Raw genomic sequence first — 57,671 nt, 5'->3', positions numbered from 1 at the left:
CTCTTTTAATCCTTCTTGTAAAGAATATTTTGGATCATAACCAAGTAGTGCTTTAGCTTTATCAATACTAGCAAGCGAATGTGGAATATCGCCAACTCTATTCGCACCATAAATAATAGGCACATCAGCAATTTTTGAATCAAATTCGGCTAAATATTTTTTTAAATATCCAACTAAATCATTTAAAGTATTTCTATCACCAAATGCTGTATTGTAAACCGTATTCACAGCTTCCAGATTTTGACTTGTGATAGCCAACTCATTCATCTGAATAACATTATCTATGTATGTAAAATCACGAGAATAATTTCCATCACCATTAATAATGGGACTTTCATAATTCATCAATTGCATTACAAACTTTGGAATAACTGCGGCGTAAGCTCCATTTGGATCTTGTTTTCTTCCAAAAACATTAAAATATCGTAATCCTATTGTTTCTAAACCGTACGTTTTGCTAAAAATATCGGCATACAATTCGTTTACATATTTTGTTATAGCATAGGGAGATAATGGCTTACCTATAATATCTTCAACTTTTGGCAGACCTTGAGAATCACCATAAGTTGAAGAACTTGCTGCATAGACAAAGCGCTTTACTTTGGCGTCACGAGAAGCTGACAACATATTTAAAAATCCTGAGACATTTACATCATTTGTTGTAATAGGATCATTTATAGATCTGGGAACAGATCCTAATGCCGCTTGATGCAATACAAAATCAACTCCTTGAACTGCTAAGATACAATCTTCAATATTTCGAATATCTCCTTCAATCAATTTAAAATCAAGGTTATTAATAAAATCTTTTAAATTATGATGATGACCTGTTGAAAAATTATCTAAACAAATTACTTTATGACCCAATCCTAAAAAATATTCAGATAAGTTTGAACCAATAAAACCAGCACCTCCTGTAATTAAAATGGTTGTTTTTTCTACCTTTTCCATGTTCCAAATTATTTCTTGCTTAATTTTCTAAAAATAGATTTCAAGAAATTAGATTTTTCTTCTTCATCATGATATCCATTTGAATATGCTCCGTAACCGTAACCATATCCATATGTAGAACCATACTTAGCTTTGTTTTCATAACCATTTAAAACAATACTAGCATTATTTAATTCCCCTCTTTTAATTCTAGTATTCAACAAAGTTATCATATCTTTTTTAGTATAATTTTGTCTAACAATATATAATGTAACATCAGCAAATTGAACCAATTCCAATGCATCAGAAACCAAACCTACAGGCGGGGTATCTAATATTACATAATCATATTTTTGTTTTAATTCATCAATTAATTCTCCCATTGCTTCACTTAATATAAGTTCAGAAGGGTTTGGTGGTATTGGACCTGAAAGTATAACATCTAAATTTGCTATTTTAGTTGAATTTGTAATTTCGTCAAGACTATTTTGCTTAATAAGATAATTCACAACCCCTAATTGGGTTGTCAAATTAAATTCATCTGCTAATCTTGGCTTTCTCAAATCTAAACCAACAATCACGGTTTTCTTTTCACTTAATGCGAAAACTGTAGCAATATTAATAGAACAAAATGTTTTACCTTCTCCACTTATCGAAGAAGTAATCATTAAAGTTTTCGAACCGCTAACTTGTTGCTTTTTATATAAAAACTGTAAGGAAGAACGAATTCCCCTGAAAGCTTCTGATAGTGCAGACTTAGGTTTATCAAATACTGCCAAACTCAAAGAATCTTTATTTACGCCAATTACTCCAATTAACGGTATTTGCGTTAATTTGCTAATATCATCTGGATTTTGAATGGAATTATTGATAAAAAACACAACAAAAACGAATAATAATGGAATCAAAATACCCAAAAAGAGCGCTAAAACATAATTTACCGAGGTTTTAGGCCCAATTAATCCTTCGCCTATATCTTTTGCAGGATCAATAAAATGAATATCTGATAAATTTGAAGCTTTTACAATTTCTGCTTCATTTCGTTTTTGAAGAAATTCTGTATAAATGTTATCATTTAAATCGTATTTTCTTTTAATTTTTAATAATTCTTGCTGTTCTTCTGGCAGCCTTTTAATTACACTTTCAGCCTGACCAATTTTAGCATTTACCATTGAAAGATCATATAGTAACGAAGATTTTGCAGTTTCGATATTTTCTAATAAAACATCCTTTATGGCACGCATTTGATTATCAAAATCTTTAAAAATTTTATCACTTTTTACAGCATAAGCCATTTCTGATCTTTGAGTTGAAAGTATAATTAATCTTGAAACATTAGCAACAATATTGGGATCTTCAATTCCAGCAACGGAAGGGGCTGGCAGTCGCGAGTAATCTACACTATTATTTAAATATGATTTTAATGAATTATAATAGGTTAATTTCCTTGCAACTAAATCTTTTTCAGTGTCAAAATTCGTTATTTTATTAGAAAACTTATCTGCTCCTCCCTCAATTTCATATATCTTTTTATCTTTTCTAAAGGATTTTAATTCATCTCCTGTCTGTTTCAACTGAGATTCCATATTAACAAGAGTACTATCAATAAATTTTATTGTATTGTTTGCAAATTGATTTTTTCCGTCTAACTGAATTTTAATAAGCATTTTTACGGTCGAATTTAAATAATCAACCATTCTTGCTTTATTCGTTCCTTGCATTCCCAATGTTATTATAGAACCACCCTTATCATCAGAATTAGCAGCTATCCCTCTATAACGCGATACAGTACCATCAAAATCATTAAATCTTACAAAATACTCGCTTCCTGTATAAAAACCGGGATTATCATTTATCTGGAGTTTCCAATCTAAAAAAGGCAAAGAAACCACCTCACCAACTTTATATTTTTTAATAAATTCTACAGGCTGAACTGCCGTGTTAGAATACGAATTATTGGAGTAAGTTATTAATGAAACGGAATTATTTTCGAAAGGTATACGAACTTCATATTCATTTTCACTTAAAAATTTAATACTTATTAAAGTATTTACAAGTTGTCCTTTAGACTTATCGATGTCAACATAAAATGGAACTGCTCCATAAGCATCAATTAAATTATATTTTCCTTGTTTAAAATAATCAATATAAAATTGCAACTTATCTACAACTAACTCATTGTGGGATCTTGACTGTAGAATCGTCGAAATTCCATTTACTTGATCAGAAATTCCGCCCCAGTTAAAAACCAAGCTAGTATTTGAAGTAAAGAATGGATTGCTTTCTTCTTTAATCGAAATTAATGTCTGCATCTCGTAAATTTTTTCTTTTCGGATATTTACCTGATATGCAATTGTAAATGAAATTATCAAACTAATTAAAAACCATTTCCAATAACTGGCAATTTTCAATAAAAATGCTTTAAAATCAAAATTTGAATGATTTTCAAAAATCGAAAAATCTTTTATATCTAACATTTTTTGAATTTTAATTTTTAAGAATTAAATAAACCGTGGTTGCCAGAGATAATAATGTAATAACAGTTCCAATTGATTGTATACCTGTTTGTCCAGTTCCCCATGCTTTTTGTCTTAATGGCTTTATGTATATATAATCGTTAGGCTGTAGATTATAATAAGGAGATTTCATTACATTAGCATCAGTAAGATCAATATTATTCATTTGAACTCCTGTCGGAGTCTGACGAATTATAGTCACTTCTTTTCTATTTCCTACTGTAGTAATATCACCGGCATTTGCAATGGCTTCCATAATATTTACATGGGTTTGAAACAATGTTTTTGTTCCAGTACTCCCTACCTCACCATTTATTGTATATCTAAAACCTGCTAATTTTACTGTAACAAAAATATTTGCCTCACTTTTAAAATATTCTTCAAGTAATTTTTTCTCAATTTTAACTCTTACTTCTTCAAGCGTATAACCAATTACATTTATTTCGCCTAAGATTGGCATTCTTATATTACCATGATCATCAATCGTAAATCCATCAAAATATAAACCTGTTTCAGATTTTGCCGTAGTAGCACTTTCGGTTGTATTAAAAATAGCAACAAGTTTAGGATCAATAGCTTTTATATTTACACTTATAACATCGTTTACTTGTAATCTATAAGGTTTTGAACTTACCTGAGCAATTGAGCTTTGTTCTTCTGTATTATTCTTATCTTGCAGATATACCAAATCTTTAATAGGAATGCATGATGTAAATAGAGTACTAACTAATAATAGTATATAAAAACTTTTTTGTGTCATTGGGGAATTTTTTCGCAAATATAGACTTTCCTTTAATCTTCTGAAAATCTAACTTTTATTTGATTAATTATTTTTAAAAGTCTTTTCAAATGGAACTCGATGCAAAATACTTCTCCCAAGTGTAACTTCATCTGCATATTCTAATTCATCTCCTACAGATATCCCTCTTGCAATTGTAGAAATCACAATCTCTGATTCTGCTATTTGTTTATAAATGTAAAAATTTGTGGTATCTCCTTCTATTGTAGAACTTAGGGCAAAAATAATCTCAATCACTTTTCCCAACTTAACTTTTTCTACTAAACTTGAGATATTCAACTGACTTGGGCCAACACCTTCTATTGGAGAAATTTTACCTCCTAAAACGTGATAAATTCCTTTGTATTGTCCAGTATTTTCAATAGCCATGACATCTCGAATATCTTCTACTACACAAATAAGATGGTGATTTCTAATCGAATTAGCACAAATTTCACAAACTTTTGTATCTGATATATTATGGCAATTTTCGCAAAACTTAATATCCTCACGCATATTCAATAATGCCTGAGATAAAAATCCTGTCTGTTCTTTTGGTTGTTTTAATAAATGCAAAACTAAACGTAATGCTGTACGTTTACCAATTCCAGGTAATTGAGACATTTCGTTGACTGCTTTTTCTATTAATTTTGATGAAAATTCCATGGGAACAAAAGTAACACTTTTATTGCTTTACCTCACTTTAGCATCAATTAAAAAGCATTACGAATCATCTTTTTGAAATATTACGAAAGAAGAATAATTTCAAAAATTAATATTGATTTGTTGCCAATAGAACCAAAGTACAAGCTACTTCTGCCTTTATATCATTAAGTTCTAACAATTGATAAAGCTCAGGGTTTTCTGTCCCGGGATTAAAAATTACACGTTTAGGTTGCGCTTCGACAATATAATTGTAGTAATCACGCTGGCGTGTAGGGTTTAAATATAAAGTTATAGTATCTATATTTTTTACAGGTATTGCTTTGGTCTGAATTTTAACACCGGCCACTTCTCCAGTATTTTGTCCAATTGCTAATACAGTATGTCCTTTTTGAACTAAGGCATTTACAGCTCTAAAAGCATATCTATCTGGTTTTGTGGTAGCACCAAGAACTAGGGTTTTTTTATTTTTCATCATTTTATAATATTACACAAAAGTAATCAAATAAGATTTAGTCTTTATCGTTTTACTTTTACCTTTTTTATAAAATCGAAAACATTCATTTATGACAACAAAAAGCCAAACATAATGTCTGGCTTTTAAAATTTTTATTTGTTATTTTATTATAATTGGATAATCTTTATCATCCATTTTATAATCCCAAACAAGCTTACCATTTAGCCAGACTTGATTGGTTATAGTTGAACATTTTGTTTTATTAAAAGTTGACTCTAAAGTATCTGTATCTTTTTCATTCCATTGAATATAAGTTTTAGTTTTAGCAGACTTATCAATATCATTTAAAGATATTGTAATATGATATACATCATCATAATCATATTTTAAAATTTTAAAATTTCTCGGACTGTCTAAATTCGGATCATAAAATTCAACCGTTTTTCCGTTTATCACATTAAATAATTTTATCTTCGACACATCCAAATGGGTTAAATTTTCTGGATTTAATAAATCTTCATGTTCAGAATTTAAAACAGAAAACATAACTGTTGTGTTATAATAAGAACAAAGATCTTTATTTTCTTCTGAATTATCGCATCCAAAAAAAACGATAATTATAAAAAAAACTAGTATTTTCTTCATCATAATTATTGGTTTTAAATTAATATACAATCTACTGTTACTGATGTCAATAAACAATCAGAAACTTTAGATTAATACAATTTTACAATACCAATAGTCAAAAAAGAACAACAATACGTCATTTTTATACTACTTTAAGACTATGTAAGGCTTCCGGGAACTGAATAATAAAAATTAGAATTAACTGCATTCGATTAATCAATAAATTGTATTCCCATTTTCAAAAAACAATATAATAGTCTCTCACAAATAACTTTAAAGTCTCAAAAAAAAACTACTTTTACCTTAATCAATAATAATTATATGGATTTATTTATTTACTTATTTGCCGCTCTTTTTTCAGTATTAAATCCAATTGGAACTGTACCTATTTTTGTCGGACTTACACAGGATGATTCTCAAAAAGAGCGTTCTAGAATTTCGTTATGGACCGCTATAAATGTTTTTATTATTTTAATGGTTTCCTTTTTAATCGGTAAGTATGTCTTGACTTTTTTCGGAATTAGTATTGACGCACTTCGAATTGCGGGCGGTCTTATAATTGTAAATTCTGGATTCTCATTGCTTTCAGGAAAATTCAATAAAAAGAGAGGTATCAACAAAAAGATTGAAAATGACGCACAACATCGTAATGATATTGCTTTGACACCATTAGCAATACCTATGCTGGCAGGACCAGGATCGATTTCTTTATTGATTGCTTTTTACCAAGAGCATCATCAAATGGAAGAAATTATAATTTCAAGCTTAGCCATTTTAGCTATTGCAGTTGTGATTTTTATAATTTTAAAAAGTGCTCATTATTTAGCTAGAATATTAGGTGCTTCTGGGATTGTAGCCATTTCCAGAATTGTCGGTTTTATTGTAATTTCAATTGGAATTCAATATATAGTAAGTTCAATAATTAATATAGTAAAAGGAAATTTGATGTAATTCTTTTTTGCTTATTCATAAAAAAGGGATAAAACTATTGAATAGCTTTATCCCTTTTTATTTTTTTTTCAATCTATCTGTTTAGCTTCTCGGCAAAAATACTTCAGCCATCATACATCTTGCACTTCCACCACCACAAGCTTCAATTGTATCTAAACTTGAACTTAATATTTCAGCATGACTTTCTAATTGTGAAATTTGCTTTGGAGTCAAACTTTGATGAGCCGATGCACTCATGACAATATACTTTTTATCATTTGTACCTCGAACTTCTAACATATTCCCTGCAAAATTATTTACCTGATCTTCAGTGATCAAAACAATTTCTTTACCATCTGTTTTGAGATTATCCAAAACCATTTTGCGTTCTTTTTTATCATCAATACAATCTGCGCAAATAACGGTAAAAGTTTCACCTAAGCACATCATCACATTAGTATGATAAATTAGTTTACGTTCTCCATCAACAGTTTGAAAAGCTTCAAAAATTACTGGAGCATAATCAAAGTCCTCACAAAATTCAATAAACAATTCTTCATCTGCTCGTGGAGACAAAGCACAATATGCTTTTCCGTTTGCGCGATCTAAAAGCAGACTTCCAGTTCCTTCAAGAAAAATACCGTCTTCTTCTGCAGAAGTATAGTCCATGATATTGGCAATTTCAAAACCTTTATCTTCAAGAGTGTCCAAAATATCTTCACGACGTTCCTGACGACGGTTTTCTGCAAACATTGGATACAAAGCTACATCTCCATTTTCATGGAAAGAAACCCAGTTGTTCGGAAAAATACTATCCGGAGTATCCGTTTCTAAAGTATCTTCAATCACAGTAACATCAACACCAACTGCTCTTAACTTTTCTACAAAAGCATCAAACTCTTGTTGCGCTTTTGCATTAACTGTGCTTGGCAAAAGTCCGTCTAATACTTTTTGATAATAATTATTAACCGCCGTTTGCTCATTCATTCTAAAAGCAACTGGACGAATCATTACGATTGCATTTGTCGTTTGTTTCATATTTATTTTGTTTCAAGTTTCAAGTTTCAGCTTTCACGTTAAAAAAACCTGAAACAATTACTTTAATCTCTAATTAATGGCAAAGTTGAACATCTCAACAATCCTTCTTGTTTTGCAATTTCAGCATATGGAATTTCTTCAACTGTAAAACCATTTGCACGAAGCCAATTGTTTAATCTCGTGAAATTTTTCTCAGAAACAACAACATTTTCATCAATCGAAAATACATTTGAAAACATATGATACATTTCGATTCTTTCGATATCAAATAAATTTTCCATTCCAAAAAGATTTACTAAATACAGATAATCTGCTTCTTCACGAAAACCGCGTTTGTAGATTATGCCTTTATCTTTTCCAACCGGTTGAAAACAACAATCTAGATGTAGTGCATTATCTCTTGCCTCGAGTTTAGATTTAACCAAATCAAATTCTTTTACAATTTTGTCTGGAAACAATTCTCTGATATAATTTACACCGTGCATATTAGTTCTGGCCGTAATATAATCTTTGTAGTCACTACCTTTATAAGTCCCTATAAAGATGTGATCGTTCCACAACATTACATCTCCACCTTCAATGTGAACTTCTTCTGGCGGGCGAACTACTTTTTGAGCGTCGATTTGATCAATTACATACTGAATTGCATCCAATTCTCTTTCTCTATCTGGTAAAATATTAGATTTTATAAAAGTATTATCAATAACAAAACCTATATCTCTTGCAAAGATCTGATTGTAGTTTTCGATCATTTCCGGACGATAAACAGTTACATCATATTTCTGAAAGACAGCATTAAAAGCTTCCATTTCAGCAACCATATCTTTTTCTACAGGATAAGTTCCTGCTTTAATATGTTCCAATGATTTAGGATCATAAGCTTCATCTAATGAAGGAGTTGGCCCATTATGAACAGCAGAACCCAAAACTACAGCACGCAATCTTGACGTTTCGTTCTTTACATTTAATTGCAACATAACTATATTATATTTTGGGCAAAGATAAAAAAAGCTTCACAGTTAAGTGAAGCTTTAGATTTTTTTATTTGTTTGACTTAAAGTCTCTCAAAGGATGTCCAGTGTAAATCTGTCTTGGTCTTCCGATTGGCTCTTTGTTTTCACGCATTTCTTTCCACTGCGCGATCCAGCCTGGCAATCTACCAATAGCAAACATTACAGTAAACATATCTGTTGGAATTCCTAATGCTCTGTAAATAATTCCAGAGTAGAAATCAACGTTTGGATATAAATTTCTTGATTTGAAGTATTCGTCTTCAAGAGCCGCTGCTTCTAATTTTTTAGCAATTTCTAAAATCGGATCATCTACACCTAATGTTTCTAAAACTTCATTAGCTGCTTTTTTGATGATTTTTGCTCTTGGGTCAAAGTTTTTATAAACTCTGTGACCAAATCCCATTAAACGGAAAGGATCATTTTTATCTTTTGCTTTCGCTAAAAACTTATCAGTATCGCCACCGTCTTTATTGATTTCTTCTAACATCTCAAGAACTGCTTGATTAGCACCTCCATGAAGCGGCCCCCAAAGAGCAGAAACTCCTGCAGAAATAGAAGCAAATAATCCAGCATGAGAAGAACCTACCATTCTTACTGTAGAAGTAGAACAGTTTTGTTCGTGATCTGCATGAAGAATAAATAATTTATCTAATGCGTCAACAATAATTGGATTTGCTTTGTAAGGTCCTGTAGGCAATTGAAACATTAATTGCATAAAGTTTTCTACATATCCTTTTGTATTATCATAATAGTTTAATGGATAACCCATTGATTTTCTATATGTCCAAGTAGCAATTACAAGAAACTTAGCCATTGTTTTACAAATAGCTTCATACATTTCTTTTTCATTATCAACATTTACTGCTTTAGGATTAAAGGCTGTTAAAGCACTTGTCAAGGCAGACAAAACACCCATTGGGTGAGCTGTTTTAGGAAATCCGTCAATGATATTTTTCATTTCTTCGTTTACCAAAGTATGTTTTTTAATATCATTTTCAAATTGCTCTAATTGTTGAGCTGTTGGTAATTCTCCAAAAATTAAAAGATAAGACACTTCTAAAAAACTAGCTTTTTCAGCCAAGTCTTCGATTGAATATCCTCTGTAACGTAAAATTCCTAATTCTCCGTCTAAGAAAGTGATCTCACTTTTACAAGATCCAGAATTTTTATACCCTGGGTCAATTGTTATAACACCGGTTAAATCACGTAATTTGTTGATATCGATAGCTGATTCATTTTCGCTTCCCGTGATTACCGGAAGTTCAATTTTTTGGCCATCTACTTCTAATGTAGCTATTTTTGACATAATATAATGGGAAATAAAACTTTAAAATAATAATTTACCAAATCTAAGGAATTTAAGACTAACTAAAAAAAGAATCCTGCTATGAATTTGTTAAAACTCCAAAAAAAAACCATTCATAAAAAATGAATGGTTTAGATTAAATATATAACGCTTACAATTATTTGATCTTGAAAGCATTTAGTCCAGGAAAATAAGCATTACTTCCTAGTTCTTCTTCGATTCTTAATAATTGATTGTATTTTGCCATACGATCTGAACGAGAAGCAGAACCTGTTTTAATTTGACCACAGTTTAAAGCTACTGCTAAATCTGCAATTGTATTATCTTCTGTTTCTCCAGAACGGTGAGACATTACTGAAGTATAACCAGCATTTTTAGCCATGTTTACAGCAGCAATAGTTTCTGTTAAAGTACCAATTTGGTTTACTTTTACTAAGATAGAGTTTGCAATACCTTTTTGAATTCCAGTAGACAAACGCTCAACATTAGTAACAAACAAATCATCACCAACTAATTGTACTTTATCTCCAATTTTTTCAGTTAAATATTTCCATCCATTCCAGTCATCTTCGTACATACCATCTTCGATAGAAATAATTGGATATTTAGCAGCAAGTTCAGCTAAATAATCAGCTTGCTCTTCAGAAGTTCTGATTTTTCCAGTTTCTCCTTCAAATTTAGTATAATCGTATTTACCGTTTACATAAAATTCAGAAGCAGCACAGTCAAGAGCAATCATAATTTCGTCTCCGAAAGTATATCCTGCTTTTTCAACTGCTAATTTAATTGTATCCAAAGCATCTTCAGTTCCACCAGCCAAGTTTGGAGCAAAACCTCCTTCGTCACCAACAGCAGTACTTAAACCTCTGTCGTGTAATACTTTTTTCAAGCTATGGAAAATTTCAGTTCCCATTTGCATAGAATGTGTAAAAGAAGTTGCTTTTACAGGGAAAATCATAAACTCTTGAAATGCGATAGGAGCATCAGAGTGAGACCCACCATTGATGATATTCATCATTGGCACAGGTAATGTATTAGCAGAAACTCCACCTACATATCTGTATAATGGCAATCCAAGTTCGTTTGCAGCAGCTTTTGCAGCAGCAAGTGAAACTCCTAAAATTGCATTAGCTCCTAATTTAGATTTATTTGGAGTTCCGTCTAAATCGATCATTAATTGATCGATAGTGTTTTGTTCAAAAACAGAAGTTCCAACTAATTCTTCAGCAATAATAGTATTTACATTATTCACTGCGTTCAAAACACCTTTTCCTAGGTAAGCTTTACCTCCATCACGTAGTTCAACAGCTTCATGCTCTCCAGTTGATGCTCCAGAAGGAACAGCAGCTCTACCTAAAACTCCGTTTTCTGTTATTACATCAACTTCAATAGTAGGATTACCTCTAGAATCAAGAATTTGTCTTGCGTGAATTTTAATTATAATACTCATTATTTTTGTTTTTTATTAATAAACTATATTTTTTTTTCGAAATTATAAAAATATTTAATAGTTAATACACATTATCTCTATTAAACACCTTTATTTATTAACTATATCGTTTTAGGCAGTTACTTGCTTTATGTTCTCAATAAATTGATCAAACAAATAAGAAGAATCATGTGGCCCGGAACTAGCTTCAGGGTGATATTGAACAGAAAAGCAATTTTTGTTTTTCATTCGCATACCTGCAACCGTATCGTCATTTAAATGAACATGTGTAATTTCTAATTCAGGGTGATTTTCTAATGCATCTCTTTTAACAGCGAAACCATGATTTTGAGATGTAATTTCACCTTTGCCAGTAATGATATTTTTTACCGGGTGATTAATTCCTCTGTGTCCACCAAACATTTTATAGGTTTGAACACCATTTGCTAAAGCAATTACTTGGTGCCCTAAGCAAATTCCAAATAAGGGTTTATCATCAGCAATAATATCTTTTGCAACTTGAATCGCTCCGAAAAGCGGATCAGGATCTCCAGGTCCATTTGACAAGAAATATCCGTCTGGATTAAAATCAGCCATATCTTTATAAGTCGCATCATAAGGATAAACCTTAATATAGCAATCCCTTTTTGCAAAATTTCTCAAAATATTTCTCTTAATCCCAAGATCTAAAGCAGATATTTTATATTTTGCATTTTCATCACCAAAAAAATAAGGTTCTTTTGTTGAAACTTTAGATGCCAGCTCTAAACCTTCCATATTAGGAACATTTTCCAGTTCCTTCTTCAAGTCTTCGATCGAAGTACCATCTGTACAAATAACAGCATTCATTGCTCCGTTGTCGCGAATGTAACTTACTAACGCACGAGTGTCAACATCTGAAATACAGATCAAATTTTGTTTCGTAAAATAATCTTCTAGACTTCCTGAAGAATCTTCTCTAGAATAATTAAAACTAAAATTTTTACATACCAAACCTGCGATTTTTACACCATCAGATTCTACTTCAGAATCATTAACCCCATAATTTCCAATATGAGGATTAGTTGTTACCATAATTTGTCCGAAATAAGAAGGATCAGTAAAAATTTCCTGATATCCCGTCATTCCAGTATTAAAACAAACCTCTCCAAAAGTTTTACCGCTGATACCGATAGACTTTCCGTGAAAAATAGTTCCATCACTTAGTAATAAAATGGCGCTTTGTCGTGTTGTGTATTTCATTCTTATTTGTATTGTTTTTGAACGTCTTAATAAACCAGCTAAGCTAGTTTCTTTGTAATTAGAATTTTTGCAAATTTACTTCTTTAAAAGAGCCCTTCCAACATTTTTTAAAAATTTCATTCATAAAAATAAAACCTTAGTATCCAAAAAAGTTAAATTTCACTCTTCTAAAAAAGTCAAAAAAAAAGGATAAACTAAAAATTAGTTTATCCTTGATTTCTATAGAATCATTACTTTCATAATTATTCAGAAGCTTCAGTAGTCGTTTCTGTTTCTGCAGCAGGAGCTTCAGTAACTTCGTCAGCTTTTTTAGCTTTACCACCACGACGGCTTTTTGCTTTTTTAACTTCTTTTTTACCACCATTGTAAAGTTCATTGAAATCTACAAGTTCGATCATCGCCATATCAGCGTTATCTCCCAAACGATTTCCAACTTTAATGATACGAGTGTATCCACCTGGACGGTCACCAACTTTAGCAGCTACATCTCTGAACAAGTCAGTTACAGCATATTTGCTACGTAAGTAAGCAAAAACAATACGACGGTTGTGAGTCGTATCCTCTTTTGATTTTGTGATTAAAGGCTCAACAAATTGTTTAAGCGCTTTAGCCTTAGCGACAGTAGTATTAATACGTTTGTGCTCAATAAGAGAACAAGCCATATTAGCCAACATAGCTTTTCTATGTCCAGTCTGCCTGCTTAAGTGGTTGAATTTTTTTCCGTGTCTCATGACGTGTTTTTTTTATCTTCATCTTGCTACAATCCACTATGGAGAGCAAAATATGAAGTAAATTATTCTTTATCTAGTTTGTATTTAGCTAAATCCATTCCGAAAGTTAAATTTTTAACTGCAACAAGTTCATCAAGTTCAGTTAAAGATTTTTTACCAAAATTACGGAATTTCATTAGGTCATTTTTATTGAACGATACTAAATCACCAAGTGTATCAACTTCAGCCGCTTTCAAGCAATTTAATGCTCTCACAGATAAATCCATATCAACAAGCTTAGTTTTAAGCAATTGTCTCATATGCAATGACTCTTCATCATACGATTCTGTTTGTGCAATTTCGTCAGCCTCGAGTGTAATTCTTTCGTCAGAAAATAACATGAAGTGGTGAATTAAAACTTTAGCAGCTTCAGTAAGAGCATCTTTTGGATTAATAGAACCATCAGTTTTAATTTCAAAAACTAATTTTTCGTAATCTGTTTTTTGCTCAACACGGAAGTTTTCAATTGCGTATTTTACATTTTTTACCGGAGTAAAAATAGAATCTGTAAAAATAGTACCAATTGCAGCGTTCTGTTTTTTGTTCTCCTCAGCAGGCACGTATCCTCTACCTTTTTCGATTGTTAAATCGAAGTTCAATTTGATTTTAGAATCTAAATTACAGATAACAAGGTCTGGGTTCAGAACTTGAAAACCTGAGATAAATTTTTGAAAATCACCTGCCGTTAATTGATCTTTACCAGAAACAGAAATAGTAACTGCTTCATTATCGATATCTTCAATTTGACGTTTGAAACGTACTTGTTTTAGATTAAGGATAATTTCGGTAACATCTTCAACAACACCTGAAATAGTAGAAAACTCATGATCCACACCCTCGATACGAACAGATGTAATTGCATAACCTTCTAATGCTGAAAGCAAAACTCTTCTAAGTGCATTACCAACAGTCAATCCATAACCAGGTTCCAAAGGTCTAAATTCGAATTTACCTTCAAAATCGGTTGAATCGATCATGATAACTTTATCGGGCTTTTGAAAATTAAATATTGCCATAAATTTCGACTAAGTCAATTATTATTTGTTGTACAACTCTACGATTAATTGTTCTTTAATGTTTTCTGGAATTTGAAGTCTTGCAGGTACAGAAACAAAAGTTCCTTCTTTAAGATCTTGATTCCAAGTAATCCATTCATAAACATGACTTGAATTTGATAAAGAACGTTCGATAGCTTCTAAAGATTTAGATTTTTCACGAACTGCAACTTTATCACCAGGCTTAAGGTGGTAAGAAGGAATATTTACAACTTCTCCATTTACAGTAACGTGTCTGTGAGATACGATTTGACGTGCACCTCTTCTAGAAGGAGCGATACCCATTCTAAAAACTACGTTATCCAATCTTGCTTCGCATAATTGTAATAAAACTTCACCAGTAACTCCTTTAGTAGCTGATGCTTTTTCGAATAAATTTCTGAATTGTTTTTCTAAAATTCCGTAAGAATATTTAGCTTTTTGCTTTTCCATTAACTGAACAGCGTACTCAGATTTTTTTCCTCTTTTTTTAGCCATCCCGTGTTGTCCAGGTGGGTAATTTCTTTTTTCGAAAGATTTATCATCTCCGAAGATTGCTTCGCCAAATTTACGAGCGATTCTTGTGCTAGGACCAGTATATCTTGCCATTTTAAATTGTTTAAGATAGAGATTATGAATTCAGGTCTTATCCTTCGATAATCGTTATTCTATCTACGTTATACTATAATTAAATTTGAGTATTAAACTCTACGTCTTTTTGGAGGACGACATCCGTTGTGAGGCATTGGAGTAACATCGATAATCTCAGTAACTTCAATTCCACCGTTATGAATAGAACGGATAGCAGACTCACGTCCGTTTCCTGGTCCTTTTACATAAACTTTAACTTTTTTAAGTCCTGCTTCAAGAGCTACTTTACTACAATCTTCTGCTGCCATTTGAGCTGCGTACGGAGTATTCTTTTTAGAACCTCTGAAACCCATTTTACCAGCTGAAGACCAAGAAATAACTTCACCTTTCTTATTAGTCAAAGAAATGATAATATTGTTGAAAGTCGCAGAAATATGAGCTTCACCCGTTGATTCAACGATAACTTTACGTTTTTTTGCAGTTGCTTTAGCCATATCTACTTATTATTTAGTTGCTTTTTTCTTGTTAGCAACAGTTTTTCTTTTACCTTTTCTTGTTCTAGAGTTGTTTTTAGTTCTTTGTCCTCTTAAAGGAAGACCAGATCTATGACGGATACCTCTGTAACAACCAATATCCATTAAACGTTTGATGTTTAAAGAAACTTCTGAACGTAATTCTCCTTCAATTTTGAAAGCTGATACTGCTTCACGAATTGCTCCGATCTCATCATCATTCCAATCTTGAACTTTTTTATCTTGGCTTACTTGAGCTTTTTCTAAAATCTCAATAGCTCTACTTTTTCCTAATCCAAAGATGTAGGTAAGTGCTATAACACCTCTCTTATTTTTTGGGATATCTACCCCTGCTATTCTTGCCATAATTATCCTTGTCTTTGTTTAAATCTAGGATTCTTTTTGTTTATTACGTACAATCTCCCTTTTCTACGCACGATAATGCACTCGGCACTTCTCTTTTTTACTGATGCTCTAACTTTCATAGTGAATATCTTTAATATCGATAAGTAATTCTTGCTTTTGACAAATCGTAAGGACTCATTTCTAGTTTCACTTTATCACCAGGTAATAATTTGATGTAATGCATACGCATCTTTCCAGAAATATGAGCAATTACAATATGTCCATTTTCTAACTCCACACGGAACATCGCATTTGACAATGCTTCAATGATTGATCCGTCTTGTTCTATTGCTGATTGTTTTGCCATAAATATATTAAGCTACCGCTTTTCTATTTTTACCAGTCTTCATTAAACCATCATAATGTTTGTTTAACAAGTATGAATTGATTTGTTGAATAGTATCTATTGCAACTCCAACCATAATTATTAATGAGGTACCTCCAAAAAACATTGCCCAAGATTGTTGTACATCCATAATACTTACAACAATAGCTGGGAACACAGCAATCAAAGCAAGGAATAAAGATCCTGGGAAAGTTATTAAAGACATCACTTTATCTAAGAAGTCTGAAGTTTCAGCTCCCGGACGAACGCCAGGAATAAAACCACCGCTTCTTTTTAAATCATCGGCCATTTTGTTAGTAGGTACAGTGATCGCAGTATAAAAGAATGTAAATACAATAATTAAAGTTGCAAATACTAAATTATACCAGAAACCAAACATATTACTAAATGCTCCAACAATAGATTGTGATGTATCTGACTTAGATAATCCAGCTACAGCTGCAGGTATAAACATAATTGCCTGAGCAAAAATGATTGGCATAACTCCAGAAGCATTAAGCTTTAGAGGAATCCATTGTCTATTTCCACCTGCCAAATCTTGCTCATAATCACCAGTTGTAGTACGACGAGCGTATTGAACTGGTATTTTACGTACTGCCATTGTAAGCAATACACAAGAGATGATTACCAATAACCACACAATAATTTCAATAACTAACAACATTGGACCTCCATTGTTGTTGGTAACTCTCGTTGTAAACTCTTGAATAAAAGCTTGTGGTAAACGAGCTAGGATACCAACCATAATCAATAATGAAATTCCATTTCCAATACCTTTATCTGTAATTTTCTCACCAAGCCACATAGCAAAAATTGTACCTGTAACTAAGATGATGACAGACGAGAACAAAAATTCAGGAGAATTAAAGCCTAGTAGAAATGCACTACCAGGCAATGTTCTGTATAAATTATAGATATAAGTTGGACCTTGAACCAGTGTAATAGCTATAGTCAACCAACGAGTGATTTGATTAATCTTTTTTCTACCACTCTCTCCATCGTTTTGAAGTTTTTGTAAATAAGGAATAGCAATTCCCATTAACTGAACAACAATAGATGCAGAAATATAAGGCATAATACCTAAAGCAAAAACTGAAGCTTTAGAGAAAGCACCCCCAGTAAACATGTCTAGGATAGATCCTAAACCATTTTTAGTTTGTCCCGCTAAACCTGTTAATTGAGTTGCGTCAATTCCAGGAAGCGTTACGTGTGCACCAAAACGATATACTAAAAGTAATCCTAATGTAATTAAGATTCTATTTTTCAGTTCTTCGATTTTCCAAACATTACTTATTGATTCAATAAATTTCTTCATCTTAATAGATAAGTTATATAGTTACAGCTTCTCCACCAGCAGCTTCAATAGCAGCTTTTGCAGTAGCAGTAAATTTGTGGGCAGTTACTTTTAATTTTGCTTTCAATTCTCCTCTACCTAAAATCTTAACGATTTCATTTTTGGTAGCAAGACGGTTAGCTACGAAATCTGTCATAGAAACAGAATCAGTAATCACACCATTGTCTACTAATAATTGAAGCGTATCTAAATTAACACCTTCGTATTCTTTACGATTGATGTTTGTGAAACCAAACTTAGGCACACGTCTTTGAAGTGGCATTTGCCCTCCTTCAAAACCAATCTTTTTAGAATAACCAGAACGAGATTTTGCTCCTTTGTGACCTCTTGCAGAAGTACCACCTTTTCCAGAACCTTCTCCTCTACCTAATCTTTTATTTTGATTGTGCGTTGATCCTTCAGCTGGTTGTAAGTTACTTAAATTCATAACAGTATTTGTTATTTAGCTTCTTCTACAGAAACTAAGTGTTTAACTTTGTTTATCATACCAAGGATAGCAGGGTTTGAATCATGCTCTACAACTTGTCCCATTTTACGTAGACCTAAAGCTTCCAAACCTCTTTTTTGAGAAAGAGGACAGTTGATTTTGCTTCTTACTTGTTTTACTAATAATTTAGCCATAATTTCCTTGAATTAACCTTTAAAAACTTTTTCTAAAGAAACACCTCTTTGTTTTGCAACAGTGTGAGCGCTTCTCATTTGTAATAAAGCATCAAAAGTTGCTTTCACTACGTTATGAGGATTTGATGATCCTTGAGATTTTGATAATACATCGTGAATACCTACTGATTCAAGAACTGAACGAACAGCTCCACCAGCAATAACTCCTGTACCATGAGAAGCAGGAATTAAGAATACACGTGCACCACCAAATTTACCTTTTTGTTCGTGAGGAACAGATTGTCCGTTCAAAGGAATTTTTACTAAATTTTTCTTAGCATCTTCTACTGCTTTCGCAATTGCTTCAGAAACGTCTTTAGATTTTCCTAATCCGTGACCAACTACTCCATTTTCATCACCTACAACTACAATAGCAGAAAAACCGAAAGCTCTACCACCTTTTGTAACTTTAGTAACACGATTAACACTTACCAGACGATCTTTAAGTTCAAGACCACTAGGTTTTACCAATTCTACATTTTTGTATTTAGACATAATATATTAGAATTTAAGTCCAGCCGCTCTTGCGCCTTCTGCTAATGATTTAATACGACCGTGGTATAAATATCCACCTCTATCAAAAGTGATGGTATCAATTCCAGCTTTTAACGCTTTCTCTGCAACAAGTTTTCCAACTGCAGCAGCGATTTCAACGTTAGTACCGTTTCCTATTTCTTTTTCTCTTGAAGATGCAGCTAATATAGTAACTCCATTTACATCATCAATAAGTTGAGCATAAATTTCTTTGTTACTTCTAAATACAGATAGTCTTGGGTTAGTAGCAGAACCACTAATCGATTTTCTAATTCTGAATCTAATTCTCTGTCTTCTATCAGATTTTGTTAATGACATAATCTTATTTTTTAAGCTGATTTACCTGCTTTTCTTCTTAATACTTCACCCACAAATTTAACACCTTTTCCTTTATATGGCTCAGGCTTACGGAAACCTCTGATTTTCGCAGCAACCTGACCTAAAAGTTGTTTGTCAAATGATGTTAATTTTACGATAGGGTTTTTACCTTTTTCAGATATTGTTTCTAAAACTACTTCTGGAGCAATTTCTAAAACAATATTGTGAGAATATCCAAGAGCTAAATCTAACTTTTGACCTTGGTTTGAAGCTCTATAACCAACTCCAACTAATTCAAGTTCTTTTGTAAAACCTTCAGATACACCAAGAATCATGTTATTGATTAATGATCTGTATAATCCGTGTTTTGCTCTTTGATCTTTATGATCAGACGATCTTTCAACTAAAACTTGATCGCCTTCAACTTTTACAGTTACGTCCGAAAACTCCTGAGTTAGTTGACCTTTTTTTCCTTTTACTGTAATAATACCGTCTTTAACTTCTACAGTTACACCAGCAGTGATTACAATTGGGCTTTTACCTATTCTTGACATCTTTATCTAGTGTTTAAAATTAGTATACGTAACAAATTACTTCACCACCTACATTTAATTGCTTAGCTTGTTTTCCAGTCATCAAACCTTTTGATGTAGAAACAATAGCAATTCCTAATCCGTTAAGGATTCTAGGTAATTTGGCAGCACCAGCATACTTACGTAAACCTGGTTTACTAATTCTTTGGATATCTTTAATTACAGGCTCTTTAGTATCTTTATCATACTTCAAAGCAATTTTGATTGAACCCTGAACAGTGTTGTCCTCAAATTTGTAACTTAAGATGTAACCTTGATCAAATAAGATCTTAGTTATTTCTTTTTTTAGATTAGAAGCTGGAATTTCAACAACTTTGTGGTTTGCAGCCACAGCGTTACGAACTCTAGTCAAATAATCTGCAATAGGATCTGTATACATATGTATTTGATTGCGATTATGGTTTTCGGGAGACACTCGTCTCCCGAACCTTTAATCAATTAAAATTATTTTTTGGTTTGCAAAAGTAATAACTTATTGCGAGATTACCAAGACGCTTTTTTAACACCAGGAATTAATCCATTATTAGCCATCTCACGGAAAGTTACACGTGAAATTCCAAATTGACGAATATAACCTCTTGGTCTACCTGTTAATTTACAACGATTGTGTAAACGAACTGGCGAAGCATTTTTAGGTAATTTTTGTAGACCTTCATAATCTCCAGCTTCTAATAAAGCTTTTCTTTTTTCAGCGTACTTAGCTACCGTTTTCTCTCTTTTCACCTCACGGGCTTTCATTGATTCTTTAGCCATGTCTTAATTCTTTTTAAAAGGTAAACCTAATTCAGCCAATAATGACTTTGCTTCTTTGTCAGTTTTTGCAGTAGTAACAAAAGTGATATCCATTCCTGAAATTTTGTTTACTTTGTCAATATCAATTTCAGGGAAAATGATTTGCTCTAAAACTCCAAGGTTGTAATTTCCTCTTCCGTCGAAACCAGTAGCTTTGATACCACTAAAATCTCTAACGCGTGGTAAAGCAGAAGTAATAAGTCTATCTAAAAACTCATACATTCTCTCACCACGTAAAGTAACTTTTGCTCCAATTGGCATCCCTTTTCTCAATTTGAATGACGCAACGTCTTTCTTTGAAATTGTAGATACTGCTTTTTGTCCAGTGATCTTAGTCAACTCATCAACTGCATAGTCAATAAGTTTTTTATCAGATACAGCTGCACCAACTCCACGGCTCAAAACGATTTTTTCAAGTTTTGGAACTTGCATTACGTTTGTATATCCGAACTCTTCTTTAAGAGCAGAGATTACTCTACTCTTATATTCTTCTTTTAGTCTAGGTGTATATGCCATTACTATAGTACTTGATTAGATTTTTTTGAAAATCTTACTTTCTTATCTCCTTCTACTCTAATACCAACTCTAGTTGTTTCCTTAGTTTTAGGATCAATTAGTGAAATGTTAGATATTTGTATAGAAGCTTCTTTCTTAACGATACCACCTTGAGGGTTTTTAGCACTTGGTTTTGTATGTTTCGAAACCATGTTTACACCTTCAACTATCGCTTTATTTTTCTCACGGTAAACACGTAACACTTTACCTTCAGCACCTTTATGGTCTCCAGCAATTACTCTTACGATGTCTCCTGATTTTATTTTTAGCTTTATCATCTTAAAACGAATTAAAGCACTTCTGGTGCTAATGATACAATTTTCATGAATTGTTTTTCACGAAGTTCTCTTGCTACCGGACCAAAAACACGAGTTCCTCTCATTTCTCCTGCAGCGTTCAAAAGAACACATGCATTGTCATCGAAACGGATATAAGAACCATCAGCTCTTCTCACTTCTTTTTTGGTACGTACAACAACTGCAGTTGAAACAGCTCCTTTTTTAACGTTTCCGTTTGGAGTTGCATCTTTGATAGAAACTACAATCTTGTCACCAACAGAGGCATACCTTCTTTTGGTACCTCCTAAAACACGGATAGTTAAAACTTCTTTTGCTCCCGTGTTATCTGCTACTTTTAGTCTTGATTCTTGTTGTACCATAATTATTTAGCTCTTTCTAAGATTTCAACTAATCTCCAACATTTTGTTTTACTTAAAGGACGCGTTTCGCTAATTCTTACAGTATCTCCAATGTTACAGTCGTTTGTTTCGTCGTGTGCAACGTATTTCTTAGTTTTCAACACGAACTTACCGTATAATGGGTGCTTTACTCTTCTTACTTCAGAAATAACAATAGATTTATCCATTTTATTTGAAGTAACAACACCAATTCTTTCTTTTCTTAAATTTCTTTTTTCTTCCATCTTTCAGCAGAATACAATTATTGTAACTCTCTTTTAGTTAACTCTGTAGCCAATCTTGCAACTGTTCTTCTTACACTTCTAATTTGAAGTGGATTCTCAATTGGAGAAATAGCGTGAGCCATTTTTAGGTCAGCATATATTTTCTTAGTTTGACTAAGTTTTTCTTGCAACTCCGCTGCAGAAAGATCTTTTATTTCTGATTGTTTCATAATATAAATTTAATTATGCTTCGAAATCTCTAGCAACGACGAATTTAGTTTTTACTGGAAGCTTTTGAGCTGCAAGACGTAATGCCTCTTTTGCAACTGATAAAGGAACTCCTCCAACTTCAAACATAATTCTTCCGGGTTTAACAACGGCAGCCCAATATTCAACGGCACCTTTTCCTTTACCCATACGTACCTCAAGAGGTTTCTTAGTAATTGGTTTGTCTGGAAATATTTTGATCCATAATTGTCCTTCTCTCTTCATGAAACGAGTTGCAGCAATACGTGCAGCTTCGATTTGACGAGAAGTTAAGAACATTCCATCTTCATGTACAGATTTAATACCAAACATTCCATTAGAAAGTTCATGCCCTCTTTGAGAGTTACCTTTCATTTTACCTTTTTGTACCTTACGGTATTTTGTTCTTTTAGGCTGTAACATTTTTCTTTAGTTTAAAAATTTACTTTCTCTTACGAGCGTCTGGTTTACCACCTTTATTAAAGGGTTTTCTATCTCCTCTTGGAGAATCTCCACCTTTACCACCACCAGTTCCAGATTGTTTTTTATCCATTCCTGCAAGTGGAGAAAGATCTCTCTTTCCATAAACTTCACCTTTCATGATCCATACTTTGATACCCATTCTACCATAAGTAGTGTGAGCTTCAGCCAAAGCATAATCAATGTCTGCTCTGAAAGTTGATAGAGGAATTCTACCTTCTTTGAATCCTTCTGAACGTGCCATCTCTGCACCATTCAAACGACCAGAAATCAAAACTTTGATACCTTCAGCATTCATACGCATAGAAGCAGCAATAGCCATTTTGATTGCACGTCTGTAAGAAATACGGCTTTCGATTTGACGAGCAATGCTTGTCGCCACAAGATAAGCATCTAATTCAGGTCTTTTGATTTCAAAGATGTTGATTTGAACCTCTTTGTCAGTAACTTTCTTAAGTTCCTCTTTTAACTTGTCTACCTCTTGTCCACCTTTTCCGATAATGATACCAGGTCTAGCAGTAGTGATAGTAACGGTTACAAGCTTTAAAGTTCTCTCGATGATCACTTTTGATACACTAGCTTTTGATAAACGAGCGTGGATGTACTTTCTGATTTTGTGATCTTCGGCAAGTTTATCACCGTAATCATTTCCACCATACCAGTTTGAGTCCCACCCTCTGATGATACCAAGTCTATTTCCAATTGGATTTGTCTTTTGTCCCATGCTGCTTAAGAATTGCTTTGTGTGTTATTGATAGCTCCAAGCACGATTGTTACGTGGTTAGAACGTTTTCTTATTCTGTGTGCACGACCTTGTGGAGCTGGACGAAGTCTTTTCAACATCATTCCACCATCTACTCTGATCTCTTTAACAAATAATCCAGCTTCTTCTAAATTACCTTCACTATTTTTTTGCTCCCAGTTATTGATTGCAGATAATAATAGTTTCTCTAATTTTCTTGAAGCTTCTTTAGAACTGAATCTTAAGATGTTAAGTGCTCTTTCTACCTTCTGACCTCTTACCAAGTCCGCTACTAAGCGCATTTTTCTAGGTGAAGTAGGGCAGTTATTCAATTTTGCGAAAGCAATAGACTTATTAGCCTCTTTTCTCGCATCTGCTGTTTCTCTTTTACGAACTCCCATTGCTTCTTATTTTTTACCTTTATTTTTTGCTCCAGCATGACCTCTAAAAGATCTAGTTGGTGAAAACTCTCCTAATTTGTGACCTACCATGTTTTCTGTTACGTAAACTGGTACAAATTGACGACCGTTATGAACTGCGATAGTCTGTCCAACAAAGTCTGGAGTAATCATAGAAGCTCTAGACCATGTCTTAACAACTCCATTTTTTCCGCTTTCAATGTTTTCCTGAACTTTCTTGTCTAATTTATAATGAACGAAAGGTCCTTTTTTTAATGAACGTGCCATATCTTATTATTTCTTTCTACGTTCTACGATATACTTGTTACTCGGGTTTTTCTTAGAACGAGTTCTGTAACCTTTAGCTGGTACTCCGTTTCTTGAACGTGGGTGCCCTCCAGAAGAACGTCCTTCACCACCTCCCATAGGGTGATCAACTGGGTTCATCGCTACTGGTCTAGTTCTAGGTCTTCTTCCTAACCATCTTGTTCTACCAGCTTTTCCTGATACAACTAATTGATGGTCAGAGTTAGAAACAGCTCCAATTGTAGCCGAACAAGTTAACAAGATTAATCTTGTTTCACCAGATGGCATTTTAATTGTTGCATATTTCCCGTCTCTTGCCATTAACTGAGCAAAAGTTCCAGCTGAACGAGCAATTACAGCTCCTTGTCCTGGACGTAACTCAATACAAGATATAACAGTTCCAAGAGGAATTCTGCTTAAAGGCAATGTATTACCAATTTCAGGTTGAGATTCTGGACCAGAAACTAATTTTTGACCAACTTTCAATCCGTTTTGAGCAATTACATAAGTTTTCTCACCATCAGCATAAGCTAATAAAGCGATAAATGCAGTACGATTTGGATCGTATTCGATTGATTTCACAGTAGCCGGAATTCCGTCTTTAGTTCTTTTGAAATCAATAATACGATATCTCTGCTTGTGACCACCACCCGTATAACGCATGGTCATCTTTCCTTGACTATTTCTACCTCCAGAGTTTTTTATCGGCGCTATCAAAGAGCGTTCCGGCTTATCAGTTGTAATGGCGTCATAACCATTCACAACTCTAAATCGCTGACCTGGGGTAATAGGTTTTAATTTTCTTACTGACATTTTTCTATCTTAGATATTGTTGTAAAAATCAATTGTTTCTCCTTCTTGTACTTGAACAATTGCTTTTTTAATTGCATTCGTCTTTCCACTGATTAAACCACTTTTAGTGTATTTTGTAGTTCTATCCGGTCTTACGTTCATCGTGTTAACTGAAACGATAGTTACTCCATAAGCAGCTTCAACAGCTTTCTTAATTTGTACTTTGTTTGCTTTTTTGTCAACAACGAATCCGAAGCGGTTTAAAACTTCACTTTCTTTGGTTACTTTTTCTGTTACTATAGGTCTGATAATGATGCTCATATTCCTATTATTTACTTAAATTTTCTTCAATTAACTCCAAAGAACCTTCTAAAAGCACTAAATTATTAGTGTTTAATATTGCGTAAGTGCTTAATTCCGAGCTAGTTACGACATTAGAAGCCTTTAAATTGCGTGACGACAAATATACATTTTTATTCGACTCTCCCAACACAAATAAAGATTTTTTATTTTCTAACCCTAAAGCTTTCAAAACGTTAATGAAATTTTTAGTGTTTGGCGCTTCAAAATTAAAGTCTTCAAGAACGATAATATTTGACTCTTTTGCTTTTATTGAGAAAGCTGATTTTCTTGCCAATCTTTTCAAGCCTTTATTCAATTTGAATGAATAACTTCTTGGTCTTGGTCCGAAAATTGTTCCACCACCTTTAAACAATGGATTTTTGATACTTCCCGCACGAGCAGTACCTGTTCCTTTTTGTTTTTTAATCTTACGCGTACTACCAGTTACCTCAGCTCTTTCTTTAGCTTTGTGAGTACCTTGTCTTTGATTAGCAAGATATTGCTTAACATCAAGATATACTGCGTGATTGTTTGGTTCAATTGCGAATACTGAATCAGAAAGTTGAACTTTTCTTCCAGTATCTTTTCCGTTGAAATCTAATACTTTTACTTCCATTACTTCTGAATGATTACGTAAGAGTTTTTATGTCCAGGAACACATCCTTTAATAACAAGTAGGTTCTTTTCAGCAACTACTTTTAAAACTCTAAGGTTTTGTACTTTTACATTATCTCCTCCCATTCTTCCAGCCATACGCATTCCTTTGAATACTCTAGATGGATATGAAGAAGCTCCCACAGAACCTGGCGCTCTTAAACGGTTGTGTTGTCCATGAGTTGCTTGACCAACACCACCAAAACCGTGACGTTTTACAACACCTTGAAAACCTTTACCTTTAGATACACCTTGTACATCTACAAATTCTCCTTCAGCAAAAATAGAAACATCAATAAGATCCCCTAATTTTTGTTCAGTTGCGAAATCTTGGAATTCAACGACTTTTTTCTTAGCAACAGTTCCAGCTTTTTTAAAGTGACCTAAAGCCGCTTTAGTAGAATGTTTCTCGTTTTTGTCATCGAAACCTAGTTGCAACGCTTCGTACCCGTCAACACCTTTGGTTCTGACTTGGGTAACAACACACGGCCCAGCTTCGATTACTGTACAAGGAATGTTTTTCCCGTTTTCGTCGAAAATACTAGTCATGCCGATTTTTTTACCAATTAACCCAGACATAAATATTAATTATTAATTACTAAAATTCCCTTCAATTTGAAAATAACAGAAATTTCCAAACAGGGAGTGCAAAAGTAGATATTAAAATTGAATATACCAAACAGTTATAAAAATTAAATCGCTCATAATCAAAATCAAAGCATCAAATCACACCTATTCTCTAAATTATTTATTTAAAAAGCAAAAATTATCTTCTTAACTTAAAACAACAAAACCACTAACATTCACTTAACAAATTAAATTCAAAAACACCGTCAACGTCCTAAAACAAAGACATCTTAGCAAGAAAAAACAATTTTACAAAAAATCAGAAAACTCAATATCTTATAAATGAAAAATTAAAATCATAAAAAAAAGCGAGACAAAATTGTCTCGCTTTTTATATAAAAAAATATAATAAAATTATACTTTAATTTCAACTTCAACTCCACTTGGCAATTCAAGTTTCATTAAAGCGTCAATAGTTTTAGATGAAGATGAATAAATATCAATCAATCTCTTGTATGACATTACTTCAAATTGCTCTCTCGCTTTTTTGTTAACGTGCGGAGAACGTAACACAGTGAAAAGTTTTTTGTGAGTTGGCAACGGAATTGGTCCTGTTACAACTGCTCCAGTAGTTTTTACTGTTTTTACGATCTTTTCAGCAGACTTGTCTACCAACATGTGATCGTAAGATTTTAGTTTTATTCTGATTTTTTGACTCATTTTCTTAAGAATTAAGCGTTACCTTTTGCTTTTTTAATTACCGCTTCTGAAATATTAGAAGGCGTTTCTGCATAGTGAGAAAACTCCATTGTTGAAGTAGCTCTACCTGAAGATAATGTTCTTAATGTAGTAACATAACCAAACATTTCAGACAAAGGCACATCAGCTTTAATAGTTTTAGCTCCGTTTCTGTCACCCATGTCATTAACCTGACCTCTACGACGGTTGATATCACCTACGATATCTCCCATGTTTTCTTCAGGAGTAATAACTTCCATTTTCATGATTGGCTCAAGAACAATTGCTCCAGCAGCTTTAGCTACTTCTCTATAACCCATTCTAGCAGCTAATTCAAAAGAAAGAGCATCAGAATCCACAGGGTGGAAAGATCCGTCTGTTAAAGTTACTTTCAAACTATCCACCTGATAACCAGCCAAAGGACCAGTTTTCATAGCTTCACGGAAACCTTTTTCTACAGATGGAATATATTCTTTAGGAACGTTACCACCTTTTACAGCATTGATAAATTGTAATCCTTTTGGAATTTTACCATCAACTTCATCAGCAGGCTCAAGAGTAAATACGATATCACCGAATTTACCACGACCTCCAGATTGTTTCTTGTAAGTCTCTCTGTGTGTTGCAGATCTTGTAAAAGCTTCTTTGTATTCAACTTGAGGCTCACCTTGGTTTACTTCAACTTTAAATTCACGCTTCATACGATCTACTAAGATATCTAAGTGAAGCTCACCCATACCTGAGATAATTGTTTGACCAGAAGCCTCATCAGTTCTAACTGTAAATGTTGGATCTTCCTCAGCTAATTTAGCTAAAGCCATACCCATTTTATCTACGTCAGCTTTTGTTTTAGGCTCGATAGCAATACCAATTACCGGTGCAGGGAATTTCATAGACTCAAGAATAATTGGGTGTTTTTCATCACACAATGTATCTCCAGTTTTAATATCTTTAAATCCAACAGCAGCTCCAATATCTCCAGCTTCGATGTACTCGATTGGATTTTGTTTGTTAGCGTGCATTTGGTAAATACGAGAAATTCTTTCTTTACTACCAGAACGTGTATTCAAAACGTAAGAACCTGCGTCCAAACGACCAGAATAAGCACGGAAGAAAGCTAAACGACCTACGAATGGGTCAGTAGCAATTTTAAATGCTAAAGCAGCGAATGGCTCTTTAACATCTGGCTTACGTAAAATTTTAGTTTGATCTTCTTCTAATAATTCAGCATCATCAGGGTGAATTCCTTCAATACCTTCTTTATCCATTGGAGATGGCAAGTATTTACATACTGCATCTAACATGAACTGAACACCTTTATTTTTGAAAGAAGAACCAGCAATCATAGGAATGATAGCCATGTCAATTGTAGCAGCTCTAAGAGCAACGTTAATTTCTTCTTCAGTAATAGAGTTTTCATCTTCCATGAATTTCTCCAACAAATTCTCATCATAATCAGCTACTGCCTCAATAAGAATCGATCTGTATTCTTTTACTTCTGCAATCATATCCTCAGGGATAGGCACGATATCAAAAGTAGCTCCTTGAGTAGCATCATGCCAAACGATTGCTTGGTTTTTTACTAAATCAACAACACCTTTAAAATCATTCTCTTCACCAATTGGTAAAGTGATTGCAACAGCGTTAGACTTTAACATATCACGAACTTGTTGACATACTGCCAAAAAGTTAGATCCTTGACGGTCCATTTTGTTTACGAATCCCATACGCGGAACTCTATATTGATCTGCAAGTCTCCAGTTAGTTTCTGATTGTGGCTCAACACCATCAACAGCACTAAATAAGAAAACAAGACCATCAAGTACACGTAGCGAACGGTTTACCTCTACCGTAAAATCAACGTGCCCTGGGGTATCGATGATATTAAAGTGGTAAGGCAAAGTTTCAGGCAATGCTTTTCCTTGTTCAGTTGGAAAATTCCACTCACAAGTTGTAGCAGCAGATGTAATTGTAATACCTCTTTCTTGCTCTTGTGCCATCCAGTCCATTGTTGCAGCACCATCATGCACTTCACCAATTTTGTGTGACTTTCCAGTATAAAAAAGGATACGCTCAGTTGTTGTTGTTTTACCAGCATCAATGTGAGCAGCAATTCCGATATTTCTTGTATATTTTAAATCTCTAGCCATTTCTTTACGAATTAAAATCTAAAGTGAGAGAAAGCTTTGTTAGCTTCTGCCATTTTGTGAGTATCCATTCTTTTCTTAACAGCAGCACCTTCTTCTTTAGCAGCAGCTAAACATTCTGATGCTAAACGCTGTGCCATAGATTTTTCATTTCTTCTTCTTGAATAAAGTATTAACCACTTCATTGCCATAGAAATTTTTCTGTCTGGTCTAATTTGCATTGGAATTTGGAATGTAGCTCCACCTACTCTACGACTACGTACTTCTACGTGAGGCATAACGTTTGTTAAAGCATCTTTCCAGATTTCTAATGAAGATTTTTCTGAATCTTGCTTTTTAGATTCGATGATGTCAATTGCATCATAAAATACTTTAAAAGCTGTAGATTTCTTACCGTCCCACATTAAGTTGTTTACAAAACGCGTTACCAATTGGTCGTTAAACCTCGGATCTGGTAAAAGTGGTCTTTTCTTTGCCGCTCTTTTTCTCATGTCTTTTTCTTAAAAGTTTAAATTACTTTTTTGCTTCTTTTGGGCGTTTAGCACCGTACTTAGATCTTCTTTGCGTTCTTCCTGCAACTCCTGACGTGTCAAGCGCTCCACGAACGATATGATATCTAACACCTGGTAAATCTTTTACCCTTCCACCTCTAACTAATACTATCGAGTGCTCTTGTAAATTGTGTCCTTCTCCAGGGATGTAAGCATTCACTTCATTACCATTTGTCAAACGTACACGCGCTACTTTACGCATTGCAGAGTTTGGTTTTTTTGGTGTAGTAGTGTAAACACGCGTACAAACCCCTCTTCTTTGAGGACAAGAATCTAAAGCAACCGATTTACTCTTCTTAGTTATCTGAGTTCTTCCTGTTCTTACTAATTGTTGAATTGTTGGCATAATTAATACTAAAAATTATTATGTTTATTAAATTCCCGCTTTTTACGGGGTTGCAAATGTATAAAATATTTTTCACTATACAAACGTTAAATCATTAATTTTCAACAACATTATTTATCCTTATGTTTTTACAAACAAACGATAGATATTTGCAATACTTTTAATAAATGAAACAATTGCTTTTGAAACAGCTTTTATACATATTCCTTTTTTGCACAAGTATTTCTGCTTATGCCCAAAATTTCTATTTAAAAATAAACGGTTCAAACATTAATGAAAATCAAATTATTGATTCGCTGAACTATACAACTAAACATCCTAATTTAAAATCTTTATTTGAAGAAATAAAAAACACTTCATTTTCTTTATCAAAAAAAGGTTTTATTGACAATAAAATAATAGAAACTAACAAAACAAACGATAGTACTTATACCTCAATAATTGACCTCAAAAAAAGAACAAAAAAGATATATATATATATAGGTAGAAATAATGTGTTTTTTGATACTGATAAGACACAAAATGACACCATAATTATTGATTACGATAAGGTCGAAAACTTTTTAAATCAAAAAATAATTGATGCAGAAAAAAAGGGTTTTGCCTTATCAAAAATTAAACTTGAAAATATTCGAAGAAAGAATTTAATAATTTTTGCAGACTTAAATTTTAAATCCGAAAAAAAACGAAGTGTAAATTCAATTATTATTAATACTGCCGATCAAAATCCAAACAGTTTTTTTCCAAAAGGGCACTTAAAACAATTGAATAAAAAATATTTAAATAAAACTTTCAATCAGGAAGTTACAAAAGAACTTTACCAAGACATCAATAGTTTTGAATTTGCTACTCAGACAAAATATCCTGAAATATTATTTACTACTGATTCTACGAAAATATATGTCTACATAGAAAAAAGAAAAGCAAATACTTTTGATGGATATATTGGTTTTTCTAATGACGAAGAAAAAAAATTAACCCTTAATGGATATCTGGACATTTCTCTTTTAAATACTCTTCATGCCGGCGAGCAATTTTCTCTTTATTGGAAGAGCGACGGTAACCAACAAAAAACCTTTAATACGAAATTAGAAATTCCATATATTTTTAAATCTTCATTAGGCATTAAAGCTCAACTAAATATTTTCAAACAAGACAGTACTTTTCAAAATACTAAAACTTCAATTGATTTAGGTTATTATATCAATTATAATTCGAAAATATATTTAGGATATCAATCTACCGAATCAAGTGACATTCAAAACACTAACAGCTCAACGATTAGTGATTTTGACAATTCTTATATTACTTCAACTTACGAATACAAAAAATTAGACAACAACAATTTGTTTCCTAAAAAAGCATCAATAAATGGCACTTTGGGTTTTGGAAAAAGAAATACTAATAACAGTCCTGAGACTGCAGAATCAAGCCAGCAATTTTTTACATCTCTAAACTTATCTTATAATTTCGAATTGAATGAAAAGAATTTTATTTTTCTTAATTCACAGAATTATTTCCTAAAAAGCGATAATTACATATCAAACGAATTATACCGATTTGGTGGCCTAAACTCAATAAGAGGTTTTTCTGAAAATAGTTTACAAGCAAATAATACGACTTTACTAATAACTGAATATCGATATCTTACTGCTTCAAATTTATACCTGCACACTATAATCGATTATGGTTTATTTCAAGATCAAACCGCATTTGTAAATTCAAAAAAAATAAGAAATTTACTATCTTTTGGTATAGGATTAGGACTACTAACAAATAATGGCATATTAAAAATACAAATCGCCAATGGGAGCACGGATGGCGGGGAAATAAAATATTATAACAGCATATTAAACATTTGTTATAATGTTAAATTTTGATCTATTTTAAAAAATCGTTAATTAAAAAGTTGGAACATTAACAAATTATTATGAGATTAGTAATACTAATTCAAAATAATTGTTAATATGAAACCAAAGTTCAATGGATTTTTAGTACTATTACTAGTACTAATCGCGCAACTAACCTTTGCGCAAGAAAGAGCGGTCTCGGGAATCGTTACCGACGACGCAGGCATGCCTTTACCGGGTGTAAGTGTATTAGTTAAAGGCACAAAAACCGGTACCCAAACAGATTTTGATGGTAAATATTCCATCAAAGCAACACCAAGCCAAACTTTAATTTTTAGCTACATTGGCATGAAATCACAAGAGGTAGCAGCAAGCTCATCTCAAGTAAATGCCAAATTATCAGGAGATGCAATGCAACTTGAGGGAGTTGTTGTAACAGCATTAGGTTTATCTAGAGAAAAAAAATCACTTGGATATGCGACGCAGGAAGTAAAAGGAGAAAGTTTATCGGCTGTTAAAAGTGACAACTTTGTAAACTCTATTTCTGGTAAAGTTTCTGGTGTACAAGTTAAGAGAACAACAAATTTTGGAGGTTCTACTAATATCGTAATTAGAGGAAATGCCTCATTGACTGGAAACAATCAAGCTTTATTTGTAATTGATGGAGTTCCGGTAAGTAACAACAATTCAAACTCAAGAGATCAAGAACAATCAGGAGCAGGTTATGACTACGGAAGTGCCGCATCTGATATTAACCCAGAAGACATTGAATCTATAAACGTACTTAAAGGATCAGCTGCAAGTGCATTATATGGATCTAGAGCAGCAAACGGTGTTGTTGTAATTACAACTAAAAAAGGAAACAAAAAAGGAAAAGGATATTCTATAACAGTAAACTCTGGTGTGACTATGGGTTCTGTTGATAAAAGTACTTTTATCAAATATCAAAAACAATACGGTGGTGGTTATGGTCCGTATTATGGTCCAGACGAAGATTCGTATCTTGATCACAAGGATATTGATGGAGACGGTGTCTTAGACAACGTAACTCCATTAACAGAAGATGCATCATACGGACAGGCTTTTGATCCAAATTTATTGGTGTATCAATGGGATGCTTTTTATCCTGAATCTCCTAACTACATGAAAGCTACTCCATGGATTGCAGCAAAAAATGGCCCTATAACATTTTTTGAAAAACCATTGGCTTTAACAAATTCAGTTTCGATAGACAAAGGACTTGAAAACGGTTATTTAAGATTAGGAATAAACAACCTTGATCAAAAAGGTCTTTTACCTAACAGTACTTTGAAAAGAAATACTATTACTTTAAACGCATCTACGCTAATTAACGACAAATTAACTGTAGCAGGATACGGAAACTTTACAAGAACTAGTACAATTGGTAGAAATACTACAGGATACAACGACAACATTGCCGGTAACTTTAGACAATGGTGGCAAACAAACGTTGACATTAAAGGCTTAAAACAAGCTTATGAATTAACTGGAAGAAACGTGTCATGGAACCCTAACTCGACTACAAATTCTACTCCAATTTTCTGGGACAACCCTTATTTCCAACGTTACGAGAATTACGAATCAGACAGTAGAAACAGATTTATTGGTAATGTATCTTTAAACTATAAAGTTGCAAGCTGGTTAGATGCTTACGGAAGAATGTCTGTAGATACTTATGATGAGATTCAAGAAGAAAGAAGAGCCGTAGGAAGTGTACCTTCAAACTTTGGTATTGGTACTGGCGGAGGCGATGGAAGTCTTAACAGAAACCCAGCTCCATCTGGATATTCTAGAAGAAACATTGGTTTCAGCGAATACAACTATGATTTTATGTTAAATTATAATACAGATTTAACAACAAAATTAAATTTAAAAGGAGTTGTCGGTGTAAACGTTAGAAGAAGTTACTATAACTCAATATGGGCTGCAACGAATGGTGGACTTGCTATTCCTGGATTGTATGCTTTACAAAACACAGCCGCTCCGATGCTTGCTCCAATAGAAAGAGACGAAGCAATAGGAGTTGACGGTATTTACGGAAGTGCTTCTTTAGGATATGATGATTTTCTATTTTTAGAAGGAACTATCAGAAGAGATCACTCTTCAACTCTTCCGGAAGCTAATAGTTCTTACTACTACCCTTCTGTTTCATCAAGTTTTGTATTTTCAAAATTCATAAAAGCAGATTGGTTCTCATTTGGAAAAGTAAGACTTAATTATGCAGAAGTTGGAAATAGCCCTGGTTTTGACAGAATCTTAGATACGTATGCAGTAAACACAGCAATTGGAGCTGGATCTGCATCTGTAAAAGACACTAAAAACAATCCAAATCTAAAACCAGAGAAAACTAAAAGTTACGAAGCTGGTATAGAATTATCATTCTTTAAAAAGAGATTAGGATTAGACGTTTCTTATTACAAATCTAATTCTATTGACCAAATTATTCCATTAAGACTAACATCTTCAACTGGTTACTTATATGAATTGATTAATGCAGGAGAAATTGAAAACAAAGGTATTGAGGTTTCTTTAAATGGTACACCAGTAAAAACAGCCAATTTTTCATGGGATGTTAACTTAAACTGGGCCAGAAACAGAAACAAAGTATTAAATCTTTTAGATGGTATTGATAACTTACAATTAGGTTCTTTCCAAGGTGGAGTTACAATTAACGCAGCTGTTGGTCAGCCTTACGGAGTAATTTACGGTACTCAATATACTTACTTAAACGGACAAAGAGTTGTTGACCCTACAAATGGTCAATATATTAAAACTTCAACTTCTGATAATGCAATCGGAAATGCAAACCCAGAATGGACTGGAGGTCTTAATAATAAATTTACATACAAAAACTTTTCGCTTGAATTCTTAATTGATATGCAAAAAGGAGGACAAATATTTTCTTTAGACCGTTACTATGGTTTAGCAACAGGTTTATATGATGATACTGCCTTTACAAATGAACTAGGAAACCCTGTTAGAAATCCATTAACTTCAGGAAGTGATAGTGGTGGATTTATTAATCCAGGTGTAAACCCAGACGGAACTGCAAATACAACAAGAATTGAAGCAAGCCGATTTGGAGCTCAAGGATACAGAAGAGGATTACCAGATGAAGCTTTTGTATATGATGCAAGCTACATTAAATTAAGACAAACTGCGATTTCATATTCACTTACAGAAAAAGTTCTTAAAGATACTTTCATGAACGGAATGACTTTCAGTATTGTTGGAACCAACCTTTGGATTATTCACAAAAACTTACCAGATGCAGATCCTGAATCAGGATTAGGTGCTGGTAACTTACAAGGCTACTCAACAGGATCTTTACCATCTACAAGAGACATTAGCTTCAACATTAAAATCCAATTCTAAAAAAAGAAATCATGAAAAAGATATTTTTAATTCTAATAACCGCAGCAACCTTAGCGTCTTGTTCGGATGATTTAGAAAAATTAAACGTAAACGTAAAAGACCCGGCAAATGTCCCTGGCGAAGTTCTATTTACAAGTGCACAAAAAAGTTTGGTAGATCAAATGGTGAGCACCAATGTAAATGACAATATTTTTAGATTAATTAATCAATATTGGACAGAAACTGTATATACGGATGAAAGTAACTATGACTTAGTTACGAGAACCATTCCAGAACAACATTGGCAGTATTTATATAAAGATGTACTTAAAGATTTAGATCAAAGTGCAAAAAACATTACAGATACACCACTTGGATTGACAGAAAATCCATTAGACAAGCAAAATAAGCTTGCGATAATTGAAGTTTTAAATGTATACACTTATGCAATTTTAGTAGAGACTTTTGGAGATGTACCCTATTCTCAAGCGTTAAATTTAACTTATAAAACGCCTAAGTATGATGATGGTTTAACAATCTATAAAGATCTAATTACAAGATTAAATAAAGCTATTACAAATTTAAACCCTTCTGGTGCAAGCTTTGGAGGTAATGACAGAATCTATAATGGTGATGTCGCTAAATGGGTTAAATTTGCTAATACTTTAAAATTAAGATTAGGAATTACAATTTCAGACGTTACTACCGAATCTGCATTAGCAAAAGCAACTGTAGCAAGTGCTGCTCCATTTGTTTTCACTTCTAATGATGACAACGCTGATTTCAAATATTTAACTGCAACTCCAAATACTAATCCTTTATATGTAGATTTAGTTGCGAGCGGACGTTCAGATTTTGTTCCAACAAGTACATTAATAAATGTAATGAATACTTTGAAGGATCCAAGACGTTCTAAATATTTCGATAATAATGTTGACGATAAAAGTACACCAGATGTAGAATATATTGGTGGTACAAATGGAGGTAGTAATTCATTCGCAAATTACACACACATTTCTCCAACAATGCAATTGCCAGATTTCTCAGGAACTATTTTAGATTATGCTGGAACTGAATTTTTACTAGCAGAGGCTGCCGAAAGATCTTTATTTGGAACTCCTGCAGATGCGGCCAGTCATTATAATGCTGCAATTACAGCATCAATATTAGATTGGGGAGGAACTCAAGCTGAAGCAACTACCTATTTAGCGAATCCGGCAGTAGCATATGCAACCGCAGGAACAAATTGGAAACAAAAAATTGGAAATCAAGCTTGGATTGCCTATTACAACAATTCGTTTGAAGGATACTCCACTTACAGAAGATTGGATTTTCCAGTTTTAGTTGCTCCTGCAGATGCAGTTTCTGACATTCCAGTACGTTATACATATCCTATTATAGAACAATCATTAAACAAAGCCAGCTACACAGCAGCTAGTGCTGCCATTGGCGGAGATGACGTAACAACCAAGTTATTTTGGGATAAATTTTAGATAAAAGTCAATTTTAAGAAAAAGCCACCCTCATTTGGGTGGCTTTTTTTGTATAAAAGTTATAAAAAACAGCAATTAAACATACCACATCTTAAAATTTAACATTTTAAACAATTAGAATATATTTCATTATTGTCATATTTAGATCAATAAATTACGAATATGAGATTTACGCACATTTTTTAACTATAAAAAAACAATATCTTATTGTGAAATCATAATTTAACTAAAAAAAAAGTGAACTATATTAGGAAAGTTAACGAATTATTAAGAGTTTTGCGATACTAATTCAAAATATTTAAAAATGAAACTAAAGTTCAATGGATTCTTAGTACTTTTATTAGTACTAGTTGCGCAACTTACTTTCGCGCAAGAAAGAGCTGTTTCTGGAACAGTTTCTGATAATTCAGGAATGCCTTTACCGGGTGTTAGTGTATTAATCAAAGGAACAAAGACAGGAACGCAATCTGACTTTGATGGTAAATTCTCTATCAAAGCATCACCAAGCCAAATCTTGGTATTTAGCTACATCGGGATGAAATCTCAAGAAGTAGCAGCTACTTCAACATCACTCGCTGTAAAGTTAAAAGATGATTCAGTAGAATTAGAAGGTGTGGTTGTAACTGCACTTGGTATCAAAAAAGACGAGAAAAAACTTGGATACGCTGTATCTAAAGTAACTGCAGACGAAATCACTAAATCTGGTGAGCAAAACGTACTTCAGGCATTGGCTGGAAAAGCAGCAGGTGTACAAGTAATTGGTTCTGGAGGAACTCCTGGAGCATCTAGTAAAATTATTATTAGAGGTTTAAATACAATTACAGGGTCAACAGATCCATTAATTGTAGTTGATGGTATTCCAATTGACAACAGTACAGATCAGACTACTGCAGGAGATAATCCATTTAATGCAAACTTATCTGGTATTAACAACTCAAACAGAGGATTAGATATCAACCCTAATGATATCGAAAATGTAACAATCCTTAAAGGACCAGCAGCAGCAGCATTATACGGTGCTAGAGCTGGAAATGGAGTTATTATTTATACGACTAAAAAAGGTAAAGCTCAAAGAGGTTTAGGAATCGATTTCACAACATCTTTGGCTATTGACAAAGTAAGTCAATTACCAGCAAGACAATCTAAATACGTACAGGGTGTAAACGGAGTAGATCTTAACCCAGCATCACCTCAAAGCTGGGGTCCTAGTGCAGCGTCATTAGGAATTCCTGTATATGATAACGTTGGAAACTTCTTCCAAGAAGGTCTTACTTACAACAACAATATCGCTTTTTACGGCGGAGATGACAAAGCAACATTTAGAGCTTCTTATGGAAACGTAAGTCAAACAGGTATGATTCCTGAAACAGGTTTAAAAAGAAATACAATTAGACTTGTTGGAGATTTAAAATTAAGTGAAAGCTGGAAAGCTGGAGCTAGTATGCAATATACACGTACAACAAATACATTAGTTCAAAACGGAAGTAATGTATCTGGTGTAATGTTAAGTTTATTACGTTCTGTAAACAACTACGATCTTAGAGATTATATTGATGTAGAAGGGAACAACAAAAACTACGTTGCTGCTTATGATAACCCATATTTCACCGTAAATGAAAACCCTGCTACAAGTGATGTAAATCGTGTTTTAGGTAACATCTACTTAACTTACAACCATGCAGACTGGTTAAACTTAACTGCCAAAGGTGGTATTGATGCTTATTCTGACGCACGTAAACAAATCTACGCTATATCTTCTAATGGAGATAATTTAGGTGGAATTGGTGAAGTTGCATTCAACAGCATTACAAACAAAGAATTTTATGGAGATTTAATTGCTACTGGTTTAATTCCATTAAAAACTGATTGGTTAAAGATCAACTATACAGCTGGTCTTAACTTACGTTCATCTCAATACTTAAGTGTATTCTCTAGAGGTAAAGAACTTGCTGTAAGAGGATTATACAACTTAAGTAATGCAACTCAACTTTATGCTTCTAATAGTGAAGTAAACACAATTTCTAGAGCGGTTTTCGGTCAAGTAGAATTCGATATTAAAGATCAAATTTTCCTTGCTGGTACAGTTCGTAAAGAATGGTCTTCAACTTATGGTACAAACGTAAACAGTGCAATCTTCCCTTCAGGAACTGCATCTTGGATTGCATCTAATACTTTTGACTGGGCTAATTACGTAAAATTTAGCTATGGTTACGGTGAAGTTGGTATTGCTCCAGCACCTTATTCTACTATTAGTACTTATGCGCAGCCATTTATGACTGATGGATTTACAGATGGTTTAAGTTTCCCTTATAATGGAATAAATGGAATGTCTCCTTCAGGAATATTAGGAAATCAAAACTTAAAACCAGAAAGAGTGTTAGGGCATGATCTTGGATTAAGTGCTAAATTTCTTGAAAATCGCTTAACAGCAGATATCAACTTGTACTACAAAACTTCTAAAGACTTATTAATCAATGTTCCTCTACCTCAATCTACAGGTTTTGCTATAGATTACAGAAATGCTGCGGAATTAGTAAATAAAGGTATTGAAGTTGAATTTGGTTATGACATTTTCAAAAAAGCTAACCCATTTCAATGGAACATTAACCTAAACTGGGCTAAGAACGTAAACAAAGTAATTGACATTTCAGGAGAATTAGACGAAGTATCTGTTGAATCAGCTTTTAATTCTATTGGTTACTATGCAGTAAAAGGACAACCTTTAGGAAGTTTTTTCGGAACAAAATGGGCTCGTGATGCTAATGGTAACAAAATTATTGGTTCTAATGGTTTACCTGTTATTGCAGATGAAACAGGAAACTTAGGAAACTCTGCTCCGGACTGGACAGGTGGAATTAGAAATACTTTCTCATACAAAAGAGTAACATTATCTGCTTTATTAGATATTAGACATGGTGGTGTAGTGTACAATGGTACATTAGCAAGATTACATAACTTTGGTATCTCTGAAGAATCTGCAGATAGAGAGCGTACTTACGTAATTGAAGGTGTTAAAGATGACGGAACGCCTAATACTACTGCAATTAGTGCAAAAAGCTATTTCCAACAATACTTAGGAGATGGTGGTGGAGCTGCTGAAGAAGCAGTAACAGATGTTAACTGGGTTAGACTTCGTGATGTTACGTTAAGCTACGATTTTAATGTAAAACAATTCCCTGCAATCAGCAGTGCACAAATCTCTTTCACAGGAAGAAACTTATGGCTGGATACTAACTACAAAGGTGTTGACCCTGAAACTAGTTTAACTGGTGCCGGATCAAAAATCAATGGATTAGATTACTTTAACAATCCAGGTAGTAAATCATTCATAATGAGCCTAAAAGTAGGTTTTTAATCTAAAAATACAATGAAAATGAAAAAACATATAAAAAGTATAATTCTATCTGCACTTAGTATTGGTTTACTAGCAGGCTGCCAGACAGAATTAGACACCTTTAACGAAAACCCAAACTCTCCAATAAAAACAACACCTTCTTTATTGTTGTCTGCTATGGAAGTTTCGACCTTCTCTACTCACACTAGTGGGTTAATTAGAAATGCTGGTATTTTTACACAGCAGTTAGCTGGTACAGATGTTGGACAAATGGGACCTATTGCACGTTATATTGTTACTGAAAATGACGTAACAAATGAGTGGAATACTCTTTACGGTACTACATTAGTAAGTGGTCATATCTTATCTCGTGACTTTGCTGCTCAATATCCATACTACAATGGTATGGGTCAAGTATTGACAGCATTAAACCTTAGCTACGCTACAGATATGTTTGGAGACGTTCCTTATGATGAAGCTTTTAGAGCTGAAGAAGGAATTAAATCACCTAAATACAATACGCAGCAAGAAATCTATCAAAGATTACAGTCTATTTTAGATGAAGCTATTGTTAATCTAAAAAAACCAGAAGCAAGTAACCTTACTCTTCCTGAAGATGATGATTTTGTTTTTGGTGGTGATACTCAAAAATGGATTAAAATTGCTTACGTTTTAAAAGCTAGATTCGCATTAAGACTATCTCAAGTAGATACTGGAGCTGCTCAAAAAGCACTAGATGCAATAACTGCATCTGGAATTACATCAAATGCTGATGATGCTAATGCATTTTTTCCAGGTACTTCAAATGGTCTTAACCAATGGTTTGCATTTGAGCAAAGTCGTCCAAATTATTTAAAAACTGGTAAATACTTTGTAGATCAATTAATAAACAACGCAGATCCTAGATTACCATTTTCGATTGCTAAAAACAAGCCTACACCTCCAATAGTTCCAACATACGTAGGAAACGCTGCAGATGATCAAGCAAACATTGTTACTTCATATATCGGACCAGCATATGCAAGTGCCGCATCTCCTGTAGGAATGGTAACTTATGCTGAAGCTAAATTCATCGAAGCTGAAGCTAGATTTAGACTTGGACAAGATGCTAAACCTGCTTTACAAGCTGCTGTAACTGCATCAGTTTTAAAAGTAACAGGTGCTGCTCCAACTCCAGCTTTCTTAGCTGCTGCGACTACAACTGCTAATTTAGCTACAATTATTCAACAAAAATACATTGCGCTTTTCTTAACTATGGAGCCATTTAATGATTACAGAAGAACTGGATTCCCTGCTTTGGTTCCAAACCAAGCATCTAATACCAAAACTATTCCTGTAAGACTTCCAACTCCAGTTGAAGAAAGACAATACAACGCTAATGCAACTGTAGTTAGTAATGTAACTACTCCTGTTTGGTGGGATAAATAATAGTTTAAAAACTATAAAATATATTAAACCGCTCTGTTAATTCAGAGCGGTTTTTTTTTGTAAACATTATACCTATATTTGCGGTATGGAAAAAGAACATCAAATATTTGGAATTAGAGCCATTATAGAAGCAATTCAAGCTGGTAAAGAAGTAGATAAAGTATTTATACAAAAAGAAATTTCTAGCGAATTAATGAAAGATTTAATGAAGGTGATGAAACGCGCTAACATTAATTTTTCTTATGTTCCTGTAGAAAAACTTAATCGCTTAACTCCAAATAATCACCAAGGCGCTGTAGCTACAATATCTCCTATTGGATTTATAGATCTAGAACATTTAGTTGAATCAACTATTGAGTCTGGAGCAAAACCATTATTCTTAATATTAGATCAAATATCTGATGCAAGAAATTTTGGTGCTATTATTAGAACTGCTGAATGTACTGGTGTAAACGGAATCATTGTTCAAAAAGCGGGTTCTGCTCCTGTAAACGGAGACACTGTTAAAACTTCTGCTGGTGCGGTTTTTAATGTTCCGATTTGCAAAGTTGAACATATTAAAGATGCAATATTTTATCTTCAGGGATCTGGAATTAAAACTGTTGCCGCTACTGAAAAAACAGAACAAACTATTTATGATGTATCACTAAATGAACCTGTGGCAATTATAATGGGATCTGAAGACAGAGGAATCAACCCTTCTGTTTTAAAAATTGTTGACGAAAAAGCAAAACTGCCTATGTTTGGATCCATTGGATCATTGAATGTATCAGTTGCCTGTGGCGCATTTTTATACGAAACTGTTCGTCAGAGAAGCTAAAATAGTATGCTTGAGATTGGTCTGAATAATTGTAATTTTAAATCAAATGCATATTTATTCTTTCATAAACCTATCAATAAAAAAAACCCTTACAATATTGTCCATAACGGTTCTAACCAGTTACTGTTATGGACAAAATACTTCTTATAGCCAATCTTGGAACGAACTTCAGTTTACCAGAGCCATAACTGAAAAATGGTCTACAGAATTAGACTTTGCAAATTCATACAGCAGCACAGAATCATCTTCAAAAATGTTTACCAATAACACCCAAAAATCTTTTAGAGTTTGGGGAAATTATTATTTAACTCCAAGATGGAAAGCATCTGCTTTTATAGCCTATTATGACAATAAAGATGTTCCGGAAATTGGACAGTTCAAATCACCGGAATGGAGATTTTCACTACAAGGAACTTATTATTTTCATAAAATAGGATACACATTAAGCACAAGATCGCGATTAGAGGTTAGACATATTAAAAACGAAGATCAAGATTACGAAAATGTATTACGGTACAGACAGCAGCTTAAATATTTGCAACCAATCAATGGTAAAGTTCTTAGAAAAGGAGTTATTTACGGAATAGCTTCTGATGAAATATTCTTTAAATCTGGAACAAAAGTAACCGGCGAAAGCTTCTTTGACCGTAATCGACTTAATATCGGAGCAGGATATTTATTTAATGATGATACTCAACTTGAAATCACTTATGCGAATGAATATCTCCCAAGAAATAACGGAAATCAAATTATAAATGCAGCTTCACTTACACTTACCTTTAATAACTTATTCAAAAAAGTAAATAATAAACTATTTCACAGAAACGATCCTTCTGCTAAAGAAGACGAATAAATTACTTCTCTTCTTTTAAAAAACAATTTAACTGCTCCATTATTGCTTTTTTATGTAGTTTAAAAGCATAATTTCTAACAAACTCTGTTCCCTGCATATTTATATCGGCAGTAACGGCTTCAAATCCAGACAAGGCTTTCAAATCGTTTTTATCAACAAGATAAAGAACCTCCATAACAGAATCATGCTTTATATAGCGCGTATCATAATGTTTCAGTTTGTATTTATTAGCATCTGATAATTCTATAATCAAATCGTCTTTGATTAATTTTCCACCTTCTTTAGCAGGAAATGGAGAAGGCTGTAAAGCAATAAAATAATTTTCTTTATCGGTTACAATACCAATCTTTAATGACTTTGATTTTGTTGTATAAAAAGTTGCACTGTCTATAAAATACAACATAGATCCATCTGCCTGAACTTTATTGTGAATTTCGCATTGCGCAAAAAGTAATGGAGAAATCAAGATTGCAATAATTATAAAGATTATACTTTTCATAATTAAATATTTAAAGATTAAATCATTACAACAAAAATACTCATTTTACAAAAGCAATTTTAATCTATTTAAAATCAAGATTTTTCGTCAGAATCGTCACTTTTACGAATAGAATAATTTACTAAAACATCAGAATTAAAATAAGTAGAGATAATTTCTTTTTCTTCTTCAGGAATTTCTGTGTTTACAAAATTACCATTCTCATCAAAATGTTTCATAAAAGGATCTGTGTCTGGATCAAAATCTGCTTTTTGCCAATCGTAAACAATAGGTTTTGTATATTCTGGTGTTTTATAATATAAAGTCAAACCAAAGCCTGTAATAAATCCTGCCAAATGCCCTTCCCACGAAATGGATTGATCTACTTTTGGGAAAACGTACCAGATCATACCGCCGTAAAGTAAAATTACGGATAGTGAAAGTGCCACCAATCGATAATAACGGGTCTGAATACCTTTGAAAAATATAAAAGTAACTAAAACATAAATTAAGCCGCTTGCACCAATATGGTAATTCTCACGACCAATAATCCACGTTATTAAACCTGAAAATAAAATACCATAACCAATAACACCGAAAGTTTGTTTGGGGTAAAAAAATTGTAATGCAGCTAATAGAACCAAAAGCGGAATTGAATTATTATAAAGATGCTCTAAATTTTCATGAATAAAAGGACTAAATAAAACACCTTGCAAACCAGATAAATCTCTTGGATAAATTCCATTTTTATAGAAATCGAAATCAAACCGAATTTGAATCCAATATACAATCCATAAAAAAAGCACGAAAAATAATGGAAGTCCAATAACTGCGGGTGAAAACTTAAAATGATTGTCGTTCATATATTCAATAATCGGTTCGGGAAATAATTATCAAAAAACTATCCAAATAAAATTTACTGATAATTTGTCAGCTTACAGAAAATATTCGCAGATACGTTTTCTATAACTGATAAAAACAGTATTCTTTCCGTTTTCATTATTTTGAAACATATAATCCAGAAATTTATTGAGATAGTAAATAGCTTCATAAAGCTATAAAATCAAATTGAAAAATAGTAATTTTACAAAATGGATGCACCTTTAGCCGAACGAATTCGCCCTCAAAAATTAGAAGACTATATTAGTCAAAATCATTTGGTTGGACCAAATGGGTCATTGACGCAGCAAATTTCCAGAGGAATTATTCCTTCACTGATATTTTGGGGACCTCCGGGAACAGGAAAAACTACATTGGCACAAATTATTGCACAAGAATCAAAACGCCCGTTTTATATCTTAAGTGCAATAAATTCTGGTGTAAAAGATATCCGTGATGTTATCGATAAGGCCAAACAAAGCGGTGGTTTGTTTACGGCTAGAAATCCTATTTTATTTATTGATGAGATTCATCGCTTTAGTAAATCACAGCAGGATTCGCTTTTGGCCGCGGTAGAAAAAGGATGGATTACGCTAATTGGTGCCACTACAGAAAATCCGAGTTTTGAGGTTATTCCCGCTTTACTGTCACGTTGTCAAGTTTATATTCTAAATGCTTTTACGAAATCTGACTTAGAGGCGTTATTGCATCGCGCGATGAAAACGGATACGGAACTCGCTTCTAAAAATATTATATTAAAAGAAACCGAAGCATTACTTAGACTTTCTGGCGGTGATGGGAGAAAGCTTTTGAATATTTTTGAACTTGTGGTAAATGCGTCTGCTGGTGATGAAATTATTATCACAAATGACCGTGTTTTTGAATTAGTACAACAGAATACGGTTTTGTATGACAAAAGTGGCGAGCAGCATTATGATATTGTTTCTGCTTTTATAAAATCTATCCGCGGAAGCGATCCGAATGGCGCGGTTTATTGGCTGGCAAGAATGATTGAAGGTGGTGAAGATGTAAAATTTATCGCTCGAAGAATGCTTATTTTATCCAGCGAAGATATTGGAAATGCAAATCCTACTGCATTTATTATGGCAAATAATACGTTTCAGGCAGTAACTACAATTGGATATCCTGAAAGCAGAATTATATTGAGCCAATGCGCAATATATCTGGCAACTTCTCCTAAAAGTAATGCTTCTTATATGGCTATCGGAAATGCGCAACAATTGGTTAAACAAACTGGAGATTTACCTGTTCCAATTCATTTAAGAAATGCGCCAACAAAACTTATGAAAGAATTGGGTTATGGTGACGATTATAAATATTCGCATGATTATGCCAACAACTTTGCAGAACAGGAATTTTTACCGGATGCAATAAAAGAAACGGTTCTTTATAATCCAGGAAGCAATTCTAGAGAGAACAGCAACCGTGAATTTTTAAAGAACCGTTGGAAAGATAAATATGGTTATTAAAACCTTATTTTATATTTAGAATTTTACTGAAACTTTTTCAGAAACCATTTTGTCATTTTGGTAGTATTCAAAAAACCATTGGTTGTCTTTTGCGTTCAAAGTTCCTTGTACTCCATCTTTTATTGCTATAAATGAATCTGGACGAGAAGTTTTTAATAGTTTCATTACCACTTTTGGTGTTTTATCAATTAATTGATATCCGTTTTCTGTTGGCTGTGCGTATAATAAATTAGGATCAGAAACATCTGCAACCGGAGTGCTAACAGCTGTCTGTGTAACTGCAGCTTTTACCGGCATCGCAACCGCAGCAGCGGCAGCACTTGTAACAACAGCTCTGGTTTCGCGAGCAGGAGTTTTTCCGCTATAAGCATAATGCAGATCATAAATTGACTTAAATGCACCTTCAAGAGATTCTCTATAAGCTACATCATAATCTTTCTCTTTGCTTTTTCCTATTTCTGAAGTGTAGATTACTTTACCAAAACAATCTTTTAGTTCAACAAAAAGTTTTGTTACCAAAAATCCATTGTCTTTTTTTACGTCGATGTATAACAATTCACAACGGTCAATAAGGCTTTCAGGAAGCTGCTCATTAGTATAATAAGCCTGAAAACCTGCTTTTAATAAATTGGACTTACTTAATGTTGCCAATCTATATTGATTATCGGTTTTAAGGAAATCGTACTTTAACGGCACTATTACAGCCTTATAATCGTTAACAGATTGAGAAAATCCAATAACTGAACAAAGAAGTGCAGCCAATAAAAATTTAATTTTCATAATTATAAATATTTTTTAAGTTCTAGTAAATGGTTTATTTGTTTGAAATTTGTTGGTGCTTCAATTTTTTTATCATTAAAGAAAATAGCGTCTAAACCAGCGTTGAGTGCACCATTGACATCTGCATCAAGGTCATCGCCAATCATAATACTATTCTCTTTGGTAGTCTGAGCCAAATTAAGAGCATAATCAAAGATAATACTATTTGGCTTTTTTACACCCGCTAATTCAGAATTTGTAATTGTAGTAAAATATCCGCCAAGAGCTGCATTGTTTATTTTTTTATCCTGAACATGTGCAAAACCATTGGTAATGATGTGGAGCTTATACTTTGATTTTAAATAATCTAGCACTTCTATAGCGCCATCAAAAAGATGATTGTTATCGGTTAAGAATTCGATATAATCATTTGCAATTTCGTTAATGTTTTCATCAGAAATCACATAATTTAAAGCATCAAAAGAAAACTTCAATCTATTGTAGCGAAGTTCAAGATGCGTAATTTGATCGTTTTGATATAATTTCCAGCAAGCCTGATTTATTGGCACATACTTTTCAATAAAGTCAATAGTTTTAATATCGGCATACTTAGTCTTAAAAATTCTATCAAAAGCCATTTCAGAATTTTTATCAAAATCCCAAAGCGTATGATCTAAATCGAAAAAAATATCGGTAATGTTGGTATTCATAGATTAAAATGTTCCTTCATCTACAAAACTATAATATTTTGTTTCAGTAATAATCAAATGGTCCAAAACTTTAACATCTAAACTCTCCCCTGCTGCTTTGAGCTTCCTTGTAATTTGTATGTCTGCGTCACTCGGCACCAATGATCCTGAAGGATGGTTATGACACAAAACCAAGCCTGTAGCTCCGGTTTCGATTGCTAATTTAAAAACTAAGCGGGCATCAACAACAGTTCCGGTAATTCCACCTTTACTTAATTGCGATTTAGAAATTACTTTATTAGAATTATTCAGAAAAAGTACCCAAAATTCTTCGTGGCCGAGCTCGCCAATAATGGGCTGCATGATTTCAAAAACAATTTTACTAGAGGTAACTTTCGTTAGCTCAATAGTATGCTCAGAGCTTCGCCTGCGTCCTAATTCCAATGCCGCAACAATCGTAATCGCTTTGGCCTCTCCTATACCTTTAAATTGCATTAGTTGAGCAATCGACATTTTTGCTAAAGAATTTATATTTCCTGAGCTAGACAAAATACGTTTACTCAAATCAACAGCAGATTCATTACGGCTTCCGGAGCCAATAAGAATTCCAATTAATTCAGCATCGCTTAAAGCTTCCTTGCCTTTCAACATTAGCTTTTCGCGTGGTTTATCATCGTCAGACCAATCCGTAATTGGTAAATATACTCCTTTCATCGATATTAACTTATTCGGCTAAACTAAACAAAAAAAGAAGAAAATTCATTCAAAATAAAAATAAATTCTAATTTTGAAATTCCAAATTCAAAAAAAAATGCCAACCGCAAAAAACGATTGGCAAATTATATAATTTCCTAATTGACTAACTATCTAATTAATCAACCCTTTTACATCATCAAAATTTAATCCTCCGTAATTTCCTGAACTCATTAAAAGAAGTGCAGAATTATCCAGATTTAAATTGAAAAGATACTCTTTGAATTCGGTTGGATTTGTATAAATAATTAAGTCTTCTCTATTAAAAGAACTTGCGATCTGCTCATACGTAACTTCTTCAAGCTGTTTGATTTTTACGGCATCTGGCGAATAAAATACTACAGCAACATCTGCATATTCCAAAGCACCTTCATATTCTTTTAAAAACTCAGCATTTAAGCTGCTGTAAGTATGTAATTCTAAACAAGCTACCAAAGTTCTGTTCGGGTATTGTTCTTTTACGGCTTTTGTCGTTGCAGCTACTTTACTTGGCGAATGCGCAAAATCTTTGTAAGCTACTTTTCCTTTTCCTTCTGCGATTTTTTCTAATCTTTTAGAAGCTCCTTTAAAACTTGCAATTGCTTCGTAAAAATCAGCTTCATCAACGCCCATGTTTTGGCATATCCATTTTGCTCCAGCTAAATTATTTAGATTGTGTGCTCCAAAAACTTCAATTGGCATATCGCCTTCTGGAGTTTTTAAAAGAGTTACACCATCGCTTACACTATATTCTGGAGTATGATAAGCTAATTTACGAATTGGATTTGTTGCAGCTTCTGAAACGCGTTTTACTTCTGGATCATTTTCGTTGTAAACCAAAATACCGCCATTTGTGATTTTTTGAATGAAAATTTCAAACTGCTCAACGTAGTTTTCATACGTTGGAAAGACATTGATATGATCCCACGCAATTCCTGAAATCAACGCAATGTTTGGTTGATACAAATGGAATTTTGGTCTTCTGTCAATTGGCGAAGACAAATATTCGTCACCTTCCAAAACCATAAAATCGTTCTCTTCGGTAAGGTGTACCATCGTGTCAAAACCTTCTAATTGAGCACCCACCATATAATCTACTTCTATATTATGATAGTGCATTACGTGCAAAATCATCGAAGTAATAGTCGTTTTTCCGTGAGAGCCACCAATTACAACTCGCGTTTTGTTTTTAGATTGTTCGTATAAAAATTCTGGATACGAGTATATTTTCAAACCTAAATCCTGCGCTTTTAGCAATTCCGGATTATCGGCTTTTGCGTGCATTCCTAAAATAATTGCATCAAGATCTGCGGTAATTTTTTCTGGAAACCAACCTAATTCAGCAGGAAGGATTCCTTTTTTTTCCAGTCTGGATTTTGATGGTTCAAAAATAGCGTCGTCACTTCCTGTAACCTGATATCCTTTGTTGTGCAATGCCAGAGCTAAATTGTGCATAGCACTTCCGCCTATAGCGATGAAATGTGTTTTCATTTAAATTCCAATTTTTATAAATGCCAAAATCCAAATACAATCAAAAAAAGATAATTTGAATTGTTTTAAGATGACTCAAATTTTTGTTTTAATTCGCGCGCTTTTTTAGCGTCTTTTAATTTGTTCAAATATAAATTATATAATTTTTGAAACGTGGTTTTTGATTTACCAATTTCGTTTGCTTTTATATAATATTTTTCGGCTGCGTTATATCGTTCGAAATACTCCTCAATTCTTCCTTTTGCCAAGTTGCCATCTACGGCAGATAACTGCATTAATTCGTTTGAATATGAAATTGCTTTCGATTCGCTTCCGCCAAAAATCCCCGGTAAATGCAGATAATATTCTATTAATCCCCAGCGTGCCTGAATATGTTTGGGATTTAATTCTATTGCTTTTTCAAAAGATTCTTTTACTTCAGACGCCATTCCCAAAGCTTTAAATTTATTTACTTCTGAGGCTCGCATTCCTAAAGCACCGCCGTATTTAAAGTAAAAATTGGCGTCATTGGGTTTTAATTCTTTCAGCTTTTTATAATATTTTACGGCTTCCTGCCATGATTTATTATGAGCTGCAATATCTCCTAAATACTCTAGTGTTTTTGCATCAGATGGTTTGCTTTTTAAAACTCCTTCTAAAATAACTTGTGCTTCATCATACTTTTTTGCCTGAAAAAGTTTTTCTCCTTTTTCAAAATTAGATTGTGACCACACCAGAAATGGCAAAAACAGAAATAGGGCTAATAATTGTTTCATATCTCAAAAATAGCGAAATATAGAATGCATAATTTGCTTTTAGATATAAATTAGTAATTTGTACGAAAATTATTTTAGTACGTTTCCAACCATTTTATAAATTCTAACATCTATAGACTAAAACTTATTTCATGAAAAAGATACTATTTGTACTGTTATTGTTTTCTGTTTCCCTACTTGCACAACATAAAGATAAAAAATGGGAAAAGGTAATTGCTTATGAAAATGAAGGCAAAATAAAATCGGCTAATGAAGTTGTTGCTAAAATTTATAAAAAAGCAGTATCAAAAAAAGACGAAGTACAAATGATAAAATGCTTTTTTTATCAATCAAAATACCTGCAGGTTCTTGACGAAAATGCAAGGACTTTAATTATAAGTAATCTCAAAAAAGATATTGCACGCGTTTCAATACCATCCAAAGCTATTTTAAATTTAGTTTATGCCAGATATTTAAAAGATTATGGTGAGTATGATTACGTTGCTGGAGTAGTAGATAGTACGGCAGCCTATGTAAGCGAAGCTGCTTATGATTCTACAGCTGTAGCAATAGATTACGCAGTAGCAATAGATTCTGTTGAAGTACCGCATTCAGATTATATCCCATATAAAAACGCTTCAGACAATGATATTGCTCTTGCTTTCGAAAAGACTTTAGAAAACGAAGCTATTTTAAAAGCTACACTTTTATCTAAATATGAAGCAATATTTAATTTTCCATCCGAAGGGAAGCCTAAGAATGAGACTTTATGGGATTATTTGATAAAAGAAAACATAACATTTTACACTGAAAAAATTCAATCATGGAACATTCAAGACAATGATTTTTTAATTTATAAAGAACAGCTTTTTGGAAATTCTGAAGCTTTTTTAAAACTCAATCTCGATTTTATAAAAGACGAAAACATCAAAAAAACATTGTCATTATATCAAAAAATTGAATTAGGTGAATCTACATTAGAAAATCAATTTTTGCGTGCAAAATTCTGTCATGTCTATTTAATTAAATCAAATGACTACTTTAAAATTTACTTAGAAAAGTTAGAAAAAGAAGCTCAAAGTAAAGATTTGCTTCAGGATATTAAATTCGAAAAAGCTACAATTTTGATTGAATATGCTACTAAAGAATCATTTCCAAACAATAATATTGAAGCGGTTGCACTATTAGATGAAATTATAAAAATTAATGACAGCTCAAACACGGCAAAATTAGCTGCTACAAAAAAGAGGGGTATTATATCTAAATATTTAACGGTTCAGCTTCAAAGAAACAATTACGAAAACGAAAATACCAGGGCTCATGTTGCTTATAAAAACGTAAATAACCTGATGCTGTCTTTTTATAAAATCAATCATAAACAAAGCACTGATTTTTACAAATTAGATCAACTAAAAATAGATAGTTTAGTAAATTCTATTATTTCTAAACAAAATAAAATTGCTTCTAAAAACTACGATCTAGTTAATAAAAAAGATTACTACCAATACTCTACCGATGTCCTTTTACCCAATTTAGAAACAGGAAATTATTTGGTTTATTTTGAAAGCGATTCAGATTCAAAAAATCAAAAGGCATTTGGTTATCAAATTATTACAATTACAAACATTTCAGTTCTTGTTTCTAAAAAAAACCTAATTGAAACGTATCAGGTTTTAAATCGAAAAACCGGAAAACCTCTCGAAAATGTTACTGTAGAAGCTTTAAATACAATTCTGAAAACAGATTCAAAAGGACAAGTTTCATTTAAATTTGATGGTAATAATGCTTACAACGCCGTAAAATTCTCCCAAACAAACGATACTGTTACTTTTCATAAAAGCTATATTCCATTTAATGAAGATTATAACACAAATGAAAAAGAAAAACCAAGTACGAAAGTACAATTCTATTTAGACAGGGCGATTTACAGACCTGGACAAACGGTTTATTATAAAGGAATTGCTTTTCAGAAAAATAAAACCAAAACAAATATTATTGCCAACAATACTTATAAAGTCACAATTCAGGATTCGAACTATCAAATTATTAAAGAATTTGAAGCAAAAACAAATGAATACGGTTCTTTCTCTGGCGAATTTATACTTTCAAAATCTGGAATTACAGGCAATTATTTTATAAAAGCACAAGCACTTGATAAAATCGAAACTTCAAATTCGGATTCTTGGGATACTGTTGAAAGCGAAAATCCTACACTTTATTTCAAAGTCGAAGAATACAAGCGTCCAAAATTTGAAGTGACTTTTGATGCTAAAAAAGAAAGCTTCCAACTTAATCAGTCGGCTAAAATAAAAGGAGAAGCAAAAGCTTTTGCCGGAAGCAATATTTCCGAAGGTGCTGTAAAATATACTGTAACGCGATATACAACCTATCTTAGAAATTATTATGGACGTGAAGAAAACCAAATTTTAACGACCGGAGAAACAAAAACGGATGCTTCAGGAAAATTCGTTATCGATTTTACGCCTTTACCTCCAAAAAATAATAAAAAAGAACAATTACCGATTTTTAATTATGAAATTTCGGCAACGGTTACAGATATAAACGGCGAAACGCATTCGGCTCAAACAACTGTAAAAATTGGTTATCATGATTTAATTTTAAATGCGCAGATTCCGAATACTATCGAAACCAAAAATAAAAATGAAGTTATATTAAACAGCACCAATTTAAATGGCGAATTTTTAGCAGCCAAAGGTGAAGTAAAATTATATTTCTTAAGCCCTTTCTCTACTAAGTTTAAAACAAGAATATTTGACCAACCCGATATCAAAAGTATTCCAGATGCTGATTTTGAAAAATTGTTTCCTTATGAAATTACAGATAATGAAATTTCTTTAAAACCTTCAGAAACATTATTATTTTCAAAAAAAATCGACACTCAAAAAGACAAAAAACTTGTTCTTGATTTTATTTCAAATTATAAATCTGGAAATTACAAAATCGTATTTTCTGCATTAGATAGTTTTAACAATCCAATTGAAACCACTTCAAACTTTACAGTAAAACAAAGTAAGGACAAATTTAATCCAAGTAAATTAATCACTGTTGAACAACTAAACAGTGACCCGAAAAAAGATGGCTTTGTATTGGTAAAACTTTCATCTCCAATACCAGAATTGTATATTTTGACCAACGGAAATTACGATGGCAAAATTTATTATGAAGATATTGTTCATTTGCAAAACAATGAGATCATTATTAAAGTTCCTGTGAAAAATGAATTTGAACAAAACTTAAATTTAGTATTTGAATCTGTGTTTGAAAATGATAGTTTTTCAAGTTATATTAATGTTTTTCTTCCAACTCAAGAGCCAAAACTAGAATGGACAGTAGAAAGTTTTAGAAATAAGATCCAGCCAGGAAGTACCGAAAATTGGTCTTTTAAATTGAATGGCATACATACAAAAACAGAATCTGAAGTTTTAGCTTCGATGTACGATAGCTCATTAGATCAATTTTCTATGCAAAACTGGAATTTGCTAAAATTGAATAATTTCCATTATAACAATACAAATTATAAAACGAAATTAGGTTTTGACATCGCTTTCGTTTCAATAGAAAATCTAAACGAAACTTATCCGCCTTTGGAATTTAGAAATACCGAAACAAAATTAAATTGGTTTGGATTTAATTTTTATGAAAGTAGATATGGAGGTTCTCTCGGCATTACTATGGCACAAATAAGAGATAAAAAAGCAGGAATCGAAACAATTAAGGGCGATCCTGATGCTGTAGTCACATTGAGCGAAGCCGTTGGTACGGGTTCTGCCATTGTAATTCAAGATAACAATGTTTATGATACTGGAAATCTAAAAACAAAGAAAAACTTAACATATGCTGCCAGAGCTTCAGCATCTCCAATGTTAATTAGAGGTAATATTTCTAAATTGAATTCAAGCGCCTTATATATTGTTGATGGAGAAATTGTTTCAGAAAGTGATTTTCAAGACATAACGCCATCAGATATTATTTCAATTGATGTTGTTAAAGACAGCAAGGCAATAGCCCTTTACGGAACCAAAGGCGCAAACGGAGTAATTATTGTTACAACAAAAAAATCTTTAGAAGCTTTAACACAAGTAAAAGCAAGAAAAAATTTATCTGAAACGGCCTTCTTTTATCCAAATTTAAAAACAGATTCTAAAGGAAATGTGAGTTTCAATTTCACTTCACCCGAAGCTTTAACATCTTGGAAACTTCGTTTATTGGCACATAATAAAGATGCCGTTTCCGGTTATTTAGAAAAAAGCGTTGTAACTCAAAAAGAATTGATGCTTTTGCCAAACTTCCCAAGATTTTTAAGAGAAAAAGATACGATTGTTATCAGCGCTAAAATATCAAATGTTACCAATGAAACCAAAAATGGAATCGCTATGCTACAGTTTTTTGACGCCGTTACAATGGAACCAATTGATGCCAAAATGCTGAACGCAAAAAACGTGAAAAACTTTACTGTGAATGCTTTTGGAAACACAACTGCTACTTGGAAAATTGCAATTCCAGAAGGTTTGCAAGGTGTACAATATAAAATCGTAGCAAAAGCAGGAAACTTTTCTGATGGAGAAGAAAACATTCTTCCGGTTTTGACAAACAATATGCTGGTTACAGAAAGTATTCCGATTTGGGTTCGCGAAAATTCTAAAAAAGAGTACACTTTTGAGAATCTTAAAAACAATAATTCTACGACTTTAAAAAACCATCAATTTACTTTAGAATACACTTCTAATCCGTCTTGGATTGCGATTAAATCTTTACCGTATTTGATGGAATATGAACATGAATGTGCGGAGCAGACTTTCGCGAGATTTTATGCTAATGCTTTAGCTTCCGAAATTATTTCGAGTAATCCGAAAATTGCTACTGTTTTTGAAAACTGGAGAAAAAAAGGAAAACTGAATTCTAAATTAGAGGAAAACGAAGAATTAAAATCGATTATTCTTGCCGAAACACCTTGGTTTAATGATGCACAAAGTGAAGATGAAAAGAATAAAAACATGGCACTTTTATTTGATTTAGAAAAGATGAAAACTTCTCAGGAAAGTGCTTTTCAAAAATTAAAACAAAAACAAAAACCGTCTGGCGCATTTGCATGGTTTGACGGTGGTAATGAAAGCGAATATATCACCAGACATATTTTAGCGGGCTTGGGGCATTTATCAAAATTAGATAAAACCAAAGATGACCTTTCTAAAATCGATGAAATCGCAAAAACAGGAATTCCTTATTTAGACCAGAAGTTTCTGGAATCTTATAAAACTAGAACTAAAAACTTAAAAAAATCAGATAAAATGATTTGGATAAATCCAAACTCAGATTTGCACTTTTTATATGCCAGAAGTTTTTATTTAGATAAATATCCGTTGTCAGATACTTTAAAAAAAGCGGCTAAATTGTATTTAGAAACTGCTAAAAAAGATTGGCTTTCGTATTCTCTTTACGAAAAAGGATTGGCAACTTTAACTCTGAATCGTTTTAGCGAAAAAGACGCTGCTAAGAAAATATTGGAAAGTTTAAAAGAAACATCTTCTACAAATGAAGATTGGGGAATGTACTGGATTGCCAATAAATCGGACTGGTATTGGTATCAGGCGCCTATAGAAACTCAGGCTTTATTGATTGAGGCTTTCGCCGAAATAAATAACGATACTAAATCTGTTGATGCGATGAAAGTCTGGTTATTAAAAAATAAACAAACCAAAAACTGGCCATCAACAAAATCTACTACAGAAGCAATTTACGCTTTGTTAATGCAGGGAACGGATTGGCTGAGTGTAAAAGATAATACCATTATTAAACTTGGAAATGAAAAAATCATAACCAAAAAATTAGCCGAAAACGAAAAAGAAGCTGAAACAGGTTATATCAAACTGAACTGGAAAGCAGACGAAGTTAAAAAAGAAATGGCTTCAATAAGTATTGAAAACAAATCTAAAGTCCCTGGCTTTGGTGGCGTTTATTGGCAGTATTTTGAAGATCTGGATAAAATTAAAACCAATTCTGGAGCTGTATTATCGGTTTCTAAAGAATTGTATCTGAAATCTAATACAACAACCGGAAAAGAATTAAAAAAAATAACAAAAGCAAATCCGTTGAAAATTGGAGATTTAGTAACGGTAAGATTAATTATCACTTCTAAAGAAGATATGGAGTTTGTACATCTTAAAGATATGAGAGCTTCGTGTTTTGAACCTGTAAATGTACTTTCAGAATATCAATATAAAGATGGACTTGGTTTTTATATGAGCACAAAAGATGCGGCAACACATTTATTTTTTGACAAAATAAATAAAGGAACTTATGTTATCGAATATGATATTCGTGTAAATAATAGCGGCGAATTTTCTAACGGTATTACTACAATAGAAAGTATGTATGCGCCAGAATTTACAAGTCATACAAAAGGGATTAGAGTGAAGGTAAATTGATAAACAAATTCCAAAATTTAAATTCCAAATTCCAAGAGTGTAGGAATCAAAAAGGGATTCTACTACGCTCAGCCTGACAATGATTTTCAAAATAAAAAACAACAAAAAACCCGACAGACTTAGAAATCTGTCGGGTTTGTTTTTTATAAAGAAAACTGAGATTATTTAGTAATCGTCAATTCGTCAATAATATTTTTAGCTCCAGCGTATTTGTCGAT

Annotated in this window: 61 protein-coding genes (2 of these 61 only partly in view); 10 read left to right on the top strand and 51 right to left on the bottom strand. The window is 33.0% G+C overall.

The window, feature by feature from the left end; translation table 11 throughout:
• The 6 genes from EV144_RS17770 to EV144_RS17745 form a co-directional block, all read right to left on the bottom strand.
• A protein-coding gene (locus tag EV144_RS17770) for an SDR family oxidoreductase (RefSeq protein WP_134150501.1) crosses the window boundary here: on the bottom strand, positions 1-951 show its 5' portion. It extends 33 nt beyond the left edge of the window; 951 of the gene's 984 nt are visible here — the first part of the coding sequence; its start codon is at positions 949-951; its stop codon lies off the left edge, out of view.
• 8 nt (positions 952-959) lie between these two features.
• Positions 960-3,407 (bottom strand): polysaccharide biosynthesis tyrosine autokinase, encoded by a 2,448-nt coding sequence (locus EV144_RS17765; RefSeq protein ID WP_134150500.1) that lies wholly within the window; start codon positions 3,405-3,407, stop codon positions 960-962.
• A 10-nt stretch (positions 3,408-3,417) separates the two neighbouring features.
• Positions 3,418-4,206 (bottom strand): polysaccharide biosynthesis/export family protein, encoded by a 789-nt coding sequence (locus EV144_RS17760; RefSeq protein ID WP_134150803.1) that lies wholly within the window; start codon positions 4,204-4,206, stop codon positions 3,418-3,420.
• A 63-nt stretch (positions 4,207-4,269) separates the two neighbouring features.
• Complete coding sequence (gene recR, locus EV144_RS17755) at positions 4,270-4,890, bottom strand: recombination mediator RecR (protein WP_134150499.1); 621 nt, start codon at positions 4,888-4,890, stop codon at positions 4,270-4,272.
• 106 nt (positions 4,891-4,996) lie between these two features.
• Positions 4,997-5,362: a CoA-binding protein gene (locus tag EV144_RS17750; protein ID WP_134150802.1), complete on the bottom strand. Its 366-nt coding sequence runs from the start codon at positions 5,360-5,362 to the stop codon at positions 4,997-4,999.
• A 141-nt stretch (positions 5,363-5,503) separates the two neighbouring features.
• The gene (locus EV144_RS17745) at positions 5,504-5,992 is read right to left on the bottom strand and encodes a hypothetical protein (protein WP_134150498.1); all 489 of its coding nucleotides are present in this window, start codon (positions 5,990-5,992) and stop codon (positions 5,504-5,506) included.
• A 300-nt stretch (positions 5,993-6,292) separates the two neighbouring features.
• Between EV144_RS17745 and EV144_RS17740 the strand changes: the two genes are divergently transcribed.
• Positions 6,293-6,922 (top strand): MarC family NAAT transporter, encoded by a 630-nt coding sequence (locus EV144_RS17740; protein ID WP_134150497.1) that lies wholly within the window; start codon positions 6,293-6,295, stop codon positions 6,920-6,922.
• 81 nt (positions 6,923-7,003) lie between these two features.
• Here the strand turns inward: EV144_RS17740 and ctlX are convergent, their stop codons facing one another.
• From ctlX to rpsL, 37 genes are all read right to left on the bottom strand, one after another.
• Positions 7,004-7,939 (bottom strand): citrulline utilization hydrolase CtlX, encoded by a 936-nt coding sequence (gene ctlX, locus EV144_RS17735; protein ID WP_134150496.1) that lies wholly within the window; start codon positions 7,937-7,939, stop codon positions 7,004-7,006.
• A 62-nt stretch (positions 7,940-8,001) separates the two neighbouring features.
• Entirely contained in the window at positions 8,002-8,916 is a 915-nt protein-coding gene (locus EV144_RS17730; protein ID WP_134150495.1) for a dimethylarginine dimethylaminohydrolase family protein, read from the bottom strand.
• A gap of 64 nt (positions 8,917-8,980) precedes the next feature.
• Positions 8,981-10,258 (bottom strand): citrate synthase, encoded by a 1,278-nt coding sequence (locus tag EV144_RS17725; RefSeq protein WP_134150494.1) that lies wholly within the window; start codon positions 10,256-10,258, stop codon positions 8,981-8,983.
• 157 nt (positions 10,259-10,415) lie between these two features.
• Positions 10,416-11,708, bottom strand: coding sequence for a phosphopyruvate hydratase (eno, locus tag EV144_RS17720; protein WP_134150493.1), 1,293 nt, complete (start codon positions 11,706-11,708; stop codon positions 10,416-10,418).
• Positions 11,709-11,819: 111 nt separating this feature from the next.
• Positions 11,820-12,929 (bottom strand): glutamine-hydrolyzing carbamoyl-phosphate synthase small subunit, encoded by a 1,110-nt coding sequence (carA, locus tag EV144_RS17715; RefSeq protein ID WP_134150492.1) that lies wholly within the window; start codon positions 12,927-12,929, stop codon positions 11,820-11,822.
• Positions 12,930-13,171: 242 nt separating this feature from the next.
• Complete coding sequence (gene rplQ / locus EV144_RS17710) at positions 13,172-13,660, bottom strand: 50S ribosomal protein L17 (protein WP_134150491.1); 489 nt, start codon at positions 13,658-13,660, stop codon at positions 13,172-13,174.
• Positions 13,661-13,722: 62 nt separating this feature from the next.
• Positions 13,723-14,715 (bottom strand): DNA-directed RNA polymerase subunit alpha, encoded by a 993-nt coding sequence (locus EV144_RS17705; protein WP_026109818.1) that lies wholly within the window; start codon positions 14,713-14,715, stop codon positions 13,723-13,725.
• Between the two features lie 21 nt (positions 14,716-14,736).
• Positions 14,737-15,342: a 30S ribosomal protein S4 gene (gene rpsD / locus EV144_RS17700; protein WP_134150490.1), complete on the bottom strand. Its 606-nt coding sequence runs from the start codon at positions 15,340-15,342 to the stop codon at positions 14,737-14,739.
• 92 nt (positions 15,343-15,434) lie between these two features.
• Positions 15,435-15,818 carry a 30S ribosomal protein S11 gene (gene rpsK / locus EV144_RS17695; protein WP_007803677.1) on the bottom strand — a complete coding sequence of 128 codons (384 nt, stop codon included), beginning with the start codon at positions 15,816-15,818 and terminating at the stop codon, positions 15,435-15,437.
• Between the two features lie 9 nt (positions 15,819-15,827).
• Positions 15,828-16,202: a 30S ribosomal protein S13 gene (rpsM, locus tag EV144_RS17690; protein ID WP_064716171.1), complete on the bottom strand. Its 375-nt coding sequence runs from the start codon at positions 16,200-16,202 to the stop codon at positions 15,828-15,830.
• A gap of 2 nt (positions 16,203-16,204) precedes the next feature.
• On the bottom strand, positions 16,205-16,321 hold the full coding sequence (gene ykgO / locus EV144_RS17685) for a type B 50S ribosomal protein L36 (protein ID WP_002987490.1): 117 nt from the start codon (positions 16,319-16,321) through the stop codon (positions 16,205-16,207).
• An 11-nt stretch (positions 16,322-16,332) separates the two neighbouring features.
• A complete protein-coding gene (gene infA / locus EV144_RS17680; protein WP_007136545.1) occupies positions 16,333-16,548 on the bottom strand; it encodes a translation initiation factor IF-1 in 216 nt (71 codons plus the stop codon).
• A 7-nt stretch (positions 16,549-16,555) separates the two neighbouring features.
• Entirely contained in the window at positions 16,556-17,902 is a 1,347-nt protein-coding gene (secY, locus tag EV144_RS17675; RefSeq protein WP_134150489.1) for a preprotein translocase subunit SecY, read from the bottom strand.
• A 13-nt stretch (positions 17,903-17,915) separates the two neighbouring features.
• On the bottom strand, positions 17,916-18,368 hold the full coding sequence (gene rplO, locus EV144_RS17670) for a 50S ribosomal protein L15 (RefSeq protein WP_017495009.1): 453 nt from the start codon (positions 18,366-18,368) through the stop codon (positions 17,916-17,918).
• An 11-nt stretch (positions 18,369-18,379) separates the two neighbouring features.
• Positions 18,380-18,562 carry a 50S ribosomal protein L30 gene (gene rpmD, locus EV144_RS17665; RefSeq protein WP_017495010.1) on the bottom strand — a complete coding sequence of 61 codons (183 nt, stop codon included), beginning with the start codon at positions 18,560-18,562 and terminating at the stop codon, positions 18,380-18,382.
• 12 nt (positions 18,563-18,574) lie between these two features.
• The gene (gene rpsE, locus EV144_RS17660) at positions 18,575-19,099 is read right to left on the bottom strand and encodes a 30S ribosomal protein S5 (protein ID WP_085950926.1); all 525 of its coding nucleotides are present in this window, start codon (positions 19,097-19,099) and stop codon (positions 18,575-18,577) included.
• A gap of 3 nt (positions 19,100-19,102) precedes the next feature.
• Positions 19,103-19,453: a 50S ribosomal protein L18 gene (gene rplR / locus EV144_RS17655; RefSeq protein ID WP_134150488.1), complete on the bottom strand. Its 351-nt coding sequence runs from the start codon at positions 19,451-19,453 to the stop codon at positions 19,103-19,105.
• A gap of 11 nt (positions 19,454-19,464) precedes the next feature.
• The gene (gene rplF / locus EV144_RS17650) at positions 19,465-20,007 is read right to left on the bottom strand and encodes a 50S ribosomal protein L6 (RefSeq protein WP_134150487.1); all 543 of its coding nucleotides are present in this window, start codon (positions 20,005-20,007) and stop codon (positions 19,465-19,467) included.
• Positions 20,008-20,026: 19 nt separating this feature from the next.
• Complete coding sequence (gene rpsH / locus EV144_RS17645) at positions 20,027-20,425, bottom strand: 30S ribosomal protein S8 (RefSeq protein WP_007803657.1); 399 nt, start codon at positions 20,423-20,425, stop codon at positions 20,027-20,029.
• Between the two features lie 104 nt (positions 20,426-20,529).
• Positions 20,530-20,799: a 30S ribosomal protein S14 gene (rpsN, locus tag EV144_RS17640; RefSeq protein ID WP_031456037.1), complete on the bottom strand. Its 270-nt coding sequence runs from the start codon at positions 20,797-20,799 to the stop codon at positions 20,530-20,532.
• Positions 20,800-20,802: 3 nt separating this feature from the next.
• A complete protein-coding gene (gene rplE / locus EV144_RS17635; RefSeq protein WP_017495015.1) occupies positions 20,803-21,354 on the bottom strand; it encodes a 50S ribosomal protein L5 in 552 nt (183 codons plus the stop codon).
• Positions 21,355-21,356: 2 nt separating this feature from the next.
• Positions 21,357-21,671, bottom strand: coding sequence for a 50S ribosomal protein L24 (rplX, locus tag EV144_RS17630; RefSeq protein WP_007803650.1), 315 nt, complete (start codon positions 21,669-21,671; stop codon positions 21,357-21,359).
• A gap of 11 nt (positions 21,672-21,682) precedes the next feature.
• On the bottom strand, positions 21,683-22,051 hold the full coding sequence (rplN, locus tag EV144_RS17625; protein WP_007803649.1) for a 50S ribosomal protein L14: 369 nt from the start codon (positions 22,049-22,051) through the stop codon (positions 21,683-21,685).
• 2 nt (positions 22,052-22,053) lie between these two features.
• Positions 22,054-22,314 carry a 30S ribosomal protein S17 gene (rpsQ, locus tag EV144_RS17620; protein WP_089055326.1) on the bottom strand — a complete coding sequence of 87 codons (261 nt, stop codon included), beginning with the start codon at positions 22,312-22,314 and terminating at the stop codon, positions 22,054-22,056.
• 17 nt (positions 22,315-22,331) lie between these two features.
• Positions 22,332-22,523, bottom strand: coding sequence for a 50S ribosomal protein L29 (rpmC, locus tag EV144_RS17615; protein ID WP_007803639.1), 192 nt, complete (start codon positions 22,521-22,523; stop codon positions 22,332-22,334).
• A 13-nt stretch (positions 22,524-22,536) separates the two neighbouring features.
• Positions 22,537-22,962 (bottom strand): 50S ribosomal protein L16, encoded by a 426-nt coding sequence (gene rplP / locus EV144_RS17610; RefSeq protein WP_007803637.1) that lies wholly within the window; start codon positions 22,960-22,962, stop codon positions 22,537-22,539.
• Between the two features lie 19 nt (positions 22,963-22,981).
• Entirely contained in the window at positions 22,982-23,743 is a 762-nt protein-coding gene (rpsC, locus tag EV144_RS17605) for a 30S ribosomal protein S3 (protein ID WP_007803635.1), read from the bottom strand.
• Between the two features lie 5 nt (positions 23,744-23,748).
• A complete protein-coding gene (gene rplV, locus EV144_RS17600; RefSeq protein ID WP_007803631.1) occupies positions 23,749-24,162 on the bottom strand; it encodes a 50S ribosomal protein L22 in 414 nt (137 codons plus the stop codon).
• 6 nt (positions 24,163-24,168) lie between these two features.
• Positions 24,169-24,447, bottom strand: a complete 279-nt coding sequence (gene rpsS / locus EV144_RS17595; RefSeq protein ID WP_031456039.1) for a 30S ribosomal protein S19 — start codon at positions 24,445-24,447, stop codon at positions 24,169-24,171.
• Positions 24,448-24,453: 6 nt separating this feature from the next.
• A complete protein-coding gene (rplB, locus tag EV144_RS17590) occupies positions 24,454-25,278 on the bottom strand; it encodes a 50S ribosomal protein L2 (protein WP_133525530.1) in 825 nt (274 codons plus the stop codon).
• A gap of 9 nt (positions 25,279-25,287) precedes the next feature.
• Positions 25,288-25,578 carry a 50S ribosomal protein L23 gene (gene rplW, locus EV144_RS17585; RefSeq protein WP_017495018.1) on the bottom strand — a complete coding sequence of 97 codons (291 nt, stop codon included), beginning with the start codon at positions 25,576-25,578 and terminating at the stop codon, positions 25,288-25,290.
• A 7-nt stretch (positions 25,579-25,585) separates the two neighbouring features.
• Positions 25,586-26,215 carry a 50S ribosomal protein L4 gene (rplD, locus tag EV144_RS17580; protein ID WP_089055327.1) on the bottom strand — a complete coding sequence of 210 codons (630 nt, stop codon included), beginning with the start codon at positions 26,213-26,215 and terminating at the stop codon, positions 25,586-25,588.
• Complete coding sequence (rplC, locus tag EV144_RS17575) at positions 26,215-26,832, bottom strand: 50S ribosomal protein L3 (protein WP_007803612.1); 618 nt, start codon at positions 26,830-26,832, stop codon at positions 26,215-26,217. The genes rplD and rplC overlap by 1 nt, the downstream gene beginning before the upstream one ends.
• A gap of 402 nt (positions 26,833-27,234) precedes the next feature.
• Positions 27,235-27,540 carry a 30S ribosomal protein S10 gene (gene rpsJ / locus EV144_RS17570; protein ID WP_007803605.1) on the bottom strand — a complete coding sequence of 102 codons (306 nt, stop codon included), beginning with the start codon at positions 27,538-27,540 and terminating at the stop codon, positions 27,235-27,237.
• Positions 27,541-27,551: 11 nt separating this feature from the next.
• On the bottom strand, positions 27,552-29,708 hold the full coding sequence (gene fusA, locus EV144_RS17565) for an elongation factor G (RefSeq protein ID WP_134150486.1): 2,157 nt from the start codon (positions 29,706-29,708) through the stop codon (positions 27,552-27,554).
• Between the two features lie 11 nt (positions 29,709-29,719).
• Positions 29,720-30,196 carry a 30S ribosomal protein S7 gene (rpsG, locus tag EV144_RS17560; protein ID WP_007803600.1) on the bottom strand — a complete coding sequence of 159 codons (477 nt, stop codon included), beginning with the start codon at positions 30,194-30,196 and terminating at the stop codon, positions 29,720-29,722.
• 22 nt (positions 30,197-30,218) lie between these two features.
• On the bottom strand, positions 30,219-30,602 hold the full coding sequence (gene rpsL / locus EV144_RS17555) for a 30S ribosomal protein S12 (protein WP_007136570.1): 384 nt from the start codon (positions 30,600-30,602) through the stop codon (positions 30,219-30,221).
• Between the two features lie 167 nt (positions 30,603-30,769).
• Between rpsL and EV144_RS17550 the strand changes: the two genes are divergently transcribed.
• The 7 genes from EV144_RS17550 to EV144_RS17520 all read left to right on the top strand — a co-directional run bounded on the left by EV144_RS17550 (position 30,770) and on the right by EV144_RS17520 (position 43,755).
• The gene (locus EV144_RS17550; RefSeq protein WP_134150485.1) at positions 30,770-32,482 is read left to right on the top strand and encodes a hypothetical protein; all 1,713 of its coding nucleotides are present in this window, start codon (positions 30,770-30,772) and stop codon (positions 32,480-32,482) included.
• Positions 32,483-32,569: 87 nt separating this feature from the next.
• Positions 32,570-35,848 (top strand): SusC/RagA family TonB-linked outer membrane protein, encoded by a 3,279-nt coding sequence (locus tag EV144_RS17545; protein ID WP_134150484.1) that lies wholly within the window; start codon positions 32,570-32,572, stop codon positions 35,846-35,848.
• A gap of 11 nt (positions 35,849-35,859) precedes the next feature.
• Positions 35,860-37,320, top strand: coding sequence for a SusD/RagB family nutrient-binding outer membrane lipoprotein (locus tag EV144_RS17540; RefSeq protein WP_134150483.1), 1,461 nt, complete (start codon positions 35,860-35,862; stop codon positions 37,318-37,320).
• A 304-nt stretch (positions 37,321-37,624) separates the two neighbouring features.
• Entirely contained in the window at positions 37,625-40,675 is a 3,051-nt protein-coding gene (locus EV144_RS17535; RefSeq protein ID WP_134150482.1) for a SusC/RagA family TonB-linked outer membrane protein, read from the top strand.
• Between the two features lie 18 nt (positions 40,676-40,693).
• A complete protein-coding gene (locus EV144_RS17530; RefSeq protein WP_166670599.1) occupies positions 40,694-42,082 on the top strand; it encodes a SusD/RagB family nutrient-binding outer membrane lipoprotein in 1,389 nt (462 codons plus the stop codon).
• Positions 42,083-42,167: 85 nt separating this feature from the next.
• Entirely contained in the window at positions 42,168-42,902 is a 735-nt protein-coding gene (rlmB, locus tag EV144_RS17525; protein WP_134150480.1) for a 23S rRNA (guanosine(2251)-2'-O)-methyltransferase RlmB, read from the top strand.
• A gap of 97 nt (positions 42,903-42,999) precedes the next feature.
• Positions 43,000-43,755 carry a DUF2490 domain-containing protein gene (locus tag EV144_RS17520; protein WP_243854701.1) on the top strand — a complete coding sequence of 252 codons (756 nt, stop codon included), beginning with the start codon at positions 43,000-43,002 and terminating at the stop codon, positions 43,753-43,755.
• 1 nt (position 43,756) lies between these two features.
• Here EV144_RS17520 and EV144_RS17515 read toward each other — a convergent pair whose 3' ends face one another.
• Both EV144_RS17515 and EV144_RS17510 read right to left on the bottom strand, forming a co-directional pair.
• Complete coding sequence (locus EV144_RS17515) at positions 43,757-44,254, bottom strand: hypothetical protein (RefSeq protein WP_134150478.1); 498 nt, start codon at positions 44,252-44,254, stop codon at positions 43,757-43,759.
• Positions 44,255-44,328: 74 nt separating this feature from the next.
• Entirely contained in the window at positions 44,329-45,096 is a 768-nt protein-coding gene (locus EV144_RS17510) for a rhomboid family intramembrane serine protease (protein WP_134150477.1), read from the bottom strand.
• A 228-nt stretch (positions 45,097-45,324) separates the two neighbouring features.
• Between EV144_RS17510 and EV144_RS17505 the strand changes: the two genes are divergently transcribed.
• Positions 45,325-46,602 carry a replication-associated recombination protein A gene (locus tag EV144_RS17505; protein ID WP_134150476.1) on the top strand — a complete coding sequence of 426 codons (1,278 nt, stop codon included), beginning with the start codon at positions 45,325-45,327 and terminating at the stop codon, positions 46,600-46,602.
• A 15-nt stretch (positions 46,603-46,617) separates the two neighbouring features.
• On the opposite strand, the gene EV144_RS17500 is transcribed toward EV144_RS17505, so the two are convergent.
• The 5 genes from EV144_RS17500 to EV144_RS17480 all read right to left on the bottom strand — a co-directional run bounded on the left by EV144_RS17500 (position 46,618) and on the right by EV144_RS17480 (position 51,028).
• Entirely contained in the window at positions 46,618-47,382 is a 765-nt protein-coding gene (locus EV144_RS17500; RefSeq protein ID WP_134150475.1) for a hypothetical protein, read from the bottom strand.
• A gap of 2 nt (positions 47,383-47,384) precedes the next feature.
• Positions 47,385-48,071 carry a YjjG family noncanonical pyrimidine nucleotidase gene (locus EV144_RS17495; protein ID WP_134150474.1) on the bottom strand — a complete coding sequence of 229 codons (687 nt, stop codon included), beginning with the start codon at positions 48,069-48,071 and terminating at the stop codon, positions 47,385-47,387.
• A 3-nt stretch (positions 48,072-48,074) separates the two neighbouring features.
• Entirely contained in the window at positions 48,075-48,764 is a 690-nt protein-coding gene (radC, locus tag EV144_RS17490; RefSeq protein ID WP_134150473.1) for a RadC family protein, read from the bottom strand.
• Between the two features lie 153 nt (positions 48,765-48,917).
• Positions 48,918-50,273, bottom strand: coding sequence for a UDP-N-acetylmuramate--L-alanine ligase (locus tag EV144_RS17485; RefSeq protein ID WP_134150472.1), 1,356 nt, complete (start codon positions 50,271-50,273; stop codon positions 48,918-48,920).
• Positions 50,274-50,338: 65 nt separating this feature from the next.
• Positions 50,339-51,028: a tetratricopeptide repeat protein gene (locus EV144_RS17480; RefSeq protein WP_134150471.1), complete on the bottom strand. Its 690-nt coding sequence runs from the start codon at positions 51,026-51,028 to the stop codon at positions 50,339-50,341.
• 131 nt (positions 51,029-51,159) lie between these two features.
• Here EV144_RS17480 and EV144_RS17475 point away from each other — a divergent pair, with 131 nt between their 5' ends.
• On the top strand, positions 51,160-57,453 hold the full coding sequence (locus EV144_RS17475; protein WP_134150470.1) for an alpha-2-macroglobulin family protein: 6,294 nt from the start codon (positions 51,160-51,162) through the stop codon (positions 57,451-57,453).
• Between the two features lie 161 nt (positions 57,454-57,614).
• Here EV144_RS17475 and EV144_RS17470 read toward each other — a convergent pair whose 3' ends face one another.
• A protein-coding gene (locus EV144_RS17470) for a S46 family peptidase (protein WP_134150469.1) crosses the window boundary here: on the bottom strand, positions 57,615-57,671 show its 3' portion. 2,088 nt of this gene lie beyond the right edge of the window; the window shows 57 of its 2,145 coding nt (coding positions 2,089-2,145); the start codon falls outside the window, past its right edge; its stop codon occupies positions 57,615-57,617.

It is taken from the genome of Flavobacterium sp. 270 (assembly GCF_004368785.1).
In the GTDB taxonomy this organism is placed as follows: Bacteria; Bacteroidota; Bacteroidia; order Flavobacteriales; family Flavobacteriaceae; genus Flavobacterium.
The sequence above is the reverse complement of the archived record's forward strand: the minus strand, read 5'-3'. Positions and strand labels throughout refer to the sequence as shown.

Coding starts and splice junctions, on each gene's coding strand:
- EV144_RS17765 (WP_134150500.1), bottom strand. CDS start 3,407: ATGTTAGATATAAAAGATTTTTCGATTTTTGAAAATCATTCAAATTTT.
- EV144_RS17760 (WP_134150803.1), bottom strand. CDS start 4,206: ATGACACAAAAAAGTTTTTATATACTATTATTAGTTAGTACTCTATTT.
- recR (WP_134150499.1), bottom strand. CDS start 4,890: ATGGAATTTTCATCAAAATTAATAGAAAAAGCAGTCAACGAAATGTCT.
- EV144_RS17750 (WP_134150802.1), bottom strand. CDS start 5,362: ATGAAAAATAAAAAAACCCTAGTTCTTGGTGCTACCACAAAACCAGAT.
- EV144_RS17745 (WP_134150498.1), bottom strand. CDS start 5,992: ATGATGAAGAAAATACTAGTTTTTTTTATAATTATCGTTTTTTTTGGA.
- EV144_RS17740 (WP_134150497.1), top strand. CDS start 6,293: ATGGATTTATTTATTTACTTATTTGCCGCTCTTTTTTCAGTATTAAAT.
- ctlX (WP_134150496.1), bottom strand. CDS start 7,939: ATGAAACAAACGACAAATGCAATCGTAATGATTCGTCCAGTTGCTTTT.
- EV144_RS17730 (WP_134150495.1), bottom strand. CDS start 8,916: ATGTTGCAATTAAATGTAAAGAACGAAACGTCAAGATTGCGTGCTGTA.
- EV144_RS17725 (WP_134150494.1), bottom strand. CDS start 10,258: ATGTCAAAAATAGCTACATTAGAAGTAGATGGCCAAAAAATTGAACTT.
- eno (WP_134150493.1), bottom strand. CDS start 11,708: ATGAGTATTATAATTAAAATTCACGCAAGACAAATTCTTGATTCTAGA.
- carA (WP_134150492.1), bottom strand. CDS start 12,929: ATGAAATACACAACACGACAAAGCGCCATTTTATTACTAAGTGATGGA.
- rplQ (WP_134150491.1), bottom strand. CDS start 13,660: ATGAGACACGGAAAAAAATTCAACCACTTAAGCAGGCAGACTGGACAT.
- EV144_RS17705 (WP_026109818.1), bottom strand. CDS start 14,715: ATGGCAATATTTAATTTTCAAAAGCCCGATAAAGTTATCATGATCGAT.
- rpsD (WP_134150490.1), bottom strand. CDS start 15,342: ATGGCAAGATATACTGGTCCTAGCACAAGAATCGCTCGTAAATTTGGC.
- rpsK (WP_007803677.1), bottom strand. CDS start 15,818: ATGGCTAAAGCAACTGCAAAAAAACGTAAAGTTATCGTTGAATCAACG.
- rpsM (WP_064716171.1), bottom strand. CDS start 16,202: ATGGCAAGAATAGCAGGGGTAGATATCCCAAAAAATAAGAGAGGTGTT.
- ykgO (WP_002987490.1), bottom strand. CDS start 16,321: ATGAAAGTTAGAGCATCAGTAAAAAAGAGAAGTGCCGAGTGCATTATC.
- infA (WP_007136545.1), bottom strand. CDS start 16,548: ATGGCAAAACAATCAGCAATAGAACAAGACGGATCAATCATTGAAGCA.
- secY (WP_134150489.1), bottom strand. CDS start 17,902: ATGAAGAAATTTATTGAATCAATAAGTAATGTTTGGAAAATCGAAGAA.
- rplO (WP_017495009.1), bottom strand. CDS start 18,368: ATGAATTTAAGTAACTTACAACCAGCTGAAGGATCAACGCACAATCAA.
- rpmD (WP_017495010.1), bottom strand. CDS start 18,562: ATGGCTAAATTATTAGTAAAACAAGTAAGAAGCAAAATCAACTGTCCT.
- rplR (WP_134150488.1), bottom strand. CDS start 19,453: ATGTCATTAACAAAATCTGATAGAAGACAGAGAATTAGATTCAGAATT.
- rplF (WP_134150487.1), bottom strand. CDS start 20,007: ATGTCAAGAATAGGTAAAAGCCCAATTGTAATCACTGCTGGTGTAACT.
- rpsH (WP_007803657.1), bottom strand. CDS start 20,425: ATGTATACAGATCCTATTGCAGATTATTTGACTAGAGTTCGTAACGCT.
- rpsN (WP_031456037.1), bottom strand. CDS start 20,799: ATGGCTAAAGAATCAATGAAAGCCCGTGAGGTGAAAAGAGAGAAAACG.
- rplE (WP_017495015.1), bottom strand. CDS start 21,354: ATGGCATATACACCTAGACTAAAAGAAGAATATAAGAGTAGAGTAATC.
- rplX (WP_007803650.1), bottom strand. CDS start 21,671: ATGATAAAGCTAAAAATAAAATCAGGAGACATCGTAAGAGTAATTGCT.
- rplN (WP_007803649.1), bottom strand. CDS start 22,051: ATGGTACAACAAGAATCAAGACTAAAAGTAGCAGATAACACGGGAGCA.
- rpsQ (WP_089055326.1), bottom strand. CDS start 22,314: ATGGAAGAAAAAAGAAATTTAAGAAAAGAAAGAATTGGTGTTGTTACT.
- rpmC (WP_007803639.1), bottom strand. CDS start 22,523: ATGAAACAATCAGAAATAAAAGATCTTTCTGCAGCGGAGTTGCAAGAA.
- rplP (WP_007803637.1), bottom strand. CDS start 22,962: ATGTTACAGCCTAAAAGAACAAAATACCGTAAGGTACAAAAAGGTAAA.
- rpsC (WP_007803635.1), bottom strand. CDS start 23,743: ATGGGACAAAAGACAAATCCAATTGGAAATAGACTTGGTATCATCAGA.
- rplV (WP_007803631.1), bottom strand. CDS start 24,162: ATGGGAGTTCGTAAAAGAGAAACAGCAGATGCGAGAAAAGAGGCTAAT.
- rpsS (WP_031456039.1), bottom strand. CDS start 24,447: ATGGCACGTTCATTAAAAAAAGGACCTTTCGTTCATTATAAATTAGAC.
- rplB (WP_133525530.1), bottom strand. CDS start 25,278: ATGTCAGTAAGAAAATTAAAACCTATTACCCCAGGTCAGCGATTTAGA.
- rplW (WP_017495018.1), bottom strand. CDS start 25,578: ATGAGCATCATTATCAGACCTATAGTAACAGAAAAAGTAACCAAAGAA.
- rplD (WP_089055327.1), bottom strand. CDS start 26,215: ATGGAAGTAAAAGTATTAGATTTCAACGGAAAAGATACTGGAAGAAAA.
- rplC (WP_007803612.1), bottom strand. CDS start 26,832: ATGTCTGGGTTAATTGGTAAAAAAATCGGCATGACTAGTATTTTCGAC.
- rpsJ (WP_007803605.1), bottom strand. CDS start 27,540: ATGAGTCAAAAAATCAGAATAAAACTAAAATCTTACGATCACATGTTG.
- fusA (WP_134150486.1), bottom strand. CDS start 29,708: ATGGCTAGAGATTTAAAATATACAAGAAATATCGGAATTGCTGCTCAC.
- rpsG (WP_007803600.1), bottom strand. CDS start 30,196: ATGAGAAAAAGAGCGGCAAAGAAAAGACCACTTTTACCAGATCCGAGG.
- rpsL (WP_007136570.1), bottom strand. CDS start 30,602: ATGCCAACAATTCAACAATTAGTAAGAACAGGAAGAACTCAGATAACT.
- EV144_RS17550 (WP_134150485.1), top strand. CDS start 30,770: ATGAAACAATTGCTTTTGAAACAGCTTTTATACATATTCCTTTTTTGC.
- EV144_RS17545 (WP_134150484.1), top strand. CDS start 32,570: ATGAAACCAAAGTTCAATGGATTTTTAGTACTATTACTAGTACTAATC.
- EV144_RS17540 (WP_134150483.1), top strand. CDS start 35,860: ATGAAAAAGATATTTTTAATTCTAATAACCGCAGCAACCTTAGCGTCT.
- EV144_RS17535 (WP_134150482.1), top strand. CDS start 37,625: ATGAAACTAAAGTTCAATGGATTCTTAGTACTTTTATTAGTACTAGTT.
- EV144_RS17530 (WP_166670599.1), top strand. CDS start 40,694: ATGAAAAAACATATAAAAAGTATAATTCTATCTGCACTTAGTATTGGT.
- rlmB (WP_134150480.1), top strand. CDS start 42,168: ATGGAAAAAGAACATCAAATATTTGGAATTAGAGCCATTATAGAAGCA.
- EV144_RS17515 (WP_134150478.1), bottom strand. CDS start 44,254: ATGAAAAGTATAATCTTTATAATTATTGCAATCTTGATTTCTCCATTA.
- EV144_RS17510 (WP_134150477.1), bottom strand. CDS start 45,096: ATGAACGACAATCATTTTAAGTTTTCACCCGCAGTTATTGGACTTCCA.
- EV144_RS17505 (WP_134150476.1), top strand. CDS start 45,325: ATGGATGCACCTTTAGCCGAACGAATTCGCCCTCAAAAATTAGAAGAC.
- EV144_RS17500 (WP_134150475.1), bottom strand. CDS start 47,382: ATGAAAATTAAATTTTTATTGGCTGCACTTCTTTGTTCAGTTATTGGA.
- EV144_RS17495 (WP_134150474.1), bottom strand. CDS start 48,071: ATGAATACCAACATTACCGATATTTTTTTCGATTTAGATCATACGCTT.
- radC (WP_134150473.1), bottom strand. CDS start 48,764: ATGAAAGGAGTATATTTACCAATTACGGATTGGTCTGACGATGATAAA.
- EV144_RS17485 (WP_134150472.1), bottom strand. CDS start 50,273: ATGAAAACACATTTCATCGCTATAGGCGGAAGTGCTATGCACAATTTA.
- EV144_RS17480 (WP_134150471.1), bottom strand. CDS start 51,028: ATGAAACAATTATTAGCCCTATTTCTGTTTTTGCCATTTCTGGTGTGG.
- EV144_RS17475 (WP_134150470.1), top strand. CDS start 51,160: ATGAAAAAGATACTATTTGTACTGTTATTGTTTTCTGTTTCCCTACTT.